Source organism: Streptomyces sp. NPDC059371, assembly GCF_042751995.1.
Taxonomy (GTDB): domain Bacteria; phylum Actinomycetota; class Actinomycetes; order Streptomycetales; family Streptomycetaceae; genus Streptomyces.
Genome location: NZ_JBHYXD010000063.1, coordinates 1 through 53,028, shown reverse-complemented (window position 1 = coordinate 53,028; position 53,028 = coordinate 1). Strand labels below are relative to the sequence as shown.

The 53,028-nt window shown below is 72.0% G+C and carries 46 protein-coding genes and 1 pseudogene; 28 read left to right on the top strand and 19 right to left on the bottom strand.

Going from position 1 to position 53,028, the window contains the following annotated elements:
- Positions 1-181: 181 nt before the first annotated feature.
- A complete protein-coding gene (gene infC / locus ACFXGX_RS28875) occupies positions 182-901 on the bottom strand; it encodes a translation initiation factor IF-3 (protein ID WP_384796478.1) in 720 nt (239 codons plus the stop codon).
- Between infC and hydA the strand changes: the two genes are divergently transcribed.
- The 3 genes from hydA to ACFXGX_RS28860 all read left to right on the top strand — a co-directional run bounded on the left by hydA (position 867) and on the right by ACFXGX_RS28860 (position 4,962).
- Positions 867-2,267: a dihydropyrimidinase gene (hydA, locus tag ACFXGX_RS28870; protein WP_384796476.1), complete on the top strand. Its 1,401-nt coding sequence runs from the start codon at positions 867-869 to the stop codon at positions 2,265-2,267. The genes infC and hydA overlap by 35 nt on opposite strands.
- Positions 2,268-2,285: 18 nt before the next feature.
- Complete coding sequence (locus ACFXGX_RS28865) at positions 2,286-3,308, top strand: TIGR03842 family LLM class F420-dependent oxidoreductase (RefSeq protein WP_384796474.1); 1,023 nt, start codon at positions 2,286-2,288, stop codon at positions 3,306-3,308.
- A gap of 127 nt (positions 3,309-3,435) precedes the next feature.
- Positions 3,436-4,962, top strand: coding sequence for an NCS1 family nucleobase:cation symporter-1 (locus ACFXGX_RS28860; RefSeq protein WP_384796472.1), 1,527 nt, complete (start codon positions 3,436-3,438; stop codon positions 4,960-4,962).
- 60 nt (positions 4,963-5,022) lie between these two features.
- Here ACFXGX_RS28860 and ACFXGX_RS28855 read toward each other — a convergent pair whose 3' ends face one another.
- A complete protein-coding gene (locus ACFXGX_RS28855) occupies positions 5,023-5,697 on the bottom strand; it encodes a hypothetical protein (protein ID WP_384796470.1) in 675 nt (224 codons plus the stop codon).
- Between the two features lie 392 nt (positions 5,698-6,089).
- Between ACFXGX_RS28855 and ACFXGX_RS28850 the strand changes: the two genes are divergently transcribed.
- The 5 genes from ACFXGX_RS28850 (at position 6,090) to ACFXGX_RS28830 (ending at position 11,912) form a co-directional block, all read left to right on the top strand.
- Positions 6,090-6,863 carry a DUF4232 domain-containing protein gene (locus ACFXGX_RS28850; protein ID WP_384796468.1) on the top strand — a complete coding sequence of 258 codons (774 nt, stop codon included), beginning with the start codon at positions 6,090-6,092 and terminating at the stop codon, positions 6,861-6,863.
- Positions 6,864-6,948: 85 nt separating this feature from the next.
- Positions 6,949-8,769 (top strand): gamma-glutamyltransferase family protein, encoded by a 1,821-nt coding sequence (locus tag ACFXGX_RS28845; protein ID WP_384796466.1) that lies wholly within the window; start codon positions 6,949-6,951, stop codon positions 8,767-8,769.
- 125 nt (positions 8,770-8,894) lie between these two features.
- Entirely contained in the window at positions 8,895-9,761 is an 867-nt protein-coding gene (locus ACFXGX_RS28840) for an inositol monophosphatase family protein (protein WP_384796464.1), read from the top strand.
- A 238-nt stretch (positions 9,762-9,999) separates the two neighbouring features.
- The gene (locus ACFXGX_RS28835; RefSeq protein WP_384796462.1) at positions 10,000-11,409 is read left to right on the top strand and encodes a phytoene desaturase family protein; all 1,410 of its coding nucleotides are present in this window, start codon (positions 10,000-10,002) and stop codon (positions 11,407-11,409) included.
- Positions 11,406-11,912, top strand: a complete 507-nt coding sequence (locus ACFXGX_RS28830; protein ID WP_384796460.1) for an O-acetyl-ADP-ribose deacetylase — start codon at positions 11,406-11,408, stop codon at positions 11,910-11,912. The genes ACFXGX_RS28835 and ACFXGX_RS28830 overlap by 4 nt, the downstream gene beginning before the upstream one ends.
- 221 nt (positions 11,913-12,133) lie before the next feature.
- On the opposite strand, the gene ACFXGX_RS28825 is transcribed toward ACFXGX_RS28830, so the two are convergent.
- The 3 genes from ACFXGX_RS28825 to ACFXGX_RS28815 form a co-directional block, all read right to left on the bottom strand.
- On the bottom strand, positions 12,134-13,078 hold the full coding sequence (locus tag ACFXGX_RS28825) for an endonuclease/exonuclease/phosphatase family protein (protein ID WP_384796458.1): 945 nt from the start codon (positions 13,076-13,078) through the stop codon (positions 12,134-12,136).
- Positions 13,079-13,422: 344 nt separating this feature from the next.
- Entirely contained in the window at positions 13,423-14,322 is a 900-nt protein-coding gene (locus ACFXGX_RS28820; RefSeq protein WP_384796456.1) for a M48 family metalloprotease, read from the bottom strand.
- Entirely contained in the window at positions 14,319-14,702 is a 384-nt protein-coding gene (locus ACFXGX_RS28815) for a BlaI/MecI/CopY family transcriptional regulator (protein WP_384796454.1), read from the bottom strand. Before ACFXGX_RS28815 ends, ACFXGX_RS28820 begins: the two co-directional genes overlap by 4 nt.
- Before the next feature lie 240 nt (positions 14,703-14,942).
- Here ACFXGX_RS28815 and ACFXGX_RS28810 point away from each other — a divergent pair, with 240 nt between their 5' ends.
- From ACFXGX_RS28810 to ACFXGX_RS28800, 3 genes are all read left to right on the top strand, one after another.
- Positions 14,943-16,448 (top strand): hypothetical protein, encoded by a 1,506-nt coding sequence (locus tag ACFXGX_RS28810; RefSeq protein WP_384796452.1) that lies wholly within the window; start codon positions 14,943-14,945, stop codon positions 16,446-16,448.
- 407 nt (positions 16,449-16,855) lie between these two features.
- A complete protein-coding gene (locus ACFXGX_RS28805; protein WP_384796484.1) occupies positions 16,856-17,761 on the top strand; it encodes a YbhN family protein in 906 nt (301 codons plus the stop codon).
- A gap of 79 nt (positions 17,762-17,840) precedes the next feature.
- Positions 17,841-18,689, top strand: a complete 849-nt coding sequence (locus tag ACFXGX_RS28800; RefSeq protein WP_384796450.1) for a hypothetical protein — start codon at positions 17,841-17,843, stop codon at positions 18,687-18,689.
- Positions 18,690-18,737: 48 nt separating this feature from the next.
- Here ACFXGX_RS28800 and ACFXGX_RS28795 read toward each other — a convergent pair whose 3' ends face one another.
- From ACFXGX_RS28795 to ACFXGX_RS28780, 4 genes are read right to left on the bottom strand one after another with little or no spacing between them, the layout of a single operon-like run.
- On the bottom strand, positions 18,738-20,108 hold the full coding sequence (locus ACFXGX_RS28795) for a sensor histidine kinase (RefSeq protein WP_384796448.1): 1,371 nt from the start codon (positions 20,106-20,108) through the stop codon (positions 18,738-18,740).
- A gap of 56 nt (positions 20,109-20,164) precedes the next feature.
- Positions 20,165-20,827, bottom strand: coding sequence for a response regulator transcription factor (locus ACFXGX_RS28790; protein WP_384796446.1), 663 nt, complete (start codon positions 20,825-20,827; stop codon positions 20,165-20,167).
- Between the two features lie 9 nt (positions 20,828-20,836).
- Positions 20,837-21,460 carry a phosphatase PAP2 family protein gene (locus ACFXGX_RS28785; RefSeq protein ID WP_384796444.1) on the bottom strand — a complete coding sequence of 208 codons (624 nt, stop codon included), beginning with the start codon at positions 21,458-21,460 and terminating at the stop codon, positions 20,837-20,839.
- Positions 21,457-22,131 carry a DedA family protein gene (locus tag ACFXGX_RS28780; RefSeq protein ID WP_384796442.1) on the bottom strand — a complete coding sequence of 225 codons (675 nt, stop codon included), beginning with the start codon at positions 22,129-22,131 and terminating at the stop codon, positions 21,457-21,459. Before ACFXGX_RS28780 ends, ACFXGX_RS28785 begins: the two co-directional genes overlap by 4 nt.
- A 118-nt stretch (positions 22,132-22,249) precedes the next feature.
- Here ACFXGX_RS28780 and ACFXGX_RS28775 point away from each other — a divergent pair, with 118 nt between their 5' ends.
- From ACFXGX_RS28775 to ACFXGX_RS28730, 10 genes are all read left to right on the top strand, one after another.
- On the top strand, positions 22,250-22,645 hold the full coding sequence (locus ACFXGX_RS28775; protein ID WP_384796440.1) for a BlaI/MecI/CopY family transcriptional regulator: 396 nt from the start codon (positions 22,250-22,252) through the stop codon (positions 22,643-22,645).
- Positions 22,642-23,568: a M48 family metalloprotease gene (locus tag ACFXGX_RS28770; protein ID WP_384796438.1), complete on the top strand. Its 927-nt coding sequence runs from the start codon at positions 22,642-22,644 to the stop codon at positions 23,566-23,568. Before ACFXGX_RS28775 ends, ACFXGX_RS28770 begins: the two co-directional genes overlap by 4 nt.
- Before the next feature lie 152 nt (positions 23,569-23,720).
- Positions 23,721-25,307 (top strand): AlkA N-terminal domain-containing protein, encoded by a 1,587-nt coding sequence (locus ACFXGX_RS28765; protein WP_384796436.1) that lies wholly within the window; start codon positions 23,721-23,723, stop codon positions 25,305-25,307.
- Positions 25,304-25,789: a methylated-DNA--[protein]-cysteine S-methyltransferase gene (locus tag ACFXGX_RS28760; protein WP_384796434.1), complete on the top strand. Its 486-nt coding sequence runs from the start codon at positions 25,304-25,306 to the stop codon at positions 25,787-25,789. The genes ACFXGX_RS28765 and ACFXGX_RS28760 overlap by 4 nt, the downstream gene beginning before the upstream one ends.
- A gap of 85 nt (positions 25,790-25,874) precedes the next feature.
- On the top strand, positions 25,875-27,137 hold the full coding sequence (locus tag ACFXGX_RS28755) for a glycosyltransferase family 4 protein (RefSeq protein ID WP_384796433.1): 1,263 nt from the start codon (positions 25,875-25,877) through the stop codon (positions 27,135-27,137).
- Positions 27,134-27,949: a hypothetical protein gene (locus tag ACFXGX_RS28750; RefSeq protein ID WP_384796431.1), complete on the top strand. Its 816-nt coding sequence runs from the start codon at positions 27,134-27,136 to the stop codon at positions 27,947-27,949. Before ACFXGX_RS28755 ends, ACFXGX_RS28750 begins: the two co-directional genes overlap by 4 nt.
- A 104-nt stretch (positions 27,950-28,053) precedes the next feature.
- Positions 28,054-28,686: a hypothetical protein gene (locus ACFXGX_RS28745; protein WP_384796429.1), complete on the top strand. Its 633-nt coding sequence runs from the start codon at positions 28,054-28,056 to the stop codon at positions 28,684-28,686.
- Positions 28,687-28,859: 173 nt separating this feature from the next.
- Positions 28,860-29,144, top strand: a complete 285-nt coding sequence (locus tag ACFXGX_RS28740) for a ferredoxin (protein ID WP_384796427.1) — start codon at positions 28,860-28,862, stop codon at positions 29,142-29,144.
- The gene (locus ACFXGX_RS28735) at positions 29,134-30,525 is read left to right on the top strand and encodes an NAD(P)/FAD-dependent oxidoreductase (RefSeq protein WP_384796425.1); all 1,392 of its coding nucleotides are present in this window, start codon (positions 29,134-29,136) and stop codon (positions 30,523-30,525) included. Before ACFXGX_RS28740 ends, ACFXGX_RS28735 begins: the two co-directional genes overlap by 11 nt.
- A 31-nt stretch (positions 30,526-30,556) precedes the next feature.
- Positions 30,557-31,795, top strand: coding sequence for a cytochrome P450 (locus ACFXGX_RS28730; protein ID WP_384796423.1), 1,239 nt, complete (start codon positions 30,557-30,559; stop codon positions 31,793-31,795).
- A 194-nt stretch (positions 31,796-31,989) separates the two neighbouring features.
- Here ACFXGX_RS28730 and ACFXGX_RS28725 read toward each other — a convergent pair whose 3' ends face one another.
- Positions 31,990-33,435 carry an alpha/beta hydrolase family protein gene (locus ACFXGX_RS28725; RefSeq protein ID WP_384796421.1) on the bottom strand — a complete coding sequence of 482 codons (1,446 nt, stop codon included), beginning with the start codon at positions 33,433-33,435 and terminating at the stop codon, positions 31,990-31,992.
- A gap of 129 nt (positions 33,436-33,564) precedes the next feature.
- Here ACFXGX_RS28725 and ACFXGX_RS28720 point away from each other — a divergent pair, with 129 nt between their 5' ends.
- Positions 33,565-33,723 (top strand): hypothetical protein, encoded by a 159-nt coding sequence (locus ACFXGX_RS28720; protein ID WP_384796419.1) that lies wholly within the window; start codon positions 33,565-33,567, stop codon positions 33,721-33,723.
- 49 nt (positions 33,724-33,772) lie between these two features.
- Here ACFXGX_RS28720 and ACFXGX_RS28715 read toward each other — a convergent pair whose 3' ends face one another.
- From ACFXGX_RS28715 to ACFXGX_RS28700, 4 genes are all read right to left on the bottom strand, one after another.
- A complete protein-coding gene (locus tag ACFXGX_RS28715; protein ID WP_384796417.1) occupies positions 33,773-34,507 on the bottom strand; it encodes an NAD-dependent deacetylase in 735 nt (244 codons plus the stop codon).
- Between the two features lie 501 nt (positions 34,508-35,008).
- Positions 35,009-36,028 (bottom strand): NADPH:quinone reductase, encoded by a 1,020-nt coding sequence (locus ACFXGX_RS28710; protein ID WP_384796415.1) that lies wholly within the window; start codon positions 36,026-36,028, stop codon positions 35,009-35,011.
- Between the two features lie 90 nt (positions 36,029-36,118).
- On the bottom strand, positions 36,119-37,012 hold the full coding sequence (locus ACFXGX_RS28705; protein ID WP_384796413.1) for an aldo/keto reductase: 894 nt from the start codon (positions 37,010-37,012) through the stop codon (positions 36,119-36,121).
- Entirely contained in the window at positions 37,009-37,566 is a 558-nt protein-coding gene (locus ACFXGX_RS28700) for a TetR/AcrR family transcriptional regulator (RefSeq protein WP_384796411.1), read from the bottom strand. The genes ACFXGX_RS28705 and ACFXGX_RS28700 overlap by 4 nt, the downstream gene beginning before the upstream one ends.
- 1,274 nt (positions 37,567-38,840) lie before the next feature.
- On the opposite strand from ACFXGX_RS28700, the gene ACFXGX_RS28695 reads away from it, so the two are divergent.
- Positions 38,841-39,125 carry a hypothetical protein gene (locus ACFXGX_RS28695; RefSeq protein ID WP_384796409.1) on the top strand — a complete coding sequence of 95 codons (285 nt, stop codon included), beginning with the start codon at positions 38,841-38,843 and terminating at the stop codon, positions 39,123-39,125.
- Positions 39,126-39,342: 217 nt separating this feature from the next.
- On the opposite strand, the pseudogene ACFXGX_RS28690 reads toward ACFXGX_RS28695, so the two are convergent.
- Positions 39,343-39,648, bottom strand: a pseudogene (locus tag ACFXGX_RS28690) (DUF4291 family protein); the annotation flags it as partial.
- Positions 39,649-39,816: 168 nt separating this feature from the next.
- On the opposite strand from ACFXGX_RS28690, the gene ACFXGX_RS28685 reads away from it, so the two are divergent.
- On the top strand, positions 39,817-41,211 hold the full coding sequence (locus tag ACFXGX_RS28685) for a hypothetical protein (RefSeq protein ID WP_384796407.1): 1,395 nt from the start codon (positions 39,817-39,819) through the stop codon (positions 41,209-41,211).
- A gap of 128 nt (positions 41,212-41,339) precedes the next feature.
- Positions 41,340-43,760, top strand: a complete 2,421-nt coding sequence (locus tag ACFXGX_RS28680) for a SpoIIE family protein phosphatase (RefSeq protein WP_384796405.1) — start codon at positions 41,340-41,342, stop codon at positions 43,758-43,760.
- Positions 43,761-43,790: 30 nt separating this feature from the next.
- Here the strand turns inward: ACFXGX_RS28680 and ACFXGX_RS28675 are convergent, their stop codons facing one another.
- Positions 43,791-45,248 (bottom strand): FG-GAP-like repeat-containing protein, encoded by a 1,458-nt coding sequence (locus ACFXGX_RS28675; protein WP_384796403.1) that lies wholly within the window; start codon positions 45,246-45,248, stop codon positions 43,791-43,793.
- A 580-nt stretch (positions 45,249-45,828) separates the two neighbouring features.
- On the opposite strand from ACFXGX_RS28675, the gene ACFXGX_RS28670 reads away from it, so the two are divergent.
- Complete coding sequence (locus ACFXGX_RS28670) at positions 45,829-47,133, top strand: chloride channel protein (protein ID WP_384796482.1); 1,305 nt, start codon at positions 45,829-45,831, stop codon at positions 47,131-47,133.
- Here the strand turns inward: ACFXGX_RS28670 and ACFXGX_RS28665 are convergent.
- The 3 genes from ACFXGX_RS28665 to ACFXGX_RS28655 form a co-directional block, all read right to left on the bottom strand.
- Complete coding sequence (locus ACFXGX_RS28665; protein WP_384796401.1) at positions 47,084-48,901, bottom strand: glycoside hydrolase family 15 protein; 1,818 nt, start codon at positions 48,899-48,901, stop codon at positions 47,084-47,086. The genes ACFXGX_RS28670 and ACFXGX_RS28665 overlap by 50 nt on opposite strands.
- Positions 48,902-48,985: 84 nt before the next feature.
- Positions 48,986-50,404 carry a DUF2252 domain-containing protein gene (locus ACFXGX_RS28660; protein ID WP_384796399.1) on the bottom strand — a complete coding sequence of 473 codons (1,419 nt, stop codon included), beginning with the start codon at positions 50,402-50,404 and terminating at the stop codon, positions 48,986-48,988.
- 165 nt (positions 50,405-50,569) lie between these two features.
- Positions 50,570-51,460, bottom strand: coding sequence for a YhjD/YihY/BrkB family envelope integrity protein (locus tag ACFXGX_RS28655; RefSeq protein WP_384796398.1), 891 nt, complete (start codon positions 51,458-51,460; stop codon positions 50,570-50,572).
- 257 nt (positions 51,461-51,717) lie between these two features.
- On the opposite strand from ACFXGX_RS28655, the gene ACFXGX_RS28650 reads away from it, so the two are divergent.
- The gene (locus tag ACFXGX_RS28650) at positions 51,718-52,362 is read left to right on the top strand and encodes a GAP family protein (protein WP_384796396.1); all 645 of its coding nucleotides are present in this window, start codon (positions 51,718-51,720) and stop codon (positions 52,360-52,362) included.
- 163 nt (positions 52,363-52,525) lie between these two features.
- Positions 52,526-52,942 carry a DUF6325 family protein gene (locus ACFXGX_RS28645; RefSeq protein WP_384796480.1) on the top strand — a complete coding sequence of 139 codons (417 nt, stop codon included), beginning with the start codon at positions 52,526-52,528 and terminating at the stop codon, positions 52,940-52,942.
- Positions 52,943-53,028: the final 86 nt, after the last annotated feature.

Sequence of the window (53,028 nt, the reverse complement as noted above, 5' to 3'; positions counted from 1 at the left end):
CCCGCCCCCCGGGGCGGCGGGGTTTTTTTTTCTGGGGGTGGCGGCCCCGGTTTGGCTTTTGTTTTTCGCCCTCCCCCGCTTACCCCCCGCGCCGGGGGGGCGCGGGGCCCCGGCCCCCGCCCCCCCCACGGGGTGGAACGTCATATGTATCGATTGACATCCCGGGGCGGGGGCCCTGGGATCAGGCCTCGGCTGACGCTTCGGCCGGGGTCTCGGTGGACTCGGTGGACTCGGCCTCAGTGGGCGCGCCCTCGGTGATGTCACCGTCGGCTTCGGCCTCTTCGGCAGCGTTCTGCGAGCGACCCGGGTTGGCCTTCGCGTCCGCCTTGCGAGCCGCCTGAGCCTCACGGGCCTCGGCCATCGCCTCGGTCTTCTTCTTGTGCGGACCGAGAACCATGATCATGTTTCGGCCGTCCTGCTTCGGGTTCGACTCGATGAACCCGAGATCCTCGACGTCCGTGGCGAGACGCTGGAGCAGTCGGTAGCCGAGTTCCGGCCGGGACTGCTCGCGACCACGGAACATGATCGTGATCTTGACCTTGTCGCCCTGCTTGAGGAACCGAACGACGTGACCCTTTTTGGTGTCGTAGTCGTGCGGGTCGATCTTCGGCCGGAGCTTCATTTCCTTGATGACCGTGTGCGCCTGGTTCTTGCGCGCCTCACGGGCCTTCATGGCCGACTCGTACTTGAACTTGCCGTAGTCCATGAGCTTGCAGACGGGCGGGGGGGGGGGCGCGGCCCCCCGGCACCCGGCGCACGCCGTCCCGCGAACCGCCCCACGGGCCGCCTCGCGCGACAGCGCCGACCTCGGCCCCCGACAGCCCCACAACCCCCACAGCGCACCCACGACCGGAAGGAGAGGGAGCATGAGCCGTACCGTCATCCGGGGTGGTCTCGTCATCACCGCGTCCGACGAGATCCACGCCGACGTCCTGATCGAGGACGGCCGGATCGCCGCCCTCGCCGCGACGGGCACGCCCGCGGCCGAGTCGTGGACGGCCGAGCGCGCCCTGGACGCCACCGGCAAGTACGTGATCCCGGGCGGCGTCGACGCCCACACCCACATGGAGCTGCCGTTCGGCGGCACCTTCGCCTCCGACACCTTCGAGACCGGCACCCGGGCCGCCGCCTGGGGCGGCACCACCACCATCATCGACTTCGCCGTCCAGAGCGTCGGCCGGTCCCTGCGCGAGGGTCTCGACGCCTGGAACGCCAAGGCGGACGGCAACTGCGCCATCGACTACGGCTTCCACATGATCGTCTCCGACGTGAACCAGGAGACGCTCAAGGAGATGGACCTGCTGGTCGAGGAGGGCGTCACCTCCTTCAAGCAGTTCATGGCCTACCCGGGCGTCTTCTACAGCGACGACGGCCAGATCCTGCGCGCCATGCAGCGCTCCGCCGAGAACGGCGGCCTGATCATGATGCACGCCGAGAACGGCATCGCGATCGACGTCCTCGTCGAACAGGCGCTGGCCCGGGGCGAGACCGACCCGCGCTTCCACGGGGAGGTGCGCAAGGCGCTGCTGGAGGCCGAGGCCACCCACCGCGCGATCAAGCTCGCCCAGGTCGCGGGCGCTCCGCTGTACGTCGTGCACGTCTCGGCGACCGAGGCCGTCGCCGAGATCACCCGAGCGCGCGACGAGGGCCTGAACGTCTTCGGCGAGACCTGCCCCCAGTACCTGTTCCTGTCGACCGACAACCTCGCGGAGCCGGACTTCGAGGGCGCGAAGTACGTGTGCAGCACGCCCCTTCGACCCAAGGAGCACCAGGCGGCCCTGTGGCGCGGCCTGCGCACCAACGACCTCCAGGTCGTCTCGACGGACCACTGCCCGTTCTGCTTCACCGGCCAGAAGGAACTCGGCCGCGGCGACTTCTCGAAGATCCCCAACGGGCTTCCGGGCGTCGAGAACCGCATGGACCTGCTCCACCAGGCGGTCGTCGACGGGCACATCTCCCGCCGCCGCTGGATCGAGATCGCCTGCGCCACACCGGCCCGGATGTTCGGCCTGTACCCGAAGAAGGGGACCATCGCGCCCGGCGCCGACGCCGACATCGTCATCTACGACCCGCACGCCGAGCAGGTCATGTCGGTCGAGACCCACCACATGAACGTCGACTACTCGGCGTACGAGGGCAAGCGCGTCACCGGACGGGTCGAGACGGTGCTCTCGCGCGGCGAAATGGTCATCACCGACCGGGAGTTCACCGGGCGGGCGGGCCACGGCGTCTACACCCCCCGTTCCACCTGTCAGTACCTTCTCTGAGCGACCAGGAGTGGCGCCATGGACTTCGGACTCGTCCTGCAGACAGATCCCCCGGCCTCCCGTGTCATCGACCTGATGAAGCGGGCCGAGGCCAACGGCTTCACGTACGGCTGGACCTTCGACTCGGCCGTGCTCTGGCAGGAACCCTTTGTGATCTACAGTCAGATTCTCGCCAACACCGAGAAGCTGACGGTCGGCCCGATGGTCACCAACCCGGGCACCCGCACGTGGGAGGTCACCGCCTCCACCTTCGCGACACTCAACGACATGTACGGCAACCGCACGGTGTGCGGCATCGGGCGCGGCGACTCCGCGATGCGTGTCGCCGGACGCAAGCCCAACACGCTGGCCCGGATCAGCGACGCGATGAAGGTCATCCGCGCCCTCGCCCGGGGCGACGAGGCCGACCTCGGCGGCACGGTCGTCAAGTTCCCCTGGGTGAGCCCGGGTGCCGAACTGCCGGTCTGGATGGCCGCGTACGGCCCGAAGGCGCTGAAGATGACCGGCGAGGAGGCCGACGGCTTCATCCTCCAGCTCGCCGACCTCTACCTCACCGAGTACATGGTCAAGGCCGTGAAGGAAGCGGCGGCGAGCGCCGGGCGCGACCCCGCCGAGGTGAAGATCTGCGTCGCCGCGCCCGCGTACATCACCGAGGACGACTCGGCCGGCGCGCTCGCCCACGCGCGGGAGCAGTGCCGCTGGTTCGGCGGCATGGTGGGCAACCACGTGGCCGACCTCGTCTCCAAGTACGGCGAGCACTCGGCGGCCGTACCCGACGAACTCACGGACTACATCAAGGCCCGTGAGGGCTACGACTACTCCCACCACGGACGGGCCGACAACCCCGACACCGCGTTCGTGCCCGACGAGATCGTCGACCGGTTCTGTCTGATCGGACCCGCCGAGCGGCACATCGAGAAACTGAACGCGCTGCGCGCGCTGGGCGTCGACCAGTTCGCGGTCTACGACATGCACGACGCCCAGGAAGCCACGATCGACGCGTACGGAGCGTGGGTCATCCCCGGCATCAACGGGCAGTAACCGAAGGTCATCCCCTCATTCTCCCCTTCCCGCCGTCCCGGGAAGGGGATCAGGGCGCTCTGTGCGCACCCCCCGAGTCCGTCCCCCGCACGGCCTTTCCCGTCACTCCTCATTGATTGGCCTGCTCATGACAGAAATAGTCTCCCCGGGTGTCCCGCCCGCCGGACAAGTCACGCTCCCCGACGGCCGGGTGGAGATCGCGCCCGACGCCCCCGCGCCCACCGGTCCCTACGCCAACGACGACCTGCTGCCGGTTCCGGTCGAGAGGCGCACCTGGACCACGTACAACTTCTCGGCCCTGTGGGTCGGCATGGCCCACAACACCGCTTCCTGGACGCTGGCTTCGGGTCTGATAGCCGTCGGCATGGACTGGAAGCAGGCCGTCCTCACCATCGCGCTCGCCAACCTGATCGTGCTGGTCCCGATGCTGCTCACCGGGCACGCGGGGCCGAAGTACGGCATCCCCTTCCCCGTCTTCGCCCGTGCCTCCTTCGGGGTCCGCGGGGCCAACCTCCCCGCTGTCGTACGGGCGTTGGTCGCGTGCGGCTGGTTCGGCATCCAGACCTGGATCGGCGGCGAGGCGATCTACTTCCTCGCGGGCAAGCTCTTCGGTGACGGCTGGGCCAACGCCTCCGAGATCGGCGGCCACGCCTGGACCATGTGGCTGTCGTTCGCGATCTTCTGGGCGCTCCAGGTCGCCATCATCTACCGGGGGATGGAGACGATCCGCCGGTTCGAGAACTGGGCCGCGCCGTTCGTGCTCGTCGGCGCCGGCGTGATGCTGTGGTGGATGAGCGACAAGGCGGGCGGCTTCGGCCCCCTGCTCGACCAGCCGTCGAAGCTCGGCTGGGGCGGAGACTTCTGGAAGCTGTTCTGGCCCTCACTCATGGGCATGATCGGGTTCTGGTCGACCCTGTCGCTGAACATCCCGGACTTCACCCGGTACGGCAGGAGCCAGAAGGCGCAGACCTGGGGGCAGGCGCTCGGGCTTCCCACCACCATGACGCTCTTCGCGTTCCTGTCCGTCATGGTCACCTCGGGTTCGCAGGCCGTGTACGGCAAGGCGATCTGGGACCCGGTCCAGCTGGCCGCCAAGACGGACAACGTCGTCGGTATCCTCTTCGCACTGGTCACCGTGCTGGTCGCGACCCTGTCCGTGAACATCGCGGCCAACCTGGTCTCCCCGGCCTTCGACTTCTCCAACATCGCACCCCGGAAGATCAATTTCCGCGCCGGCGCGCTCGCCACCTGTGTCCTGGGCGTGCTGATCTTCCCGTGGAAGCTGTACTCCGACCCGCAGGGCTACATCTTCACCTGGCTCGGGCTGGTCGGTGGTCTGCTGGGGACGGTCGCCGGCATCCTCATCGCCGACTACTGGATCCTGCGCCGCACCCGGCTCGACCTCGCCGACCTGTATCGCACGGGCGGCCGGTACTGGTACGACGGCGGCTGGAACTGGCGGGCCGTGGTCGCCTTCGTCACCGGCGGCGTCCTGGCCGTCGGCGGCGCGGACTTCCACCCGCTGATCGACGGACGGCCCGTCCCGGCACTGGCGTCGCTCGCCGACTACGGATGGGCGGTCGGCCTCGGCACCTCGATGGTGCTGTACCTGGTCCTGATGCTGGCGCGCGGAAAGGACGCCGTCGCGGACTGACCGTGAACCGGCCGCGGTCCGCATGGCTCCCGCGGACCGGCCGCGGCGACCGGAGGACGGTCAGCTCTTCTGGCTCTGGCCGTCCTTCAGCGCCGCCACCGCTTCCTTGGCCGCCTTGATGGCGCCCTTGTTGATCTCGTCGGTGCCGGGAGCCTTCTTGGTCTCGAAGTCGCTGCCGTTGTAGGTGACGACCACCAGGGCGTTGGACGCCCGGATGATCACCACGCCCTCACGGGTCTCCTGCTTGTCCTCGGTGCTGAGATTGACCACGGAGTAGGCGGAGTCGCCGACACCGGGCACCGCACCGCCGCCGCTCTTGTCGGCGACACGATCCTTGTAGGCCTTCTCCGCCGCCGCGTTCGAGTCCTTGATCTCGTACGAGACGTCGAGCCAGCGGTAGTCGAAGTCCTTCAGGGCGTTCCACGAGCAGGTGCGGCGCACGGCCTTGTCGGTCGACGCGATCTCCTGGCCGGCCGTCTTGGCGCCGGGCACCAGGGACTTGATCGTCGCGACCTGGACGCCGCCGCAGGGGGCGGGTGACGCGCTGAACGTCTTGACGGCAGCCGAGGCCGAAGGGGCCGACGACGAGTCGGGTGTCTGTTTTTGCGTCGATTTGTCCTCGGCGTTGGGGGTCGCTTCGGACGGGCCGGTCGCCAGGGCCCAGCCCGCGGAGGCGAGTAGAGCGACAGGCAGCAGGCGCGCGGCGAGCGCGAGCGGCAGAGGAAGAGAACCCAAAGCGCACTTCTCGTGGGGGATGGTGCGGAGGAGTCCGCACTGCGGACGGGACGCCAGTGTCACATGAGACGTCGTGGTGCGGAAGGGCCGACCGGCGTCATGCCCGTGTGATGACGGTGACTCACCTTGGCGTTGATTGACTGATGCTGAGGCAAGATGTCTGTTTTGTTCGACCTGATGATCGCCGTCTTCTTCATGTCGAGTCGCGTGACGCTCGGTCCGTACCCGGATCCAGGAGTGTCGGGCGGTGTGTCCCGACCGTGCGACGGTGCGGCCGCCCGGCCGTGACCTGTCTCCAACTGGCCCTGCTCTCAGGCGAGTCGGGCCCCGGTGCGCGCGCGAGGGCAGGCGGAGCGATGCCCTCCACGGAGCATTCGTGCCATGATCGGCCCATGATCGCGACGAACCGGCGCCGCGTCGGCGCGGCGGCCCCCGCCGGAGCGGCGGCCCGGTCCGAAGTCCCCACCGTCTCCTTACCCGCGCGCGGCACTCCGTCCCGTGCCGCCGTCCTCCGGGAGAAGTGGGCGCGCCCGGTCCTGCTCCTCTGTCTGATCGCGACGGCCACCACGGGCTGCGGTCTGTCCGCAGAGATCGACCGTGAGCGCGACCCCGGGCGGACCTCCGTACCGGACCCCGTCCCGAGCGTCGTCGGGACCGACGCCGCCCACCTCCCGGACCCGTCCGGAACCCCCGGTGACTCTCTCGTCATCGAGCTGCCCGGGCCCGACACCGTGCCGACGCCGCAGGGCCCCTGCCCGTCGTCCGGCCTGCGCCTCGAAAGCGGTCCCGTCGACGCGGCCATGGGCCTGCGCGGGATGACCCTGACCCTCACCGTCTGCGGCAGGCACTCGTACCAGGTGAACGGCCGCCCGGCCGTTCTCCACGTCCTCGACCGGGACGGCGCCCCGATCACGGGTGTGCGCGCCGTGGCGGGGACGGACAAGGTGCCCATGGCGCCCGCCGACCCGGGTCCCGAGCCCTTCACGCTCCACCCGGGCGAGAGTGCGCGGGCCTCCCTGTACTGGCGGATGGCGGCCGAGGACGGCGTGTCTCTGCGGGTCGCACCGCAGCAGGGACAGCCGGCCGTCACCCTCCGGCTGCCCGACCCCCTCGACATCGGTCCCGAGAACACCCTGGGGACCACGGCCTGGGCGCCCGTGCCCTGATCACCCGCCCGCCCTGCCGTCCGGGCAGCGGCGGATGCCATAGTCGGGACCGAGGCCGATCGCTCCGTACCGTGAGGTGGCAGGCATGTTCACGACCCGACCCACCCTCCAGGGCACCTTCGGGATGGTGTCCTCCACCCACTGGCTCGCCTCGCAGTCCGCGATGGCCGTCCTGGAGGACGGCGGCAACGCCTACGACGCCGCCGTCGCGGCCGGTTTCGTCCTGCACGTCGTGGAACCCCACCTCAACGGACCCGCGGGCGAGGTCCCGATCATCCTGGCCCCCGCGGACGGACCCGTGCGGGTGCTGTGCGGGCAGGGCGTCGCGCCCGCGGGAGCGACGATCGCCCACTACAGGAGCCTCGGTCTGGAACTCGTACCCGGCACCGGTCCGCTCGCCGCCGCCGTGCCGGGCGCGTTCGACGCCTGGATGCTGCTGCTCCGCGACCACGGCACCAAACCGCTCGCCGACGTCCTGAAGTACGCCATCGGATACGCCGAGGACGGGCACGCCCCCGTGGAACGCGTCGGCGAGACGGTGGACGCCGTACGCGCGCTCTTCGAGACGGAGTGGACCTCCTCGGCCGAGGTGTACCTGCCCGGCGGCCGGTCACCGCGCCCCGGAGAACTGTTCCGCAACCCGGCCCTCGCCGCGACGTGGCGACGGCTGCTCGACGAGGTCTCCGGCGCGGGGGACCGGGTGGCCGAGATCGACGCGGCACGGGAGGTGTGGCGCTCCGGATTCATCGCCGAGGCCCTGGTCCGGCAGGCCCGGCGGCCCGCCATGGACACCAGCGGCGAGCGGCACGCCGGGACTCTGACGGCCGCCGACCTGGCCGGCTGGTCCGCGACGTACGAGGCCCCGGCGACGTACGACTGGCGCGGATGGACCCTGTGCAAGGCGGGCCCCTGGAGCCAGGGCCCGGTCCTGCTCCAGCAACTCGCCCTGCTCCCGCCCGACCTGCCCCGCGACGGTTCCGCCGAGTACGTTCACCTGCTCGTCGAGGGCTGCAAGCTCGCCATGGCCGACCGGGAGGCCTGGTACGGCGACGCGGCCGAGGTGCCGCTCGGCGAACTGCTGTCGGAGTCCTACAACGCGGCCCGCCGGGCACTCGTCGGGGACAAGGCGTCGCACGAACTGCGTCCCGGCAGTCCGGGCGGCCGCGAACCGCGGCTGAGCGGGCACGCGCGCGTGGTGGCCGCCGACGAGCCGGGCTTCGACGCGCTCGCGGTACCGGGCGCCGGTGAGCCCACCATGGCCCGTGCGGCGGCGGAACCGGAGGTGGCACCCGACGGCGGCACCCGGGGCGACACCTGCCACCTGGATGTCGTCGACCGCTGGGGCAACATGGTCGCCGCCACGCCCAGCGGCGGCTGGCTCCAGTCCAACCCGGTCGTCCCGGAACTCGGCTTTCCGCTCGGCACCCGGCTCCAGATGGCCTGGCTGGAGGAGGGGCTGCCCAACTCGCTGACCCCGGGCCGCCGGCCGCGCACCACCCTGACGCCCTCCCTGGCACTGCGCGACGGCGTGCCCGTCCTGGCGTTCGGCACCCCCGGCGGCGACCAGCAGGACCAGTGGCAGACGCACTTCTTCCTGTCCGTGGCGCTGCGCCCCGAGGTGCGAGGCGGACTCGATCTCCAGGGCGCGATCGACGCCCCGAACTGGCACAACGACAGCTTTCCCGGCTCCTTCTACCCGCGCGGCATGCGTCCGGGCAGCCTCACCGTCGAATCGGGCACGGACGAGGAGGTCGTCGGGGAACTGCGCCGCCGGGGCCATGACGTCACGGTCGCGGAGGCCTGGTCCGAGGGGCGGCTGTGCGCGGTGGCCCGCGATCCCCGGACCGGGATCCTGTCGGCGGCGGCCAACGCGCGGGGGATGCAGGGATACGCGGTCGGCCGCTGAGGCCCCTCCCGCGCTGGGCGCGACGACCGTCGTGATGATCGCTCCGCCCCGGGAATTCATGGTGATTCCACCTGGAGTACCCCGGAGGGGTGAGGATTGTCAGTGCGGCGTGCTGTCATGGAGCCATGATCGAAGACATCGAAACCATCGACGAGTTTCTCGCGCACCGCGCGGCCGACGTGGAAGACGCCATCCGCAAGGCCGCCGCCGCGGAGATCATGCCCAGGTTCCGGCAGCTCTCCGCGGACGAGATCGACCAGAAGTCCGGCCCGCACGACCTCGTGACGGACGCCGACCGCCTGGCCGAGAAGTACCTCACCGAGGCACTGACCGCACTGCTGCCCGGCTCGGTCGTGGTCGGCGAGGAGGCGGTGCACGCCGACCCCACGACCTACGAGGCGATCGGGGGCACGGCGCCGGTCTGGATCGTCGACCCCGTCGACGGCACCCGGCAGTTCGTGCACGGCGACCCCGGGTTCTGCACCCTGGTCGCGCTCGTGCTGGACGGCGTGGTGCACGCCTCCTGGACGTACGCGCCCGCGCGCGGAGAATTCGCCACCGCGATCCGAGGGCGAGGAGCCGTGCTCGACGGCGTGCCGCTGCGCTCCGGATCGCCCGAGCCGGGCCGCGACCTCGACATAGCGACCTCGCACCCGGACTACACCACGGACGAGCAGAAGCGCGCCCTCCTCGGACTGTGGACCGAGGGTGTCGCCCCGCGCCCGTGCGGTTCGGCGGGCCTGGAGTATCTGGCCATAGCCCGCGGCGAGTTGGACGCGGTGGCATTCAGCTGGGAGGCGGCTTGGGATCATGCCGCGGGGCTCCTCCTGGTCGAGGAGGCGGGCGGCGCCCATCTGACGCTCGGTGGCGAGCCGTTCCGTGTCACCGGGGGCAACGCGCTGCCGTTCACGGCGGCCCGGGACGAGGCCACGGTCCGCCGGGTGACCGCCCTGCTGACGGCACAGCCGGAGTGGGTGGCGGCCCGCGCCTGAGCGGAGCCCCACGGCCGGGCCCTAGCGGGAGCCCCACGGCCCGCGCTTGAGCGCGAGCTCCACGGCCGCGCTCGCGCGGGAGCTCCACGGCCCGCGTGGGTCCGGTTCCCTCGCGGCGGCCGGCGTACGGCGCACGGTGATTCGGCCCAACGCCCCGTGCCGTCAAGGCTGTCAGTCCTCCGGCATATCCTGATGCTCAGTGGCCGTCGGCTGACAAAGGAGTCCGAAGGTGCCGTCGATGCTCGATGCGGTCGTGGTGGGTGCGGGGCCGAACGGACTGACGGCTGCCGTGGAGCTGGCCCGCCGGGGTCTCTCCGTGGCCGTGTTCGAGGCCCGCGACACGGTGGGCGGGGGATCGCGCACCGAGGAGCTGACCCTGCCCGGATTCCGGCACGATCCGTGTGCGGCGGCGCATCCGCTCGGTATCAATTCACCCGCCTTCCGCGCGATGCCCCTGGAGCGGTACGGCCTGGAGTGGCTGCACGCGCAGCTCCCCATGGCGCACCCGTTCCCGGACGGCTCGGCGGCGGTGCTCGCGCGGTCCGTGGCCGAGACGGCGGCCTCCTTCGGACCGCGGGACGCGGGCGCCTACCGCAGGCTCGTCACGCCGTTCCTGAGCAAGTGGGACACCCTGGCGCACGACTTCATGTCGCTCCCGCTGACCGCGCTGCCCCGGGACCCCCTCACCCTCGCCCGCTTCGGCCTGGCCGGGCTGCCGCCGTCGACCTGGCTGATGCGCCGCTTCCGCGACGAGCGGGCCAGAGCCCTGTTCGCCGGTCTGGTGGCGCACGTCATCGCGCCGCTGGAGGGAATCGGCACGGGCGCCGTCGGCCTGGTCTTCGCGCTCGCCGCGCACGCCCGGGGATGGCCCGTCGCGCGCGGCGGCTCCCAGTCGATCGCGGACGCGCTCACCGCCTATCTGAAGGACCTCGGCGGCACGGTCCACACCGACTACGAGGTCAAGCGCCTGGACGACCTGCCGCCCGCGCGGGCGTACGTCTTCGACACCTCACCCAAGGCCCTGGCCCGCATCGCCGGCTTCGGGCGGTACTACGAGGGCTATCGGTACGGAGCGGGCGCTTTCAAGATCGACTACGCGCTGGACGGGCCCGTGCCCTGGACCGCCGAGCAGGCCCGCGTCGCCGGGACGGTCCAGGTCGGGGCGAGCCGGGCGGAGATCGGCACCGCGCTGCGGGCGGCCTCGCGCGAGGGCCGGGCGCCCGACGTGCCGTTCCTGATCACGGTGCAGCCGAGCGTCGTGGACCCCTCCCGCGCCCCCGAGGGCAAGCAGGTCTTCTGGGCCTACGGCCACGTCCCGAACGGCTGGACCGGAGACCTCACCGACGCGATCGAGCGCCAGCTCGAGCGGTTCGCGCCGGGATTCCGCGACCGCGTCCTGGCCCGCGCGACCGCCGGACCGCCCGTCCTCGCCGCCCGCAACGCCAACTACGTGGGCGGTGACATCGCCTGCGGCGCCGCCTCCGGACTCCAGCTCATGCTGCGCCCCAGACTGTCCCTGTCCCCGTACAGCACCCCGCACCCCGCCGTCTTCCTGTGCTCCTCGGCCACCCCGCCCGGTCCCGGAGTGCACGGGATGTCGGGGCACAACGCGGCGAAGGCCGTCTGGAGGAGGCTGAGAGAGTCATGACCACGATCACGCTGGTGCAGGGCGACATCACCCGGCAGAGCGTCGACGCCGTCGTCAACGCGGCCAACTCCTCGCTGCTCGGCGGCGGGGGCGTCGACGGAGCCATCCACCGCCGCGGCGGTCCGGCCATCCTCGCCGAGTGCCGCGAGCTGCGGGCCGGTCACTACGGCAAGGGTCTGCGGACCGGCCGGGCGGTCGCCACGACCGCGGGCGACCTCGACGCCCGCTGGGTGATCCACACCGTGGGCCCCCGCTACTCCCAGGAGGACGACCGCTCGGAGCTGCTGGCGTCCTGCTACCGGGAGTCGCTGAAGGCCGCCGACGAGCTCGGAGCCCGTACGGTCGCCTTCCCCGCCGTCTCCGCGGGCATCTACGGCTGGCCGATGGACGACGCGGCGCGCATCGCGGTGGAGACCGTCCGGGCCGCCGAGACCGATGTCGAGGAGGTCCGCTTCGTACTCTTCGACAAGCGGGCGTACGACGCGTTCGCCGGACAGCTGTGATGAGGCGCCGGACGCGGACTCCGGACTCTGAGGGCCAGGGCCAGGGCCAGGGCCGGGGCTGAGGGGACCGGGGGCGCCGGGTTCTGGGTTCTCCCCGCGGGCACCGGGGCTGGTCGCTTGTGCGGCCGAAGTGCTCCTGAGCACCGTTCGAGGCGCCGGGCCTGCCGCGTCCGGCGGGCTGGTGGGCGGCGTCATGCGTGCGGGCCGGTGGTACGGCCCGGTCACAGGGGCAGTTCGACCACCAGCGGCCGGTGGTCAGAGACGGGGGTGCTCGGCGCGTGCGCTCCGGTGGCCGCGCCCGCCGCGATCCCGCCGGCCAGCACATGGTCGAGCTGGACGAGGGGACGGTGGGCCGGATAGGTGGGTGTACGGGCCAGATCCCGCCAGCCGCGCGGCGGCGGCGGAGTGCCACCGGGCCCCCTCCGGCTGCCGCGGACCGGTCCGGCGGGGCCGAGGACCGTCCGCGGAAGCGCGCCGGGCAGATTGAAGTCGCCGAGAAGCACCCGGGGTCCGGGCAGGTCGGCGATCCAGGCGCGGACGGCGAGCAATTGGAGCACGTTCCAGCCGGGCACGAACGACAGATGCAGCGCCACCACGGTGAACGGCCCCCGGCTCCCCTCCAGTACGGCGGCCAGCGCGGCCCGCGGCTGGTCCCTGGACACGGTGAGTCCCCGGCGTCCGGGCGTCCGCAGCGGCATGGGGACCGGTGCCGGTGCCAGCCGGCGTGCTCTCCAGTGCCGTACGGGCAGCCGGGACAGCAGGGCGATGCCGTGCGAGGGGACACCGTCGCCCGCCTCGGCCTCGCGCGGCCCGTACACCCGCAGACCGGGTACGGACGGTTCAGGGACCCAGCCGCCGCCCGCCTTCGCCATGCCGTGGAAGGCGGACGCGTAACGCCAGTGCGGCGCGCCCGACCCCGCGGCCGCGGCGGACGCCTGGTCCACCCCGCCCGAGCGCTCCTGCAGCCGGTCCACTTCCTGCAGCGCCACCACGTCGGCGTCCAGTGACGCGACGGCCTCCACGAGCGGCAGCTCCGGGCCGCCCGCGGTCCGGACGGACACGGGTCTGCCGTCCACCAGCGTCCGTCCGTGCAGCACGTTGAACGTCGCGAACCGCACCCGCCCGGAGCGCGGGGCGCCCGGGACAGCCGCCTCGGAAGATGTCATGACCGCGACCGTACCCGCAGGCGCCGCCGAACGGTGGCCGGTCCTTCCGGCGGGGCGGGCGCCGTCCGGCGGTGGCGCGGCTCAACGGCGGGGCCCGGGGGTGTGCGCGCCCGCCCGGGGCGGGGGGGGGGGAGCCCCCCCCGCCCCCCCCCGGCCCCCCGGGGGGGCCGCCCGGGGGGGGCGGCCCCGCGCGCGGGCGCGCCCCGCGCCGCTGGGGGGGTGTCGCGCGCCGGCTCGCGCGGCCGGTCCAGCCCAGCCCCCCCCCTCGGCCTGCTGGTGTCACCGGCACGGCCCGCCATCGGCCCGCTGGTGTCACCGGCGGGCGAAGGCGCCGGCGGGCCGGATCACAGACCGGGCAGTGTCTGTGACAGCAGGCGCAGCAGGTCGCTCGTGGCGTCGGCCGCGCCCAGCGCGGGCAGGGCGCCGAGCGCGAGCACGGCCGCGCCGACGGACCGCACGACGGGCGGGGGAGCGGTCTGCAGGGCCGCGATGCGGCGGGTGACGGCGTGTTCGGAGAAGTGCAGGGCGCATCCGGTGCGGGCGCGCTGGGAGACGAGGGCGGCGCGGGCCAGCGCGCGGGCCGTCGTGTTCCGGTCGCCGACGGTGCTCGCGGCCTCCTCGTCGGCCCACCGTTCCAGCAGGAAGACGACGGTGTCGCGGACGGGCGCGAGCAGCGGGTTCGCCGCCGCGGCCAGGGCCACGGCGGTCGACAGTGCCGCGTGGCGGTGCGTCAGGTGAGCGCGCTCGTGGGCGAGCAGAACCCGTCGTTCGGCGGGCTCCAGCGCGCCGAGCATCGAAGCGGTGACCAGGATCCGGCCCGGCTTGCCGGGGATCGCGAAGGCGTGCGGGGTCGGCGAGGCGGCGACGACGAGCTCGCTGTCCGGTGGATGCCCCTCGCAGAGCCTGAGCAGGACCCTGCGGGTCGCGTTGTGCGCTCGTACGACCTGAAGGAGCCGGTGGGCGATCACGGCGAGGGCGGCCACGGCCAGCACGGCGACGGTCTCGGGAACGGGCTCGGGCAGTACCCGGCCCTCCTCGCCCGCCTCGGCGATCACCGCGGGCGCCTGGTCGATCAGCGTTGCCCCGAGCAGCAGCAGCGCCCAGGTGGACGCGGCCGCGGTCAGCGCGGCGGCCGCGACCAGGACGCGGGCGGCCAGAGCGGGCGACACCCGCCTGCCGACCAGCGGGGCGACCGAGGTCAGGAGCAGCGCGAGGACGAGGGGAACGTAGACGTCGATCCTCAAGGCCCGTTCCCTTTCAGGAGATCGCGCAGGGCTTCCTCCTCCTGGCGGCTGAGCCCGGTGACGAACTGCTGGAGGGCCGCGATCGGGTCGGGTCCGCGGTCGAGCGCCTCGTGCATGGCCTCCGCCGTCAGCTCGGCCGCGTTCTTGGCGGGGCGGTACGCGCCGCGCCGGCCGTCAACATCCCGGAGCACAAGGCCCTTGTCGTACAGACGTTTCAGGATGGTGTGCACGGTGTTGTAGGCGAGGCCGCCGCCGATCTCGGCCTGGATCTCGGCGGGCGTCAGGGCGTCGTCGGTGGCCCACAGGGCGGCGAGGACCTCGCTCTCCAGCTCGCCCGCGCTGCGCCGTTCCGCCCTTCCGTGGGGACCTGTGCCAGCCATGCCCGTCACCTTACAGTGCGTAGTCGACCCCGGAACGGTGCCGGTCCGGGGTGTGGACCAGGGGTGTGGACCAGGGGTGCGCGGGGTCGCGTACCACCCTCGCGTGCCCCTCGAATGCCTGTCCCGTTCGGCGCCTTCTTCCGGTGAGCGATAGTTTGTCCGTGATTCCCGGCTCCCGGCCTCGCCCTACGTCTTGTAGGGTGAAGAAACCCTACAGCGTGTAGGGCTGAAGGGTGGACGATGGCCAAGACCCTGAACGTCCCACTCATCGGCGTCCGGCGGCCCGGACCGCCGGACAGGACGGCCCGGGTGTCCCGGAAGCCCGGTGACCTGGGCCTGCTCGCGCTGGTCGCGGCCGCCTTCGCCCTGGCCCAACTGGTCCTCGTGCACCCGCAGACGGGTCTCGGCTGGGACGAGACCGTGTACGTCAGCCAGGTCTCCCCGCATGCCCCCGCGGCGTTCTTCAGCGCACCACGGGCCCGCGGAGTCTCCCTGCTCGTCGCTCCCGTGGCCTCCTGGTCCTCCTCCACCATCCTGCTGCGGATCTACCTCTCCCTGCTCTCCGGGCTCGGCCTGTTCGTGGCCCTGCGTGTCTGGCGCGGACTGTTCCCGGCGCGGGTCCTCGCCCTGGCGGGTGCCCTGTTCGCGACGCTCTGGGTGACCGTCTTCTACGGCCCGCAGGTCATGCCCAACTACTGGGTGGCGATCGGCGCCCTGGCCTGCGTCGGGTGCTTCGTCCGGGCCCGGGCGGGCGGCCGCGACCGGGCGGCCCTGTGGGGGACCGGACTGAGCGCCGCGCTCATGGCGTGGATGCGGCCCCCCGACGCGATCTGGGTGACCCTGCCGCTCCTCGTCCTCACCGTGGCGGCCCCCCGGTGGCGGCGGGTCCGGCCGCTGCTCGCGCTCGTCGCGGGTCTGTCGGCCGGAGCGGCCGAGTGGATCATCGAGGCCTACGTGAGCTACGGCGGCCTGGGGCAACGGCTCGCCGACGGGTCGCGCATCCAGGGCGGCCTCGGCTGGAACATCGCGGTCGGCGACCAGATGCGCAGCCTCGGCGGACGCGTCCTGTGCCGGCCCTGCACCGGCGGGATGCCGGACCCCGCGGTGGTGGTGTGGTGGTTCGTCCTGCCGCTGATCGCCGCTTTCGGCCTGGTGATCGCCGTGCGGGCCCGTCGCCCGGTACCCACCCTGGTGCTGCTGGCCTGTGCCACGACGGCCGGGATCCCGTACCTCCTCATGATCGGCTACGCGGCGCCGCGCTTCCTGCTGCCTGTGTACGCTCTCGTCGCGATCCCGGCCGCCGACGCACTCGTCCACCTGGTCACGGCTCCCGGCGGGCGGTGGCGGCCGGTGACCGTGACACTGGTGGCCCTCGGGCTCGCCGCGCATCTGGCCGTGCAGTTCGCGGTGCTGCAGTCCACGGTGCGGCGCACCGCCGACAGCCACCGGGGCTGGGCGGTGACGGCGGCGGAACTGCACCGGCTCGGGGTGCGGCCGCCCTGCGCGCTGGCCGGTCATCGGTCCGTCCCCATCGCCTTCTACGCCGGCTGCTCCTCGGTGGCGACCGAAGGGCACAACGCCAACGCCACCGCGGCCGACATCGCGCGGTCCGTCCGCCGCATGCCGGTCGCCGTCATCGCGGCCCCGGGCGGCGCGCCTCCCGGATACGCCCACGCCTGGGCACTCCACCACGCCGGCGCCGTCGACATCTACGTCTCTCCGGGAGCGGGGAGTCCTACGCCGTGACCCCTCGGCCGAAGCCGCCCTCACCGGCGGACGGGAGCGGGCTGCCCGGTGTCCCCGGAGTGTCGCCGCCCGAGGTGGTGGGTGCTCCGGCGCGGGGCTCGGCGGCCTGGAGCGGGTCTCCTGGCGGTGCGCCCGCGTCGGTCGCGGGTCCCGGCGCGGCGGTCGGCGGCCCGGGGCCACTACCGACCGAGCCCGTGTTCGGTTTGCCCGATCCGGAACGTGGTCTGCCCGAACCGGTGTCCGTTCTGCGCGAGCCGGCCCGTGGTCTGCCCGATCCGGCGCGTGGTCTGCCCGATCCGGTGTCCGTTCTGCCCGCGGGTGACACCGGCCCGGGCGGGTCGGTGTCACCCGCGGGTGGCGGCAGGTGGGCGGCCGTCGGGCGGCGGCTCGTCGGGCGGGACGGGCGGGTGGGGTGGCATGCAGGGCTTTCGCTGGTCGTGCTCGTGTGTGCCGGGTTTCTCGCCCACCGGCACTGGCCGCTGATCGCGGCGGGAGCCGGTCGGCTCGCCCACGCCGACCGGGGCTGGCTGCTGGTGGCGGCCGCCGCCACCCTCGCGACCTGGGTGTGCTCCGCACTCGCCCAGCAGGGCGCGGTGGCGGAGCCGCTGCCCGCCGGGCGACTGGTGGCGGTGCAGTTCGCGGCCGCCTCCGCCAACCATGTGCTGCCCTCGGGCCTCGGCGCGGGGGCGGTCAATATGCGCTTCCTGACCCGGTGCGGACTGCCCCTCGCCCGTTCCGCGACCGCGCTCGCGGTCAAGGCCTGCGCCGGAACCGTCGTACGCGGCCTACTGATCGGCGGACTCGCCCTGGCCTGTCCCGGTGCGCTCCGTCTCCCCAGGCTGACGGCGAGCGCCTGGACCGTGGCGGCCTGGACGGCCGGTGTCGTGGTCGCCGCCTCAGCCGCGGCCCTGTTCGCCGGACCGCTGCGGCGGGCGCTGCGCCGTGTGCTCCTGGACGTCCGCGCCGTGCACGAAATCCCCGCGCGGGCCGCCGCGCTGTGGGGCGGCTCGCTGGCCTTCGCCGCGCTGCACGCCACCGTGGTCATCGCCGTGGCCCAGGCCATCGGCCTGCCGCTGTCCCCGGCCCGGGTGGCCCTCGTCTACCTCGCCGCGAGCAGTGCCGCCGTCCTGCTGCCCACGCCGGGCGGCCTCGGCTCCCTGGACGCCGCCCTCGCGCTGGCCCTCACGCTCGCGGGAGCGCCGGGCGAGGCGGCGGCGTCCACGGTGATCGGCTACCGGCTGCTCACCGTCTGGCTTCCCCTGCTCCCCGGACTGGTGGCACTGGGCGTGCTGATCCGCCGCCGGGTGCTGTGAACGGCGCGCCCAGGGGCCCGGCCCGGGGGCGTACGACGGTCAGGATGTGTTCAGGCTTCCGCTGACAGCCTCGGGCCTCATGAGCTACGAGACAACAGAGACCGACGGGACTCCCGAGGACTACGGCCGCCTCGGCGCCCCGGCCACCCCGGAGCGCCGTGTGCGCTGGAACAAGGTGCCCGAAGTCACCGCGTACTTCTGGATCATCAAGGTGCTGTGCACGACGGTCGGTGAGACCGCCGCGGACCTCCTGAACGAGAAGCTGGGCCTCGGTCTGACCGGCGTCTCCCTGCTGATGAGCGGGCTGCTGGCGGTCGTCCTCGTGGTCCAGTTCCGGACGAGGAGCTACCGGGCGGGCGTCTACTGGCTCGCGGTGGCGCTGATCAGCGTCGTGGGGACGCTGATCAGCGACAACCTGACCGACAACCTGGGTGTGCCGCTGGAGACCAGCACCGCCGTCTTCGCCGTCGCCCTCGCCGTGACGTTCTTCGTCTGGTACCGCCGCGAGGGCACGCTGTCCATCCACAGCGTCGACACGCTCGCCCGCGAGGCCTACTACTGGCTGGCGGTGCTGTTCACGTTCGCCCTCGGCACCGCGGCCGGTGACCTGGTCGCCGAGCGCATGGCCCTCGGGTACTGGGTCTCCGCCGTTCTGTTCGCCCTCGCGATCGCCGCTGTCGCCGTCGCGCACTTCGCCCTCGGCCTGAACGCCGTGCTCAGCTTCTGGATCGCGTACATCCTGACCCGTCCGCTGGGCGCGTCGATCGGCGACTACCTCTCGCAGCCGACCGGCGACGGCGGTCTGGGCTTCGGCACCGTCGTCACCAGCGTGCTGTTCCTGGCCGTCATCCTCGGGCTGGTCGTCCATCTCTCGATCACCCGCCGCGACGTGGCCGGCGCCGACCGGTCCACCCTCCGGGCGGGCTGACCGCGGGGTGTCCGCGGACGCGGCGCGTCGTCGGACTCCGTCGGGCCCTCACCCCGGCGGGAGTCCCACCACGAAGGTCGCGCCCGTGGCGCCCGCCTCCTCGTGATGGACATCGCCTCCGGCGGAGCGGGCCAGGCGTCGCGCGAGCGGCAGACCGAGGCCCGCTCCGCCGTGTCCGTCCCCGGGATCGGCGCGGCGCCCCGGCAGGAAGAGCTGCGGCGCGAACGACGCCGGTACGCCCGGTCCGTCGTCGCCGACCTCCACCCGGACGCCACCGGGCCCCGCTCCGGCCCGGATCGCGACCCGGGAGCGGGCGTGCCGCAGCGCGTTGTCGAGCAGCGGACTGACGATGCGCTCCAGCAGAGCGTCGGGCACCCCCGCCACCAGACCGTCTTCAGGGCCCCGGACGGCGATCTCCACGTCCGGCCGGGCCGTCGCGGCCCGGTCCGCGAGCCGGCGCAGTACGGCCACGACCTCGCCGGTGCCCGGTACGGCGGCGGCGCTGTCACGGGCGTCGTCGAGCAGCGTGTCGCAGATCGTGCGCATGGAACCGGCCGCGTCCGCCACGGCCTCGTGCGCGGCCCGGGTCTCCTCGGCCGACCGTGGCCGGGACCGCAGCCAGTCGAGCTCGGCGATGATCCGGGCGAGCGGATTGCGCAGTTCGTGCGACAGCTCCCGGGTGAGCTGCCGCTCATGGCGCAGCAGAGCCCGGATGCGGTCCAGGAGCGCGTCCAGCGACTCACCCAGCCGGGCGAGTTCGTCGGGCCGGGCGACGCTCCCGAAGCGTTCCTCGGAGACCACGGCGCTCCACCGGGTGGCCTCGTTGGTCATGGTGCGTACGGGACGCAGGGCGCGCCCCACGGCGAGGCGCGTCAGCGCGTACGTGCAGGCGAGCATGACGGCGTCCAGTGCGAGCGACGCGAACAGCAGGGTGTCGGCCGAACTGCGGTAAGGGGACAGGTCGAGGGCGGTGACGACGGCCGCGCCGGTGCTGTCTCCCGGCACCGGCCGCGCGCACAGCCGGACCGGGCCGTGCGCGCTGGAGGTGAGGCAGCCGGTCCCGCCCCGGGCGGCGAGTGCGTCGGCCGCGCGGGTGAGCGGGCCCGCGGCGGTGGCCGTCGGGGGTTTCTCCAGGAGCCGCCCGCCCGCGTAGATCCACACGTTCGCGTCGAGCAGTTCCTCGCCCGGTGTCTCCAGGAGACGCACCCGGGTGCCGCTGGTGTCGACCGTCGCGGCGACGGCGGTGGCCCGGGTGCGCAGTTCGTCGTCCGCCTGGTGCCGGAGGTGCTGTCGTACGACGGTGTTGAACGCCACCGTGAGGATCACCATCAGCAGGGTGGCGGTGGTCAGCGCGACCAGCGAGAGCCGGCCCCGGAGGGTTCCCGGAGCCCAGCGGGAGGCGCGTGTCCGCCAGGGCACGGCGCGCGCCTCGGAATCCGCCGCCGGCCTCGGCCGCGAGTTCGGGGGACCGTGCTTCATGAGAGCCGGTGTCCGATGCCCCGGGCGGTCGTGACGGTCAGCTCGCTGCCGCCGTCCCGGAGCTTGCGGCGCAGCCGGGTCAGATACTGGTCGAGCGTGTTGTCGCTGACCCGCGCTCCCTCCGGCCAGCCGGCCCGGGTCAGCTCCCGCCGGCCGACGATCGCCCCGGACGCCGCGATGAGCGCCGCCAGCAGACGGAACTCCGTCGGGGTCAGCGCGACGCGGTGGCCGCGCACGGTCAGGCTGTGCGCGACCGGGTCCAGCACCAGGTCGCCCGCGGTGCCGGACGGAACCGGTCCGGCGCGCTTGAGGGCCGCCCGCAGCCGGGCCGCCAGCTCCGTCAGATGGAACGGCTTGGGCAGATAGTCGTCGCCTCCGGCCGCGAAGCCGGCCAGCCGGTCGGTGAGGTGGTGGTGGGCCGTCAGGAAGATCACGGGGGAGAGGAAGCCGCCCGCCCGGATCGCCTGGCACACGTCCCGTCCGTCGGCGTCGGGCAGGCCGACGTCGAGGACGGCCGCGTCGATGCCGTCCCCGGCCAGCCGCAGCGCGGTCGCGCCGTCCTGTGCCGGCACGGTGTCGAAGCCCTCGTCCCGCAGACCGCGCCGCAGGACGTCACGCAGCGCGTGGTCGTCCTCGACGACCAGGATCCGCCGGCGCATACGGCCCGCTCACCCGCTCTTCACGAGACGGGGAGCGATGAGCAGGACTCCGAGCCGCGACGCGGTGAGCGGATGTCCCGACACATCGGGCAGCCTGCGCAGGGCGGCCACCATCGTCATCGCGACCAGCGTGCCGACGAGCAGACCGGCCGCCACGTCGTGCGGATAGTGCACGCCCACCCAGACCCGGGAGGCGGCCATCATGCCCGCGGCCACGATGGCGAGGGTGCCGACGCGGCGCGAGACGAGGAACAGTGCGACGGCCGCCGCGGCGGCGATCGCCGCGTGGTTGCTCGGGAACGACCAGTCGCCGTGGGCCGGGCACGCCTCCAGCGTCGCCACCCGCAGGCTCTGACAGGGCCGGTCCTCGCGCACCAGCAGCTTCACACCGAGATCCACCACGTACGCCACGACCACGACGACGGGCACGGCGAGCGCGACCAGCGCCGCCCCGGGGCTCTCGCGCCGGGCGCGCCACCAGGCCGCCACCATCAGCACGGCGAACAGGCCGAGCCCGTACGTCGACCAGAAGGACACCAGGTCGTCGAGCCATGCGGGGGAGTCCCGCGCGAGATCGGTCACGTACCCGTAGGCGGAGCCGTCGATCGAGGATCCGTCGAATGCCAGGATCATCCCTGGACCTCCTCCTTTCCCGCGGCGCCCCGCCGGCGCGAGCGGTACAGCTCGACGGCGAGGGGGGCCAGGGACACCAGCACGATCACCGCGATGACCGGGAGCAGATAACGGTCGACGTTCGGGATGGACGACCCCAGCGCGTACCCGGCGAGGGTGAGGCCGAGGCTCCAGACGAGGCCGCCGGCCACCTGCCACACGGTGAAGGTCCGCACGGGCACACCCAGGGCGCCCGCCATCGGGTTCAGCACCGTGCGCACGACGGGGACGAAGCGGGCCAGCACGATCGCCTTCGCGTAGCCGTACCGATCCAGGAGCTCCTCGGCCCGGTGCGCGCCCGACGCCAGCCGGGGGGAGGAACCGCGGCCGAGCAGCGCGCCGCCCGCCTTCCGTCCGATCAGATAGCCCGTCTGGGCGCCGACCAGCGCGCCCGTGGCCGCGGCGATCAGCAGCGGGGGGAGTGACAGCTTCACGCCGCTCTGTCCCGACCCGGTGCACAGGAGGCCCGCCGTGAACAGCAGCGAGTCACCGGGCAGGAAGAAGCCGATCAACAGGCCGGTCTCCGCGAACATCACCACGCCCACGCCCAGCACACCGAACGCGGCGAGCAGGGACTGCGCGCTGAGAATATTCACGGCGAGGTCGGACGCCGTGAACAAGGATGCGGCCATCGTCGCGGACCCTCTCATACTGGAAGCGGCAGGCACGGTCGAAACCCGTGCCCGACTGACTACAATTATGTAGACGGTCTACTGAACTGTAGACGATGGTGGGGTGAGGATCGTTCCCATGAGCAGGGACAAGGACGAACGCCGGCCGGCCGGCGAGCTGGAGGCCGGCGTGATGGCGGCTCTCTGGGCCGCGGGCGGGCCGCTCACGCCGGGACGCGTGCAGGCCGAGCTGGACTCCGGTCTGGCCCGTACGACCGTGACGACGATCCTGTCCCGGCTGCACGAGAAGGGCATCGTCGGCCGCGAGCGGCTCGGCCGGGGCTACGCGTACTTCCCCGTCCAGGACCCGCACGGCCTCACCGCGCGCCGCATGCACACCGAGCTCGACCGGGACGACGACAGGGGGACCGCACTGGCCCGCTTCGTCGCCCAGCTCAGCGCCGACGACGAGCGGCTCCTGCGGGACCTGCTGGAGCCGGATCTCGGCACGCGACCGGAACCGGGTGATGGATGATCCTGCTCCTGGTGCCCCTGCTGGTCCCGTTCGCGCTCGGACCGCTGGCCCGCCGCTGCCTCGACCGGTTCGGCCCGGTGGCCGCGCTGTGGTCGGTGACCCTCGCGCTCGTCGTGCTGGCCGGAGCCTCCGTGGCCTCGCTGGGCGCGCTGGTCCTGACGGGCCTGCTCAAGGTGCCGCTCTTCGCCGGCCTCGGTGACCTCGTCCACCCGCTGCGTACGGCCTCGGACCTCGTCGTCCTGCCCGCGGCCGCCGCCGCGACGGGTGTGCTCACCGTCGGCGCGTGGACCGTCGTCCGCTCGGCCCTGCGCCAGGTCCGCGCGTTCCGCACCGCGCGCAGCCAGGCCGACCGCCGTCCCGCCGCCGGAGACCTGTGCGTCATCGAGTCGCCGCACCCCGACGCGTACGCCCTCCCGGGCCGGCCGCACCGCATCGTCGTCACCACCGCGATGCTGCGCAGTCTCGGCGCCGACGAGCGCGAGGTCCTCTTCGCCCATGAGCGGGCCCACAACGCGGGCGGCCACCACCGCTTCCTCGTCGTGGCCGAACTCGCGGCCCACTGCCACCCGGGGCTGCGCACGGTCCGCGCGACCGTCGCGCTCGCGGCGGAGCGCGCCGCGGACGAGGCCGCGGCCGCCGCCGTGGGGGACCGGCGGCTGACCGCGCGGGCCATCGCCCGCGCCGCCCTGGCCATCGGCGAGGTCCGTTCCGAGCGTCCCGACTTCGCCCCCGCGGCCACCACGGGTCCCGTTCCCCAGCGGGTCGCCGCACTGCTCTCCGCCCCGCGGCGCCGCCCGCGTGCCGCCGCCTGGATCGCCCTCCTGCTCGCCGCCTGCGCCGCCGTCTCGGCCGGGGCGTCGGGGGCGGGTGTCGTCGCGTTCCACCACGAGGTGGAGGTCGCGCAGGGTGAGGAGGCGCGCTGACCGGATTCCGGCGGCGTGCTGACCGTTCCGGCGGCGCGCCGACCGGATTCCGTCCGCGCGTGTCCGTAGGGGGCGCGGCAGGCCTCCCGGCGGGAAACGTTGATGTCGGATTCTCGCCAGCCCCGCCCTCCGGGGTGCCCGATGCTTGAGGCATGCAGAACGGGATGCACACGGACACGGAACGCTGCGTGCGGGCCGTCCGGTCCAAGGACGCGCGTTTCGACGGATGGTTCTTCACCGCGGTGACGACGACGGGAATCTACTGCCGGCCGAGCTGCCCGGTCGTGCCGCCCAAGCCCCGGAACATGACCTTCTATCCGAGCGCCGCCGCCTGTCAGCAGGCCGGATTCCGGGCCTGCAAGCGCTGCCGCCCGGACACCAGCCCCGGCTCACCCGAATGGAACCACCGTGCCGACCTGGTGGCCCGCGCGATGCGGCTGATCGGCGACGGAGTCGTCGACCGCGACGGTGTACCCGGCCTGGCCGCCCGGCTCGGCTACAGCACCCGCCAGATCGAGCGGCAGCTTCTCGCCGAGCTGGGCGCGGGACCCCTGGCGCTCGCCCGCGCCCAGCGTGCCCAGACGGCCCGGCTGCTCATCGAGACGACACCGCTCCCGATCGCCGAGATCGCCTTCGCCGCCGGGTTCTCCTCCATCCGCACCTTCAACGACACGGTCCGTGAGGTCTTCGCGCTGTCCCCGAGCGAACTGCGCGCCCGCCTGCCCAGGAGCCGGGCCGGAGCCACGGCCGCGACCGCGGGCACGCCGGGGGTCCTGAACCTCCGGCTCCCCTTCCGCGCCCCGCTCAACCCCGACAACCTCTTCGGGCACCTCGCCGCCACCGCCGTACCCGGGGTGGAGGAGTGGCGCGACGGCGCGTACCGGCGGACCCTGCGACTGCCGTACGGGCATGGCGTCGCCGGTCTGACACCGATGCCGGACCACATCGCGTGCCGGCTGACCCTCAGCGACCTGCGCGACCTGTCCGTCGCGATCAGCCGCTGCCGCCGCATGCTGGACCTGGACGCCGATCCGGTGGCGGTCGACGACCAGCTCCGCACGGATCCGCTGCTGGCGCCGCTGGTCGACAAGGCCCCCGGGCGCCGGGTGCCGCGCACGGTCGACGAGGCCGAGTTCGCCGTTCGGGCGGTGCTGGGGCAGCAGGTCTCCACGGCCGCCGCGCGTACCCACGCCGCCCGCCTGGTGGCCGCGTACGGTGATCCGGTCGAGGACCCCGAGGGCGGCCTCACCCACCTCTTCCCCTCGTCACAGGCGCTCGCCGCGGTCGACCCCGAGTCCCTCGCGATGCCCCGCACCCGGCGCACCACCTTCACCACGCTGGTGGGTCGACTCGCCGACGGAACACTTCATCTGGGGGTGGAGAGCGACTGGGAGCAGGCGAGGGCCAGGCTTCTCGCGCTCCCCGGATTCGGCCCTTGGACCGCCGACGTGATCGCGATGCGTGCCCTAGGGGACCCGGACGCCTTCCTCCCCACCGACCTCGGGATCCGGCGCGCCGCGCGGGAGCTGGGGCTCCCGTCCACGCCTGCCGCGCTGACGGCCCGTGCCGCGGCCTGGCGTCCCTGGCGGGCGTACGCGGTCCAGTACCTGTGGGCCACGGACAGCCACCCGATCAATTTCCTGCCGACGCCGAGCGGCGCCCCGCACATCCCGGACGCCACCCGCACCGCACGCACCACCCGCACCGCACGCATCTCACGCACCGAGGACGCCCAGTGAAACGGCACACGGTCATCGACAGCCCCTACGACCCCCTCACGCTCGTCGCCGACGACGACGGCGTCCTGTGCGGCCTCCACATGGTCGGTCAGCGCCACCGTCCGCCGGAGGAGACCTTCGGCGAGCGCGACGACACCCTCTTCGACGAGGTGACCGAGCAGCTCGACGCCTACTTCGAGGGCGAGTTGAAGGAGTTCACCGTCGAACTCCGTTTGATCGGGACGCCCTTCCAGCGCAGCGTGTGGGACCGACTGCGGCAGATTCCCTACGGCGAGACCCGGTCGTACGGCGAACTCGCGGAAGCCCTGGGCAACATGGGCGCCTCCCGCGCGGTCGGCCTCGCCAACGGCAGGAATCCGATCGGGATCATCGTGCCCTGCCACCGGGTGATCGGCGCGGGCGGCAGCCTCACCGGCTACGGCGGCGGCCTGGACCGCAAGAGGCAACTCCTGGATTTCGAGAGTGGATCGGCACTCTTCTGACCGGTGGCGGTCTGTGCCGGACGGTGATCGAAACGTGTTGGCAACAGAGCGCAACCCATGGGGAGTTGACAGAGTCTGAACAGCCATGAAGATCTCCTTTCTGCTCCACAACGCCTATGGGATCGGGGGCACGATCACCACCACCTTCAATCTGGCATGTGCGCTCGCCGCACGGAACGAGGTGGAGATCGTCTCGGTGCTCCGGCACCGCGAGCGGCCGACGCTGTCCCTGGATCCCCGCGTCTCGTTACGGTCGCTGGTGGATCTGCGGCAGGACAAGGAGCATCCGTCGCATCTGAGACCGGCGAGGGTGTTCCCCCGAGCCGAGTACCGGTACCGGCAGTACAGCGAGTTGACCGACCGGCGGATCGGCGCGTGCCTCGCGGAGACCGACGCCGACGTGGTGATCGGGACCAGGCCGGGGCTCAACGTACATCTGGCCCTCCAGGCTCCGCGGCACGTCGCGCGCATCGGCCAGGAGCACCTCACCCTGGACAACCATCCGCCCCGGCTGCGTTCAGCCCTGCGCCGGGCCTATCGCCGGCTCGACACGCTCACCACGGTGACCGAGGCGGACGCCGCCGCCTATCGGCGCAAGGTGCGGATGCCCGGAGTCCGGGTGGAGGCACTTCCGAACAGCGTGCCGGACTCGGTGCTGCCACCCGCCGACGGCGCCGCCAAGGTGATCATCGCGGCCGGCCGTCTGGTCCCCGTCAAACGGTACGACCTGATCGTCGAGGCCTTCGCCATGGTCGCGGCCGAACACCCCGACTGGCGGTTGCGCGTCTACGGCAAGGGCGAGGAGCACGATCGGCTGCGGCGGCTCGTCGCGGACCTCGGTCTGTACGACCGGGTCCTCCTGATGGGCGCGGCCACCCCCATGGAGGCCGAGTGGGTCAAGGGATCGATCGCGGTGGCGGCCTCCGACTACGAGGCGTTCGGCATGACCATCATCGAGGCGATGAGCTGCGGTCTGCCGGTGGTGAGCACCGACTGCCCGCACGGACCGGGTGAAATCATCGAGGACGGCGTCGACGGCCGGCTCGTGCCGGTCGGGGACCGCGACGCGCTGGCCGAAGCGCTGCGGGGACTCGTCCGCGACGACGAGTGGCGCCTGCGTGCGGGCCGCGCGGCCAGGAAGAACGCCCGGCGCTTCGCTCCGGGCCCCGTCGTCACCCAGGCGGAACGCCTGTTCGCCGAGGCCGTGTCGGCGAGACGGGAGGGCCGGCCGGTGCTCCGGGAACGCTCCGCCGCGCACCGCGTCCTGGCCGGCCACGGCTTCGCCCTGCGCGACATGGCGCACAGCGCCGCCGACGGTGCGCTGCGCACCCTGCGGAGGCAGAAGTGAGCACGGACACGGAGACGCAACCACACGTCGGCTGCTCGATCGGCACGGACGGCCGCATCACCTTCGACCTGCCGCCCGGGTCACCCGAAGGGCAGCGGCTGCTGCTGCGACTGCGCCCTAAGAAGGGACAGCCCGAAAAGACCGTCCACGTACTCGACTTCGAGCCCGCCGGGGAGCGCCGGTGCGCGGTCCTCGACGCGCACCCCGTACTCGCGGAGGGCCGCTGGGACATGTACCTGCTCCGGGAACCGGGAGCCGAGCGGCAGCGTCTGCGCCCCGGTCTGCGCGATCTGCGGGCACTCGTCGACGGACACCGCCGGCGCCGGCCGTCCCCGGTCGCCGTCCGGATCCCCTACGTGACCAAGGACGGCCATCTCGCGGTGCGTGCCTGGCTGCGCACCGCCCACGCGGAGGCCGAAGCCGTCGACGTCACCGGTGGCTCGATGACGGTCAGGGCACGCCTGCACGGTGCCTCACTCCAGGAGGGGGCCGTCGTGAGCCTGCGGCTACGGGGTGCCGGTGCCACCGCTCGCACCGTGGAGCCGCGTGCCGAGGACGAGGGACGGAGCCTCTCCTTCACCGTCGACTACGCGGAACTGGCCGGCGGGACACCATCGGCGGCCGGTGTCTGGGACGTCTTCGTCCGTCCCGCGGCCCAGGTACCCCGGATACGCGTCGGCCGTCTTCTCGACGACCTGGCGGACCGCAAGGAGATAGTCGTCTACCCGACGGCCGACGTCGGCGGTGCCGCCCTGCGCCCCTACTACACCGTCGACAACGACCTCTCCGTCGAGGTGAGAGCGCACTCGTGACCTGTATGGCGCACCGCGGTGTTCCTCCCGGGTGACCCCGGTGGCGTGGCCCCGCGATCGCTGATGTCTGTACGAAGGAGAGAGCAGGCAGAAAGCGGGAGACCATGGAGCGGAAGCACAAGCGCCTCGCGACGCGCCGGGCCGCCGGGGTGGCCGGGGTGGTGTTCGCCGTCCTGACGGCCGCCGCGATCACGCTGGTGCGCACCGCTCTGCCCGGCGGCGGGGACGACGTGACCCTCGACGCCGGACAGCGCGGTGGCCTGCGGACGGCGCTGGAACTGGTGCCGTTCGCCGGGATCGCGTTCCTGTGGTTCATGGGTGCCCTCCGCGAGCAGGGCGGCCGGGCCGAGGACCGGTTCGTCGCCACCGTGTTCCTGGGCAGCGGCGTGGTCTTCGTCGCCACGCTGTTCGGCGCCGCCGCGGCGGCCGGGACCGTGCTCGGCGACGGCACGCAGGACTCGACCTTCGGCAGCCACTTCGCGTACGCCCTGCTGACCACGTACGCCATGCGCATGGCGGCGGTGTTCATCATCGCGACCTCGACCATCGGCCGCCGGCTGGGCGCCCTCCCGCGCCCGCTCGTCGCCATCGGCTACCTCGCGGGACTGACCCTGCTCGTGGCGGGATCGGGCGTGCCCTGGTCCGAGATGGTCTTCCCGGCCTGGGCGCTGCTCCTCAGCCTGAACATCCTGTGGGGCCGGCCGCCCGCCGCGGCACCGAGGACCGCCCCCGCCTGACCTTCCCGGCACGGAAGGCCGCCCCTGGTCCGATTTTCCGGCACGCCCCGCCACTGCGGCCCGACCCGGCCGTAGCGCTCACTCGAACGGTCATCCCCTCGTCGCGGCTTCCCGTCCGGTCACCGACAGTGGTCGCAGGAGGGTTGAACGGGCCATTGGAGAGGACCGATCCCGTGGTAAGGATTGCCGTCGATCTGAACCGGTGCCAGGGGTACGCGCAGTGCGCGTTCCTCGCCCCCGAGATCTTCGCCATGCACGGCGAGGAGGCACTGCTGTACGACCCGGACGCCGACGACGCGCACCGCGAGAAGCTGGCTCGGGCCGCCGCGGCCTGCCCCGTCCAGGCCGTCCTCGTCGACGCCGTCGAACCCGGCGCGGTGGAACCCAGGGGCGCGGAGGCCGACGGCACGGAACGCGCCGCGGACGTACCGGCCGGGGCGGTGTCCGGTGCCCGGTGACGGATCCCTGGAACGGCTCAAGCGCGACGGCCGCATCGTCGTCGTCGGCGCCTCGCTGGCCGGCCTGCGGGCCGCCGAAACCCTGCGGGACAAGGGCTTCGCCGGGGCCCTGACCCTGATCGGCGACGAGCCCTGCGAACCGTACGACCGGCCCCCGCTGTCCAAGCAGGTGCTGCTCGGCAGGGCGGGCGCCGACCGCACCGCGCTGCCCAGGCTCCGGGCCGTCGACGCGACCTGGCGGCTCGGCACCGCGGCCACCGGACTGGACATGGCCACCGGACGGGTGCGCCTGGCCGACGGCGACGAGGTGCCGTACGACCGGCTGCTGATCGCCACCGGCACCCGGGCGCGACCGTGGCCGCACGAGGACGAGGCGGACCTCGACGGCGTCTTCGTGCTGCGCGGCCGGGACGACAGCGCCGCCCTCGCGCGGCACCTCGATGCGGGCCCCCGGCGGGTCCTCGTCATCGGGGCCGGATTCACCGGCTCGGAGATCGCCTCCGCCTGTCGCGAACGCGGCCTCCCCGTCACCGTCGCCGAACGCGGTGCCGCACCCCTGGTCGGCGCGCTCGGCGGAGTGGTCGGCGCGGTCGCCGCCGAGATGCACCGCGAGCACGGGGTGGACCTGCGGTGCGGGGTCATGGTGACCCGTCTGGAGGGCGACGCCTCGGGAAGGGTGCGCGCCGCGCATCTGTCCGACGGCTCCACCGTCGAGGCCGACGTGGTGATCGTCTCGCTCGGCGCCCTCCGCAACACCGAGTGGCTCGCCGGGTCCGGACTCGGCGCCGGACCCCGCGGCATCGCCTGCGACGCCGGCTGCCGCGCCTTCGACATCCGCGGGATCGTCACCGACGACATCTACGCGGCCGGCGACGTCGCCCGCAGCCCGCACGCCCTGTTCGGCTACCAGTTCCTCTCCCTGGAGCACTGGGGCAACGCCGTCTCACAGGCCCGGATCGCGGCGCACAACATGCTCAGCGAAAGCCATGACCGGCTGCCCCACCTGGAGGTGCCGGCGTTCTGGTCCTCGCAGTTCGGCATCAACATCAAATCCGTCGGGATCCCGTCGATGGGTACGGAGATCCTCATCTCCCAGGGCTCACTGGCGGACCACCGGTTCCTCGGTGTCTACGGGTACCAGGGACGTGTCATCGGCGCCGTCGCCTTCGACCACGGCCGGTGGCTGCCGTTCTACCAGGAGCTGATCGAGACCACCGCGCCGTTCCCGCCGCCGTTCGCCACGGTCGACCGGCGCCCGGAGGGACGGCGGCCGCTCGACGCGGACTTCCCCGACCCCTCGGTTCCCACCCACGGCCCCACCGTGACCCTCAGCGGATACTCGCCCGCCGACCGTCGGATGACGTTCACCCCGGCGCACTGACCGCACGGCCACGAGGACTCTAGGACCCGCCATGACACCATCCCTGCTGCACCAGATCCTGGACTACGCCAACCGGGCCGACCCGTACCCGATCTACAAGGAACTGCGGAGGACGCCGGTCCACCACGAGGCCGGCGGGCCGTACGTGATCAGCACGTACTACGAGATCCGCGGCCTGCTGCACGATCCCCGGATCAGCTCCGACGCCCGCAACCTGGCCTCGAACGCGGCCGACCCGCTGGCCTCGGAGGCGCCCCCGGAGGAGAGCACCCTCCCACCGAGCTTCCTGCGGCTCGACCCGCCGGAGCACGACCGGCTGCGGCGCATGACGAACCGCCCCTTCGGCCCGCCGCACTCACCCCACCGGGTCGACGGGATGCGCGGAGAACTCCACGACATCGTCACCGGTCTCATCGACGGCATCGGCGACCCGGCACGGATCGACCTGGTCGAGCAGTTCTCGTACCCCTTCCCGGTGACGGTGATCTGCCGGCTGCTCGGCGTGCCGCGCGAGGACGAGGCCCGCTTCCACGTCTGGGCGGACACCCTCGCCGCCAGCCTGGACCCCGACCCGGACGCCGGTCCCGCCGAGCGGGGCGAGGACACGCAGGACGCCCGGATGCAGTTGGGCATGTATCTGGCCGGCCTGATCGAGGAGCGCCGCAAGAACCCCGGGGAGGACATGCTCTCCCAACTGGCCACCGCTGAGGGGGAGGACGGTCCCATGACCACGATGGAACTGCTCAGCACCGCGGCGCTGCTGCTGATCGCCGGGCACGAGACCACGGTCAACCTGATCACCAACGGGATGCTGACCCTGCTGCGCAATCCCGGCGTACTCCAGCGGCTGCGCGCCGATCCGCGGCTGGCCGTGCCCGTCGTCGAGGAGCTGCTGCGCTTCGAACCGCCGGTGCAACTGGTGCCGCAGCGCACCGCCCTCGCCGACATCGAGGTCCGCGGGGTCACCATCCCCAGGGGCGCACCCATCTGGCTGGTCCTCGCGTCGGGCAACCGCGATCCCCGGCGCTTCGAGGACCCGGACCGCTTCGACCCGGACCGCAAGGACATCCAGCACCTCGGCCTCGGCAGCGGCATCCACAGTTGCTTCGGCGCACCGCTGGCCCGGCTGGAGGCCCAGTTCGCCCTGTCGGAACTGGCCCGGAGGCTGGAGAACCCCCGTCTGCTGGAGGAGATCCCCCCGTACCGCCAGAACGCCGTACTGCGCGGCCCGCGCCACCTCCCCATCACCTGCGACGGGATCCGCCCCTAGGGTCGTGTCCGCAAAGTCGCGTCGTCCGCCCGCCGGGCAGGCGCGACTTTGCGGATACGGCCTAGGGTCTGTCGTTCGGACCATGCGGCGGTACGCGGGCCGCGCGAACAAGGCCTCATGTCAAGGCACTTGCCCACTGCCCGCGCCGACCCGGCGCAGCAGCTGCGGCAGGGCGGTGCCTGATCTGATGCCGACTAATCGCGCTCGCCCCGGCCCAGGGTGTCCTCCAGCCAGTCGAAGACCACCTCGCAGTGCTGTTGCGGCGCCATCGGCGAGCAGTGCAGCTGGGCACCGGTGGCCGCCCGCATCAGCCGGAACTCCTTCCGGGTGCGCAGCAGTTCGAAGAACTCGCGTGGCTGACCCGGGTAGAAGCTCTCGTCGTCGTAGTCGAGGACCAGTGTGGGGCACTTGATGCGGCCCACGATCCGGGTGATGTCGAGTGCCATGATCCGCTGGGCCGGTGTCCAGAAGTCGGTGAAGAGCCGGCCCTGCCGGGCGGCGAGCATCGCCGGGATCGAGAAGGGCTCGATCCGCTTCTTGAGGACGAACTGCTCGGACGGCGTCAGTCCGGGGGCGACCTCCTCGTTCCAGATACGGTTGGTCTCCGCCTTGTCCGGCGTCACGATGTCCCGAAGCTCCGCCGGGAAGCCCAGCCACGGGGAGAGACAGCCCGGCAGCGCGGCCAGTGCGGCGATCCGGTGCTCGAAGGCCGCGGCGCGTGGTGCGAGGTCACCGCCCATGGAGAGGCCGGTCAGCGCGATCCGACGGGCGTCGACGTCCCTGCGGCGCTCCAGCCAGTCCACGAGCGGCGAGACCACCTGCTCCCAGCGTGGGCTGAAGACGAGTTGGTCGACGAAGAGCAACTGGCCCTGGCCCGGGCCGTCGTAGACGAGCGCGTTCCAGCCGCGGGCGAGCGCGGCGGAGACCCCGTAGGTCCACATGTCGACGTTCGGGCCGTCGCTCCCGTTCGTGAGGATGACGGTCGGCCGGGGTCTTCCCGAGTCGTCGGGGCGGAAGAACCAGACAGGAATCGAGGTCCTGCCCTGGTACGGGACCTGGTACGGGACCTGGTCGGTGATCGCCGACGGCGTGCACAGCCGTGCGAAGGTGTCCCAGGATCGGCGCCCCGCCAGATAGAGCCTCTTCTCGTCACCCGGGGTCTCCGAGCCGAGCACGAAGAACAGCGCCTGCCCGTAGTACTGGGCGGCGCGCAGCGAGTGAGCGCGGTGTGTCTGCTCGTGAGGCGAGGCGGTGGTCGTCAGCCGGTCGCCCCAGCGGCGGAACTCCGCGGTATAGGTCTGCTCGCTCGCCCCGGCGGCGTTGATGGCGTTGACGGCGGTCAGCACCTCCCCGACCTCGGCCGCGCCGAACCCGGCGCCCCCGAGCGCGAGCAGCGCGTTGAAATTGAGCCCCGGGTCCGTGAACAACTGCATGACACCGGGCGTCGGCGACGCGTCGGGTGCGGGTGCGGGTGCGGGAGCCGACGGGTGGGCGTCACGCTCTGCCGCGAACGCCGGTGCCGAGCTCGCCGAGGCGATTGGCGCCGCGGACAGCGCGACCGTCCCTGCCCCTGCCGCGAGCCCGGCGAGCGCGCCCCGTCGGGTGAGCGTCTGCGCATGGTCTGTGAACGCGTTCGTCATGGGATCGAACGTAGGAGCAGGCCCTGCCACCTAGCGGCCCGCCGCTCCCGACGGTACTTCGAACGGACCCCTGGGAGCGCCGGAACGGCATTTCGTGCAGCACTGCCCGACTCCGTCGCCCGCAATGATGTGGCCGATCCGGCGTCGACGGTGGTGGTCTTCGCCATCGCGGTGCCGCTTGCCTTCGTGTCCCCGACGAGCGCGAAGTCGTGGTGGGTGGTGCTGATCTCCCTCAAGGCCGCGACGGGGGAGCGGGGCAAACGCCCGCGCGCGGCCGGCCGACGATGAGTCGGAGCAGCCGACCTTGCCGCATTGCAGCTGGACAAGGCATTCGTGGCTATCGGTGCGACGCGCGCAGCCGGCGCAGCAGCTGCGGCAGGGCGGTGCCGATGGGTTCGCGGACGATCTCGTCGGCGAGTTCGTCGTACGGGGTCGGCTCGGCGTTGACGACGACGAGCCGGGCGCCGTGGTCGGCGGCGACGCCCGCGAGGCCCGCCGCCGGCTGGACCTGCAGACTGCTGCCGACCGCGATGAACACCTGGCAGGCCTTGGCGATGGCGGCGGCCTGGCCGAGGACGACCGGGTCGAGTCGCTCACCGAACATGACGGTCGCCGGCTTGAGGATGCCGCCGCACGTCGGGCAGTCCGGGTCGTGCTCACCGGCGTCGACCCGGGCGAGGGCGTCCTCCATGGGTGTCTTCGCGTGGCACTCCATGCACACCACCGTCCTTGCGGTTCCGTGCAGTTCGAGCACTTTGCGGGCGGGCATGCCAGCGAGCTGGTGCAGCCCGTCGACGTTCTGGGTGAGGACCCGCACGGGCACCCCGGCCCGCTCCAGCTCGGCGACGGCCCGGTGCGCGGCGTTGGGCTCGGCCCCCAGCGCACCGGCATCCCGCCGCATCAGCCAGGCCCGTCGCCTGATCTCCGGATCACCCATGTAGTACTCGTACGTCACGAGCTTCTCGGCCTCGGGATCCGTCCGCCATAGCCCGTTGGGCCCGCGATAGTCGGGGATCCCGGAGTCGGTGGAGATGCCCGCCCCACTGAGGATGGCGACGAGAGGCCTGTTCATGGACATGAAGGTACGGCGCGCGCCTGCTTGGAGCGACCGGATATCTGGGCGCGGGACAGGATGACATGGATCGTCATGCCGCGTTCACAGACCTCAACAGGCGGTTCGCCAGGGGCCGGAACTGGCCTTCCACGTCCCGGAGGTCGGACCCGCCGGGGCGTCCCGCATCCGCGCCATGATGGTCCATGCCGTCGAACTCGCTGCCGCAGCGGACCAGTTCGCCGACCGCGGTCAGTCGCCGATGAACCACAGATACAGGTGCAGCCCGCGCTCGACGACCTGACACAGCTCGCGGGCCTGCTGACCCAGTCGCTGCCCAGGTCAGCAGGAAGCCGGTCGAGATCCGCCGGCAGCAGCGGCACCTGCCGCTGGTTGAAGACGGCATCCCCAGGTCCCGGCGCCGGTCCGGGGTCGGATCTTCGCGGCGAGCCTGCGGCTGGGGGAGCTGTGGCGTGCGGATTGCGGCTACGCGCAGGTGTCGGCACGGCGGCCGGCTATGGGTCAGGACGTGATGTCCACCAGGACTTTGCCGACCGCACCGCTTTCCACTGCCCGGTGTGCGTCGGCGGTGCGGTGGAGCGGGAGGCGTAGCAGTGGCAGGCCGTGTTCTTCGCCGACCGGCAGGGCGCCGTCGCGGACCGCGGCGGCGACGTCCTCGACGGCCGCGGCGCGTGCCTCCGGACCGGCCGTGTAGAGCACCAGGAACTGAAGGCGTGTGTTGAGCACCATGTTCTGCAGTACGTTCAGTTCGACCGGCTTGCCGCCGTCGTTGGCGTAGGTCGCGATCGTGCCGCGCGTCCGCAGCACAGCCAGGTCCAGTGCGAGGTTCGCGCCGAGTGCCACCTCGGCGATGATGTCGACGCCGTCCGGGGCGATCTTGCGGATCTCGGTGGCCGGGTCGCCTTCGCGGTAGTTGATCACGTGATGGGCGCCGGCGGCGGTGGCCAGCCGGGCCTTCTCCGGGCCGCTGACCGTGCTGATCACGGTGGCGCCGGCCCAGCGGGCGAGCTGGATCACGGCGTGCCCGACCGCCCCGGCCCCGCCCGCGGCGAGCACGACCTGGTCGTCGAGCGCCCCGGGACGGAGACGGCCGGGTCCGTCCTCGGCGACGGTGAGCGCGCGATGAGCGGTCAGCGCGGGGACGCCGAGTGAGGCACCGAGGTCGAAGCCGGTATCGTCGGGCAGCGACACGGCCCGCTCGGCGGGTACGACGGTGTACTCGGCGGCGGTGCCGGTGGGCCGCCCGGCGGCGGCCATGTACAGCCAGACCCGCTCGCCGGCCCGGCTCTGTTCGACCCCCTCGCCCACGGCGTCGATCACGCCGGCACCGTCCAGGTGCGGGGTGACCTCGGCGAACAGCTTGGCATGGGCGACGCCTGAGCGTGCTTGCCAGTCGGTCGGGTTGACTCCGGACACGGCGACCCGGACACGGACCTCGCCGGGGCCAGGCACGGGCAGGTCGCGGTCGACTAACTGAAGAACCTCGGGGCCGCCGTTGTCGCGGTAGATGATGGCTTTCATGATCTGTCCTTAGATCCTTGGCGTATATGGGCTGTGTGCCGTGGCAGGGCGCCCGGGCCGCGGCCGCGAGCCGGGCCTGGTTGGTTCCGGTCAGCCGATGGGGACTTCGCTGGAGCGGGACTCGATGGCATCGAGGGTGGCCAGGGTGGCGGCGTCGAGGGCGATCTCGCCGGCCTCGATGTTGGCTTCGAGGTGGACGGCGTTGGCGGTACCGGGGATGAGCAGCACGTTCGGGGCGTGGTGCAGCAGCCAGGCAAGGCCGACCTGGGAGGGTGTGACGCCCAGGGACTCGGCCACGGCGTGCACCGCCGGCTCGTCGATTGCTTTGGGCAGGCCGGGGAAGGCCCCGCCGAGCGGGAAGAACGGCACCCAGGCGATGCCCTCGGCCGCGCAAAGCCGCAGCATGTCCTCGTCGTCGCGGGAGACGAGGCTGTAGGCGTTCTGGACGCAGACGACGCCGGCGGGCAGGGCGCGGCGCAGGCCGTCGAGGGTGACGCTGCTCAGGCCGATCGCGCCGATCTTGCCCTCGTCGCGCAGGGCGGTCATCACCGCGAGTTGGTCGTCGAGGTCGACGACTTGATCGCCGTCAGGGCGCAGGCCGGGGCCGGAGTCGAGACGGCGCAGGTTGACCACCGGGAGCTGGTCGGTGCCGAGGCTTCGCAGGTTGTCCTCGACACCGGCGCGCAGCTGTTCGGGCCGCTGCGCCAGACGCAGCGGCAGTGGCCCGCCCGGGTCGGGATCGGCACCGACCTTCGTGACGACCAGGACGCCGTCCTCGGGGCGCAGCGCCTCGCGGATCACGTCGTTGGCGAAACCGAAGCCGTAGAACTCGGCGGTGTCCACGTGGTCGACGCCCAGCTCGACCGCGCGGCGCAGCAGCGCGACGGCGTCGCCGCGGCGGTCGTGCAGACGCTCGAGCTGCAAGGCTCCGTAGCCGATCCGGAAAACGGTGCGGGCGGCTAACGAAGCGGTCGAGGTGGTCATGGCGCTGTCTCCTCGGTCGGTGATCGCAAGGCGGTGCGCAGCAGTTCGGCCAGGTAGAGCGGCATCACCCGGTCGACGATCGGGATGACCTGCTCCTGGGCCTCGGCCGGGTCGAGGTGCTCGACCTTGACCAGGTGGGCCATGACGCAGTCGTGCACCATGGCGCGCAACCGGTCGATCGTGTCGACGACGATGCCGTGGATGGCCGGGTTGGTGGTCGCCTCGCCCCAGGTCTGCACGCCGACGCGGGCTTCGGCGGGGTCGATCGCGGCGATCAGGAGGGCGAGCAGTTCGTCGGGGTCAGGCGGGGTGTCGCTCGCGGCGTAGTCGCCGAGGGCTTCGGCGCGCTTGGTGAGCACCGCGTGGGCGGAGGCCTGGACCAAGTCAGCCTTGCTGCTGTAGTGGGCGTAGATGGAGCCGTTCGAGAGGCCGGACTCGGCCGTGATGTCGGCGATCGAGGTCCGCTCCAGGCCGTTGCGGCTGAAGCAGCGTACGGCGGCCTCGGTGATCTGGGCGCGCCGAAGTTCCTTGCGTGCGTCGGTAAGCCGCGGCACCGCACCCTCCAGCAAAAGGAATCGCTGCTCTGCTTGCAGAACTCACCATACAGAGTCGATGCTCTGTTTGGCTTGAGGTGGGTCACGGGTGGACAAGCCCGGCCGTGGACTACGCCCAGCGCTGGGACCTCTCCGAAGTCCTGCGGCTGCTTCGCCCAGGAGGTCACCGGCCACGACGCGGCGGCCAAGGACTGCCCCGCTGTTGGCTCATCCACACCCCTCGTCCGCCACAGCGACCGACAGGCGGCTGGCTGGCCGGATCGGGCACCAGGAATCTGCTTGGGCCCGCCCGCGGACGATGCGTACCCTGTCGGACCATGTGCTACCACGCGTTCAACGGCGCCTTTCGGCACTATGTGTGTGTTGCGTGTCGGCTCGCCTTCAAGGGCAGCGCGTGGCCGATCCGGAAGCGCATCTGTCCTGGCTGCCGTGAACAGCTCGTCTTCGCCGGCTACGACTTCGCCGCGCCCCGGCGACGCGACACGAAGGCATGGTCCGTCGTTGCGACAGTGCTCGCGGAGGGACTGACCTACGATCACCGCCCTGGCTGCGGCTGTTCGCGGCTCCCCTCCTTCCGGCCCCGGACCCGAGCGCAGGTGCGTGTCCGGCGACGCGCGGCCGAGCGGCTGGGTCTTCCTCTGTCGGTGACCCTCGCTCGCCGCGACGCCTTCACATTGGAGAGCCGCGACGAGCAACCGTCCTCTCCGTCGGCCGCGAAGCGCGACACGGCCTGAGCGTCGGCGCGGCATGATGGCCCGCATGACCGACGACGTGGATCTGTATCCCGCGCGGTCTGCTCTCCCACGGTCGGCGACAGCGAAGAGGCACCACGCCAACCGCTGCCACCGACGCCCCAGTTGTGGTCGAGATACCAGGGTCGGCACACATGGCCCTGGAGGCTCCGCCGCCGCGAGCCGCGGTCGTACCGCACAATGCGGAACGAGTGCTTGTGCTGACAGCGGCAGAGCCTTCCGATGGGTGAGTATCGGCGTCGATGCGAAGGTCTGTGAACGCGCCTTGACGTGGATCGGCATGCCGCGTTCACAGCCTCTTCCGGGCTGCGGGCAGTCACCGTCCGAGGCTGCTCTGCTCCATGCCGATGCCGTCTCGTGGCAGACATGCGCAGGGTCGTGTGTCCGGGCCGGCGGCCGCCGTTCGGATCACCCAAGGCGGCCCTTCAGGTGACTGCCGGACGCCTCATGAGCCAGGCGGTCGTCGCAGGGGTACGACGTCTCAGCAGAGAACGAACCCATAACGCCGTGAGGAGCTTGGCGATGTACGCAGCAGTCCGGCGGTACGAAGGGGTGACCGATTCGGCCGAGGCGGCACGTCTCGTGAACGAGGGGTTCGTGGCACTCATGCGCCAGGTCTCCGGCTTCGTGGCCTACTACTGGATCGATGCCGGGGACGGAGTGATGGTCTCGACCAGCGTCTTCCAGGACCAGGCCGGTGCCGAGGAATCGATCTTGAGGGCTGCGGACTTCGTGCGGGACAACCTTGCGTCACTGCTCCCCAACCCTCCCCGGGTCATGGCCGGCGAGGTGGTGGCTTCCGCATGACACCGGTCGGACCGGCCACAGGAAGCCTCCAGGGCTGTACCGGCCCGCAGTGCACACGTGGTCGCCCTTCACAGCGTTGATCCGCGAGGTGCGTCAGCCGCGAAGAGGACTGTGAACGCTGCTTGACATGGATCATCAAGCAGCGTTCACAGACCTTTACCGCCGCCATGTGACCCGTGGGTGATGCCTGCGGTTGTGCCCGGGTTGCCGGTCAGGGACTCAGGTGGGCCAGGAGTTCCGCGTCGGCGGGGTCGCGTTCGGGATCCCACTGGACACGGGCCGGTGCGCGCTTGAGGTCACGCTGCCAGGTGCCGCGATCGGGGTGCAGTCCGCGAACGTAATGCGACAGGCAGGAATGGCGCAGCGCCCAGTCGAAGCCGTCGCGAGTGATCTCGACGGCGAGGACGGTCTCCTGACCCTCCTTCGTGCCCCAGCCGGAGCGGTACATCATCCAGATGACGCCCCGGGGCAGCCTTCGGCGAGTTGCTCGTCGGCCCCGGCGCGCTTTGATCTTTCCCGGCAGCGCAGCACCTCGAAGGCCGCATCGATTGGGACCCGGAGCGCTCCGGAAGGCCGCTCGCCATTCTGCGGATGCGCGGCAGAGAGTGATCACCGACGTTGACCTCGTATACGTGACATGCGCACACTCTGCGGGCCCGCGACGGTCGCCGGCGCACGAGGAGGCCCCGCCATGTATGGAGATCGCGGTCACCGTGAGACCCTCGCTGCGATCGCGCGAAATCCCGCAGCGCCGGCCGACGTCCTGACCAGGCTGCTGTGCGAGGAAGCCGCCGCGGCCTGGAACACGATCGCCTGGCGCGCTCTGCCGGACGAGGTGGTCGACGCCATCGTCGCGCATCCCGACCGCAGGCTGCGGAGTGCGCTGACGGAGAACGTCTCGGTGTCGGCGGAACAACGTGCCAGGCTCGTGGACGATCCCGATCCACGCGTCCGCCTCGGGCTGGCCCTCGGACCCGGCTGGTTCCGCATCCCCACGCCACCCCTGCCCCTGGCCACTCAGCGGCGGCTGCTCGCCGATCCGGAACCGGGAGTCCGCCGAAACGCGGCCTTCTGCCACGACACGGCCCCGAGCCTGGTCGCCGGGCTTGCCGACCACCAGGACGCGAACCTCCGACAGGCGGCCTGCCGCCAGTGGACCTTGCTGTCCGAGGACACCCGAAGCCGTCTGCTCCACGACGCCGCTGACGAAGTCCGCCGAGCGGCCATGATGGAGGCTTGCCGCGATGACACGGCCTGCACGGACTTTCTTCTCGACGCGGGAATTGGCGGCCTCGACCGGTGGCAAGTGGTCCGGTGCGGAGCCATGAGCACGTCGACCGCCGAACAGCTCGCGGCAAGCACCGAGGAGCAGGACCGCCGAGAGTTGGCGGCCAACCTCAACGTTCCCATCGACATCGTTCGACCGTTGGCGAACGACGACGCGCACGGAGTCCGGCTGGCGGTATCGGTACGCCCTGAACTGACGGAGGCCGAACGCACCGCCATCGATGTCACCATCAGCTCGTCCGACCGGCTCCATCCCGTCGAATGGGTTCGCCTCTGCGCTGATCCCGACGTCCTGCGCCAATGCGCCAAGTCGGCCAACACCCTGCTACGGCGCAGCGCCGCCTACAGCCGGCACCTGCCTGCCGACGCCATCGACCTGCTCTCGAAGGACGACGACTACGCCGTAAGACTCCTGCTGTGTGAGAACCAACCGACCGTCGACGGCGAGGTCGTGCTGCAGACGTATCTGGACTGCAAGGTCATCACCAAGGGCGCTCTGCAGGGCCACCCGAACTTCCCGGGCGCGGGCAGCGGGCAGCGCTTCGCCGACGACTCGAATCCAGAGCTACGACGGCTGGTGGGGCTGGACCCCGAAGCGCCCGTCGACGCTGTGGTCCGGCTGCTTGCCGACCCCGACAAGCGTGTTCGTGCCATGGCGGCCGCGCACCCCGCGCTGCCGGTCGACCTCGTCCTTCGAAGCTGCCGGAATCCGGAGATCGCCTCCCACGCCCTCGGCAACCCAAGCCTCCCCGTGAAAACCATGCACCGGTACCTGGACGATGCGGGTATCCCTCGCTGACACGGACAGATCTCAAGCTGCCGGGAGCGACTGGATATCGGGGTGCGACACGGAGAGTCGCGGATGGGGACCGGGAGGAGGAACATCGGACTCACGGAGACAGAGTGGTGGTTATGGGGACGCCTTCGATGCATTTCAGCGAGAGTCCGGAGGATCCGTTCGCCCTCGGGCATGCCGCTTCGGCCGTGCTCGACGATCACGGCACAGTGGTCGGCTGGAGCGCACGTGCGCAGGAGGTGCTGGGCTACCCGGCAAAGGAAGTGATCGGACGGCCGTGGCGGGACCTCCTGGTCGACGCCTGTGACCTGCCCGTCGCGCGGTCCGTCGTCGTGGACGCCATGAGGGCAGGGGGCTGGTTCGGCGTCCTGCCGGTCCGGCACCACGACGGACGCCGTGTGGAGATGGGTTTCCGGGCGCGTGCGATCACCCGCGACGGAGATCGGCAGGAGTGGTTCCTGGTCGGTGCCCCTGCCGCGGAAGTCGTCGCCTGGCAACGGGACCGTGCGCTGCTGGACGGCCTGTACCACCGGTCCCCGATCGGCCTGGCCATCCACGGCCCGGACCGGAAGGTTATTCGGGTCAACCGTGCGATCGAGAAGGCGAGCGGCATCACAGCCGAGGCGACGGTGGGCCGTCGTTCGGGTGAGTTCCTGGTCGACGAGGACGCGGGTCCGGCCGAGGAGCGGGTACGCCACGTCCTGGAGACCGGCGAGCCGTTGATCTTCACGGAGCAGTCGGCCCGCACACGCCATGCTCCGGGCCGGGAACGGACGGTGTCCGTCTCCGCGTTCCGGATGGAAGACTCCGCGGGCCGGGTTCTCGGCGTGGCGGAGACGATCGAGGACGTGACCCAGCGCTACCGGGCCCGCCGCAGGCTGACGCTGCTGAACGAGGCGAGCGCCCGCATCGGAACCTCACTGGACGTGACGCAGACGGCCCGGGAACTGGCCGAGGTGGCCACATCAGGCTTGGCCGACCACTGCTCGGTGGACCTCCTGAGGCCGGTGACACTCGGTGACGAACTGCCCTTGGACGTGACAGGTGCGCTCGTGCGCGTGGCCTTGTCGCCCGCGGAACCACGGGTTCCGTTCCAGGAGGGCGACGTGGTCCCGCTCCTTCCGGAGTCTCCGCAGGCGCGGTGCCTGGCCGAGCGGCGCCCGGTTCTCGAACGGCTGCTGTCCCTGCGCCCCGAGTGGTACGCCATCGACCGGCGGCGGATCGAGGGCGCCCTGGGTCTCGGCGTTCATTCCCTGATCGCGGTGCCCCTGATGGCACGCGGCCTGATACTGGGCGTCGTGAGCCTGTGGCGCGTGCGCCATTCGGAGCCCTTCGAGGACGACGATGCCGCAGTGGCCCATGAGTTCTCCTCGCGTGCGGCCGTCTGTATCGACAACGCGCGCCGCTTCACCCAGCAACAGAGCGCCGCTCTGACGCTGCAGCGCAGTCTGCTGCCGGGCACGGTGTCCGACCTGCCGGCCGTCGAGGTGGCCTGCCGGTACCTCCCGGCGAGCGGTGAGCCGGGCATCGGTGGTGACTGGTTCGACGTGATCCCGTTGTCAGGGGCCCGAGTCGCCCTCGTTGTGGGAGACGTGGTCGGCCACGGAATCCACGCCGCGGCCTCGATGGGGCGCCTGCGCGCCGCCGTGCGCACCCTGGCCAGCCTCGACCTGGAACCGGACGAGGTGGTGGCCCGGCTGGACGACCTGGTCAGTCTGCTGGCCGCCGAGATGGAGACGAACGCCGAGGGCAACCAGTCGGCGATCGAGCAGATGGTCGGGGCCACGTGCGTCTACGCGGTCTACGATCCGGTCTCCCGGCATTGCTCCCTGGCACGCGCCGGCCACCCGGCACCCCTGGTCTCCACCCCGGACGGCCAGGTGATCGTGCTCGACCTGCCCGCGGGTCCACCGCTCGGCCTGGGCGGACTGCCGTTCGAGATGTACGACCTCGACCTCCCCGAGGGCAGCGTGCTCACGCTCTACACCGACGGCCTCCTGGAGGCGCGCGACGGCGACATCGATGCCGCGCTGGAGAACCTGCGGGAATGTATCGCCCGCTGTGCCGATCCTCTGGAGGGCACCTGCGACGGGGTGGTCGAAGCGCTGCTGCCCACGGACCGCCGCCCCACCGACGACATCGCGCTGCTCATGGCCCGCACCCGGGTACTGCCACCGGAGAATTTCGCCACATGGCACCTGCCTCTGGAAGCGACCGCCGCCGCCCGCGCCAGGGAGCTGGCCACGGCGAAACTGGCCGAATGGGGGCTGTCGGACATGGCCTTCACCACCGAACTGGTCGCCAGCGAGCTCGTCACCAACGCCTACCGGTACGCGGACGGCCCCGTCACCCTGCGCCTCATCCGTACGCACTGTTTGATCTGTGAGGTGTCCGACGCCAGCCACACGTCCCCTCACCTGCGAAGGGCCCTCAGCACGGACGAGGGCGGACGCGGGCTCTTCCTGGTCGCGCAGCTCACGGAGCGGTGGGGCACCCGCTACACCCACGACGGCAAGACCGTCTGGACGGAACAGCCCCTGCCGCCTTCCTGACCGCGCGACCCAGGAGGGCGGCCGTCCCGGTCAGGAACCCGACATGATGTCCCCGAACATGGGGTCGTCCCCGGACCTGCCGATGCCCACCGACGCCGCGCCGAAGCTCACCGCGCCGGTGGTCGTGATGCCGCCGGTGGAGCCGCGCAGGACCCAGACGGCGCCGTCGTCGCTGTTCTCGCCGCCCGCGCCCACCGACAGGTCGGCGCGGCCGTCCTTGTTGTGGTCGGCGAGGTGGACGGCGCCGCCGAACACGTCCGACGGCTCGTTCGCGCCCGGTACACCCGCGGTGCCCTGGTTGAAGGACTGGGCGCCGGTCCCCTTCAGGCCGGAGGCGCCGCCGCGCAGCACCCAGACGTTGCCGACACCGGCCGCCGAGCCGATGGACTCGTTGTCCGCGCCGACGGCGAGGTCCGGGTAGCCGTCGCCGTTGACGTCGCCCGCCGCGAGCGAGCCTCCGAACCAGTCGTCGGACTCGTCCGACCCCGGCACACCCGCCGTGTCCTGGCTGAAGACGGCGCTGCGCGTGGTGTCGACGCCGGCCGTGCCGCCGTAGAAGACGGTGGCGTAGCCGCCCTTCGCGGGGGTGTTCAGGATGTCGACGAAGTCGGTGCCGACGACCAGGTCGTCGTGCCCGTCCCGGTCGAAGTCGGCGACGGTGAACGCGCCCGCGTACCCCGCGCCGGCCTCGGTCTGGAGCGTGGGTCCGGTCGAGGCGCCCCGGTAGACGAAGTTGCCCGCGGAGGAACCCACCACCACGTCGTCCGTGCCGTCGTCGTCGAAGTCCCCGGCCGCCAACTGGACGGCGCCCTTGGGGTACGCGCCCGACTCGATCGAGGCATCGAAGCGCAGCTTGCCGGCCGCGCCGCCGGCCTTGGTGAAGCCGCCCTTGAAGATCCACACGTCCTTGCCGGTGGAACCGACCGCCAGATCGGCCTTGCCGTCGCCGGTGAAGTCGCCGACCGCGAGGGACCGGCCGAACAGGTCGTGGCCCGACGCGTTCGGGTCGCCGATCGTCGTGCCGCCCGACAGGCCGGACGAGCCGCCCCACAGGATCGTGACCGAGCCGCCGTCGGCGTCGCTGCCGACGTCCTCCAGCGGTGTGCCCACGACGAGATCGCCGTAGCCGTCGCGGTTGAGGTCGCCGTGCGCGAGCTCGGTGCCGAAGCGGTCGGAGGTCTCGGAGGTACCCGGCACGCCGGAGGAACTTTGCGACGTGGTCGTGTGGCGGGCGGCGCTGATACCGCTCGCCGAGCCGTAGTTGACCACCACGGCGCCCGCCTTCGCCTTCCCGTTCGCGACAGCACCCGGGGCGCCGGTCGCCAGATCCCTGTAGCCGTCACCGTTGAAGTCGTCGGCGAGGCCCGAGGGAGCGGCACTGGCGGCGCCGGGCAGCGTGACGAGCAGACCACCGGCCAGGGCGGCCGCGACGGCGGTGGCGCCGAGGACGACGGAACGCGGGGAGCGCTTGTGATGCGACCGGGACATGAGTTCCTCTCCGTGACATGAGTACGGTCCGGAGACTCCCGGTGAATCCGAAGGGTTGTACGAGACGGACGGACGAGATGTTGGCACCGACGTCGTGGCGCACGGCAACGGTCCAGGCCCGCTTCCGGTAGGTGAAGCAGGCCTTACGGAAGGGGTGTTGGCCGTTCGACGGACCGGCCGGCGGGAAGCGGGACCCCTGGTGCCGGGCAGCGCGGGTTGCGCCGTGAGGGTGCGGATCGCGCGTCCACCCGGAGGGTATTCGGGGCCCGGTGCGCGGGCCGCGCGGGAACGGCGGATCCCGTGGGTACGCTCGCGCCCCGACGGCAGAGTCCCACGGCCAGGGCGCGGCCAGGGCACGGCCAGGGGCAGGGGGCACGGCCGGGGCCCGGGCCTCGGTATGGCCCGCGGCACCGGCCGTCACCCGGCCCCGTCCCACGACAGCACCCCTCCGAGCGCACGTAGGAGAAGTCCCATCACCGAGCCGAAGTCCGAGGAGACCGGGCCCGCTCCGGCGGAGCGGTCCGGCGGGGCCGAGTCCCCGCCGGGCAACCAGCCCACGGAGGCCGAGCAGCTCAGGAACATGCTGGTCCAGCCCGCGTACCAGCGGGCGCTGGTGTTCTGCGCCGTGATCGGCGTCCCGGTCTCGCTCGCCGCGTTCTGGTTCCTGGTGCTCCTCCACGAGCTGGAACATCTGCTGTGGGAGCAGTGGCCGCACGATCTCGGGTGGTCGGATCCGCCTTGGTGGTGGCCGCTTCCCCCGATGCTGCTGGCAGGGATCCTGGTGGGCCTGATCGTGCTGTGGTTTCCGGGCCGGGGCGGACACATTCCGGCCTCGGGCCTGCACGCCGGCGGGACGTCGACATCCGCTCTGCCGGGCGTCGCGCTCGCCGCGCTGGCCAGCCTTCCGCTGGGAGCCGTGCTCGGCCCCGAGTCGCCGCTGATCGCCCTCGGCGGAGGGCTCGCGCTGCTGTTCCGGGATCTCGTACGGGCTCCCGCGACCCCGGCGGGCACGGCGCTGCTCGGTGCCGCGGGCGCCGCCGCGGCCATCGCGGCGATCTTCGGCAGCCCTCTGGTCGCCGCCGTGCTGCTCATGGAGGTCGCCGGTGTGGGCGGACCGCAGCTGTTCGCGGTGATGCTGCCCGCGCTGCTGGCCAGCGGAGTCGGCGCCATCGTGTTCACCGGGTTCGGCAGCTGGACCGGACTGCAGACCGGCAGCCTCAGGATCGGGATCCCCGCGCCCTCGACCCTGGACACCGGGGACGTGGTCTGGTCGGTGCTCATGGCGCTGGTCATCGGGGTCGGCGTCCACTGGATCATCGTGAGTGGCCGCCACGCGGCCCGTGCCGTGTCCGCTCACACGATGCGGACCACGGTGCTGTGCGCGCTCGGCGCCGGCGGCTGCGCGGCGCTCTACGCGGCCCTCACCGGGCGTTCGCCGGCCGAGGTGGCCCTGTCCGGCCAGACCACGCTCTCCCAGCTCGCCGCCCACCCGCACGCGTGGTCGGTCGGCAGCCTCGTGGCCGTGGTGCTGCTCAAGTCCGTCGCGTACGCGCTGTGTCTGGGCACCCTCAGGGGCGGTCCGGTGTTTCCCGCGCTGTTCCTCGGCGGCGCGACGGGCGCCCTGCTGGCACCGCTCCCGGGGTTCGGCGTGGCGCCGGCGATGGCGGCGGGCATGGCCGCCGCGTCGGCCGCCGCGCTCAGGCTGCCGGTGAGCTGTGTCGTGCTGGTCGTGCTCCTCGTGGGCAACTCGGGAACGGTGCCGGTGATCGTGCTCGCCGCCGTGGTGTCCTTCGTGACCGTGGAACTGCTTCCGCAGGGTCCGGACATCCCGCCGTTCAGGGCCGCGGCCCGTCGAGCGCCTCGTCCAGCGTCGTCGCGGCCATGATGAGGGAGAGATGGGTGAAGGCCTGCGGGAAGTTGCCCAGTTGCTCCCCGCTCGGGCCGATCTCCTCGGCGAACAGGCCGACATGGTTGGCGTACGTCTGCATCTTCTCGAAGGTGTAGCGGGCTTGGGGGAGCCGTCCCGCGCGGGCGAGCGCGTCGACGTACAGGAACGTGCAGAGGCTGAACGTTCCCTCCGCGCCGCGCAGTCCGTCCGGGGAGGCCTGGGGGTCGTACCGGTAGACGAGGCTGTCGGAGACGAGGACGCGCTCCATCGCGTCCAGGGTGCGCAGCCAGCCGGGGCTCCGCGCGAAGACGAAGCCGACGCGGGGCGCCAGCAGCAGGGAGGCGTCCAGGACGTCACCGCCGTAGTGCTGGACCATCGCCTGACCTGTGTCGTCCCAGCCGCGCGCCATGACCTGTTCGAAGATGTCGTCCCGCGCCTTCGTCCAGCGGGCCGTGTCGGCCGGTCTGCTGAAGTCCGCGGCCAGCTTCAGGCCCCGGTCGAAGGCGGCCCAGCACATGACGCGGCTGTAGGTGAAGTCCTTGCGCCCGCCCCGGGTCTCCCAGATGCCCTCGTCCGGGCGGTCCCAGGAGTCCGCGAGCCAGTCGAGGATGCCGCTCAGCGCCTTCCAGCCGTGGTAGCCGCCCTGTTCACCCACCGCGCGGCCCTCGGCCAGCGCGTAGAGGGCCTCACCGTAGATGTCGAGCTGCAACTGGCCGGCGGCCCCGTTCCCGGCGCGTACCGGGTACGACCCCCGGTAGCCCTCGAAGTGCTCCAGGACCTCCTCCGTCAGATGCGGGTCGCCGTCGACCCGGTACATGATCTGCAGGGGCTCGTCCTCCGGTCCCTCACGCTCCTGGAGGCGCTCGCCCAGCCAGCGTGTGAAGTGCGTCGCCTCCTCCACGAAACCGAGGTCGAGCAGCGCCCGCACCGACAGTGAGCCGTCCCGCACCCACGTGTACCGGTAGTCCCAGTTGCGCTCACCGCCGATCTGCTCGGGCAGTCCCATGGTGGCGGCGGCGACCGGCGCTCCGGTCGGGGCGTACGTCAGGAGCTTGAGGGTGATCGCGGAGCGGTGCACCATCTCCGTCCAGCGGCCTCGGTAGTTGGAGGTGCGGACCCACTTCTGCCAGAAGTCGACGTTGCTCCAGAGCTCCTCGGTGAGCCCGTCGACGGTGGGCGGCGGCGGGGCCTCGCCGCCCGGCCCGCACACCGTGAACACGACGGCGGCCGTCTCGCCGTTCTGCAGGGTGATGCCGCCCCGGATGTCGTCGCCGTCGCGTTCGAGCGGGATGTTGCCCTGGAGATACGCGGTCGCCACCGGCGACCTGAACGCCGCCGTACGGGGGGTGATGTCGAGTTCGTGACTCGCCCGCGCGTAGTCGAAGCGCGGCCGGCACTCCAGACCGAAGTGCACGGTGCCGCGCACCGAGCGGACGATGCGCACCAGACTGTGCCGGTCGCTCGGCGTCGGGCCCGGGAGGACCGGCATGTGATCGAGGACCTCGCCCACGCCGTCCGGGGACATGAACCTGGTCACCACGACGGCGGTGTCCGGGTAGTAGAGCTGCTTCCAGGTTCCCTCGGGGTGTTCGGGGGCGAGACGGAAGTATCCGCCGCCGTCGTGGTCGAGCAGCGAGGCGAAGACGCTGGGGGAGTCGAAGCGCGGTGCCGCGAACCAGTCGATCACTCCCTGGGACGACACCAGGGCCGCGGTCTGCAGGTCCCCGACCAGGCCGTGGTCGGCGATGGGCGGATAGCGATCCATGCGGGTCTCCTTGTCGGGCCGGAAGAGCCGGAAGGGCCGGGCAGGGGGCAGGGCGCGGCGGGGCGCGAGGGCTGTGCCGGGGTGTCAGGCCGCTTCGGCCTTGACGCGCCCCGAACGGACGGCGTCGACGAGTGCCCGGTGGTCCTTCTCGTTCTGGTCCGCGTACGCCTCGGCGAACGGGACGAGCGCGCGGTCGAAGACGTCGCCCCCGCCCAGATAGGAGGCGATGGCGATCCGGTCGCCCGACCTCGCGTGCGCGCGGGCCAGCGTGGCACCGCACAGCTCGCCGAAGGCCCGCATGCCCGACGGCACCATCAGTTCGGGTTCCGCGATGCCCTTCCAGTCCCGCAACTGCCGTACGTAGAAGTCCCGTCGGCGGCCGTCGATGCCTTCGGCCCGCTCCCAGCCCAGGAAGATGTCACTGGTGGCCTGCATGAGCCGCTGGCCGGCGACCACCCGCTCGCCCTGGGTCCGGTACTCGCTCGCGCCGGCGTAGGGCGCCAGCACCGACTCGTCCGCCTCCTTGGCCTGCAGCAGCAGCGGATCCGAGTCGTCCCGGCCGAGCATGAGGATGATCCAGCAGCGGGTTCCCACGCTGCCGACCCCGACCACCTTGCGGGCCACGTCGGCGAACCGGTACTGCTCCAGCAGGAACTGCCGGTCCGAGTTCAGGCTCCGGCCGTAGCTCCCGATGAGCCGGCGGAGCTGCTTCTCCAGAGCACCACGCTCCATGTCGGGAAGCAGATCCTGCAGCGGGACGACGAGCGGGGGATCCGCGGCGATCAGGGCCTGGCCGTCGACCATGTGCGTGAGCTTGTTGAACGCCTGGAGGCTGTCCCGGCTGCGGGCCTTGTCGGTCGTCTTCTTCCAGCGGTCGCGGGCCGACGAGCCCAGCTCCCCCGCGATGTGCGTCCGCACCCAGTCCTCGTCGAAATGCGTGTACCAGACGGGGAGATTGCCCAGGCCGGCGAAACGCCTCATCCACTCGCGGTACGACCGCACCGTCGTACGGACGATGCCGGCACGCTCCTTTGCGCTGTAGCCGTTCGCCCGGCCGGCGATGACGAAGCTGGCGGACAGCCGCTTGACGTCCCACTCCCAGGGGCCGGGCAGCGTCTCGTCGAAGTCGTTGATGTCGAACATCATGCGGCGCTCCGGCGAGGCCAGCAGCCGGAAGTTCAACATGTGCGCGTCACCGCACAGTTGCGCCCTGATCCCGGACCGGGGGGTGCCGGCGAGGTCCGCGGCCATGATGGCGGCGGCCCCGCGGTAGAAGCGGAACGGCGACTCCGTCATCCTGCCGTAGCGGATCGGTACGAGCTCGGACACCCGGGTCGCGGACTGCGCCTCCACGATGTCCACCGGGTCGGGCCGCTTCGGAGCGGGGGTGAAGTCGGCGTGGCTGGAGCGCGGCACGGCGGACCGGGCGGCCTTGCCGAGCGCGGCACGCTCCGCCGGGGTGTGGTGCGGGTGACGGCTGCCAGCCGGATGCTTGGGGGTCATGGGGGACGCTCCGCGATGTGTCGCCGACGCGGCTGGCGCCGGTTGGCGCCCGGCGGTCGACTCCGCCGGTCGCCGTCCTCGGATCGTGGTCGGGGCCCGCCCCGTGGAGGGGCGTCCGGCCCGGATCACCAAGGTAGCCCTGGGTGATATGTCCGGCGAGTTGAGCTAGTCGGCCGAGCCCAGACGGCGGGCCACCGCGGGTTCCCGGGCGATGACGGCGCCCACGGTGATGCCCGCGGAGATGACGACGCACAGTCCGATCAGCCAGGACAGCACGGTGAAGACCGCGCCCAGCGATCCGTAGCGCTCCAGGCTGTGGTTGAGCGCTTTGGGCACGTACAGCTTGGCGACCACCGACAGCACGGTGAGGGCCACCCCGGTCAGGATCGCCCCGGGCAGCAGCGGCGGCCAGGGGACGCGCCCCGCGAGCAGCAGATGCTGCGTCCACCACCAGACACCGACCTCGGTGATCAGGAGCAGCGGGATACCGAGCCAGGAGCCCACACCGAATCCGGTGCGCAGCGGTCCCTGCAGCGCGATGACGACGAGCATGGTCCCGATCCACACGAACCAGCGCCAGACGGCGAGGCGCGCGCTCGCGCCCGGCAGCAGCCAGGCGCGCTGGCAGAGCCGTTGCATCGCCCTGCTGCACGCGGTGGCGGAGAGCAGGACCATCAGCAGGCTGACCAACCCGACGCTCTGGCGCAGGCTCGCGGAGTTCGCCCCGGACACCTTCTTCAGTTCCTTTTCGGCGGCGCCGGTGATGCCGAGGATGTCCCGCACCGAGTCGATGATCTCGTCGCGCACCGACGAAGGGGCGAACGAGGCGACCACGAAGAGCAGCGGAACCGCGGTCAGGAACGCCTGCGCGGCGAGCCGCGTCGCGGAGTCCAGCAGGTTCACCGCGGCGATGTGCGAGACGAGGCGGGTGATCACCGGGAACCGCGTCTCGGCGCCCGCGCGCAGTCCCAGGAGCCGGGCCTTCAGCGCCGCCACGCGCTCGCGCCGACGGCTCCGGCTGCCGCCGGTCGAGCCGGGTTCCTCGTCTGCGCGCATGCCGCTCCCCGTGTCGCCCTGGCCGGGCACCCATAGGGTGGCCGCGCTAACAGCGTGCCGTCCGCCCGGGCCGCGAGCCCCGCGGCACGGGCGGCGTTGGGCCGTACGGGGAGGCTGCCGTCCGGTCGTACGGGGAGGTGCCGGGCTTCGATGTGCCGGGCGGGCCACCGGATTTGTGGACGCGCAGGGGGGAGGTGACGATTGGGGCATGCGCGAAACCGCGGCGCTCGGCCGCGCGAGACCACGCGGGGGCGGCGATGGTCCTTGACCTGCTTCTCATCGCTCTGGCGATCGCCCTGGACCCCCTGCCGATCACCGGATTCGTGCTGGTGCTCGCCGCGGACAGGGGAATCTGGAAGGGTCTCGCCTTCATCCTGACCTGGCTGGCCTCCTTCGTCGCGATCATCGCCGCCGTACTGCTCATGACCGGCGGCGAGCCACCGGCCCCCAAATCCGTGCCCTCCACGGCCGCGCTGGCCGGGAAACTGGCCGTCGGCCTCGGACTCGTCCTCTACGCGGAACACCGACGGCGCAACATGGGCAAGCGGCCGAAGTCCTCCGGCTTCATGTCCCGGATCGAACACATCTCCCCCTGGACGGCGGCCGGCCTGGCGCTGCTGCTCCAGCCGTGGGGGATGATCGCGGCCGGAGCCTCCACCGTCGTGGACGCGAACCTCAACCACGCCGCGACGTACGCGGCCCTGATGGGCTACGTGCTGCTGGCCAGTTCCAGCATTCTGGCGATGGAGCTCTACGCGACGTTCGCCCCGCGGTCGGCCCGCGTCCGGCTCGGGAAGCTGCGTGCCTGGATGGAGCGGCACCAGGACCAGGCGCTGGTGTCGCTGTTCCTGTTCCTGGGGCTGTGGCTGGTCGGCAAGAGCATCTACCAGCTCACCGCGTGACCCTCCCCGGAACCACCCGAACGGCTCCCTCACCGGGGGCTCGCAGGGGTGCCGTACCGAAATGCGGCCGCTTCCGACCGGTGCTGCAATGGCATTGACCAGGGGCAGGGTAAAACCATGACCACGCAGGGGTGAAGCCGTGAGCGAAGATGCATTCGTCGAGATGGGACCGATCGATTATATCGTCGTGGAGTTTCCCGGTAACCGAATGACCGGTGAGGGACTTCCGATCCTGGTCGATCTGGTCGACCGCGGCATCATTCGGATTCTCGACCTTCTGTTCGTGAGAAAGGACGAGGACGGGTCCGTGGTCGGCATGGAGGTCGCCGACTTCGACGGCGACGGAGCCCTCGACCTCGCCGTGTTCGAGGGCGTGTCCTCCGGACTGCTCGGCGAGGACGACATCGCGGAGGCCGGGAAGGCGCTGGAGCCCGGAAACTCCGCCGGAATCCTGGTCTACGAGAACCTGTGGGCGGCGCCCTTCGCCGCCGCGCTGCGACGCGGCGGCGCCCAGCTGGTCGCCTCCGGGCGCATTCCGGTACCGGCCGTGCTGGCCGCGCTCGAAGAGACGGACGCCTGAAGCCGGGCAGCCGGTATTCGCGCCCGACAGCCGAGGGGGGGGGGGGGGGGGGGGGGGGGCGGGGGGCGGGGGGGGGGGGGGGGGGT

What these genes read in the sequence shown, in the direction of transcription:
- hydA (WP_384796476.1), top strand. Translation starts at nt 867, where the DNA reads ATGAGCCGTACCGTCATCCGGGGTGGTCTCGTCATCACCGCGTCCGAC.
- infC (WP_384796478.1), bottom strand. Translation starts at nt 901, where the DNA reads ATGACGAGACCACCCCGGATGACGGTACGGCTCATGCTCCCTCTCCTT.
- ACFXGX_RS28865 (WP_384796474.1), top strand. Translation starts at nt 2,286, where the DNA reads ATGGACTTCGGACTCGTCCTGCAGACAGATCCCCCGGCCTCCCGTGTC.
- ACFXGX_RS28860 (WP_384796472.1), top strand. Translation starts at nt 3,436, where the DNA reads ATGACAGAAATAGTCTCCCCGGGTGTCCCGCCCGCCGGACAAGTCACG.
- ACFXGX_RS28850 (WP_384796468.1), top strand. Translation starts at nt 6,090, where the DNA reads ATGATCGCGACGAACCGGCGCCGCGTCGGCGCGGCGGCCCCCGCCGGA.
- ACFXGX_RS28845 (WP_384796466.1), top strand. Translation starts at nt 6,949, where the DNA reads ATGTTCACGACCCGACCCACCCTCCAGGGCACCTTCGGGATGGTGTCC.
- ACFXGX_RS28840 (WP_384796464.1), top strand. Translation starts at nt 8,895, where the DNA reads ATGATCGAAGACATCGAAACCATCGACGAGTTTCTCGCGCACCGCGCG.
- ACFXGX_RS28835 (WP_384796462.1), top strand. Translation starts at nt 10,000, where the DNA reads ATGCTCGATGCGGTCGTGGTGGGTGCGGGGCCGAACGGACTGACGGCT.
- ACFXGX_RS28830 (WP_384796460.1), top strand. Translation starts at nt 11,406, where the DNA reads ATGACCACGATCACGCTGGTGCAGGGCGACATCACCCGGCAGAGCGTC.
- ACFXGX_RS28825 (WP_384796458.1), bottom strand. Translation starts at nt 13,078, where the DNA reads ATGACATCTTCCGAGGCGGCTGTCCCGGGCGCCCCGCGCTCCGGGCGG.
- ACFXGX_RS28815 (WP_384796454.1), bottom strand. Translation starts at nt 14,702, where the DNA reads ATGGCTGGCACAGGTCCCCACGGAAGGGCGGAACGGCGCAGCGCGGGC.
- ACFXGX_RS28810 (WP_384796452.1), top strand. Translation starts at nt 14,943, where the DNA reads ATGGCCAAGACCCTGAACGTCCCACTCATCGGCGTCCGGCGGCCCGGA.
- ACFXGX_RS28800 (WP_384796450.1), top strand. Translation starts at nt 17,841, where the DNA reads ATGAGCTACGAGACAACAGAGACCGACGGGACTCCCGAGGACTACGGC.
- ACFXGX_RS28790 (WP_384796446.1), bottom strand. Translation starts at nt 20,827, where the DNA reads ATGCGCCGGCGGATCCTGGTCGTCGAGGACGACCACGCGCTGCGTGAC.
- ACFXGX_RS28785 (WP_384796444.1), bottom strand. Translation starts at nt 21,460, where the DNA reads ATGATCCTGGCATTCGACGGATCCTCGATCGACGGCTCCGCCTACGGG.
- ACFXGX_RS28780 (WP_384796442.1), bottom strand. Translation starts at nt 22,131, where the DNA reads ATGGCCGCATCCTTGTTCACGGCGTCCGACCTCGCCGTGAATATTCTC.
- ACFXGX_RS28775 (WP_384796440.1), top strand. Translation starts at nt 22,250, where the DNA reads ATGAGCAGGGACAAGGACGAACGCCGGCCGGCCGGCGAGCTGGAGGCC.
- ACFXGX_RS28770 (WP_384796438.1), top strand. Translation starts at nt 22,642, where the DNA reads ATGATCCTGCTCCTGGTGCCCCTGCTGGTCCCGTTCGCGCTCGGACCG.
- ACFXGX_RS28765 (WP_384796436.1), top strand. Translation starts at nt 23,721, where the DNA reads ATGCAGAACGGGATGCACACGGACACGGAACGCTGCGTGCGGGCCGTC.
- ACFXGX_RS28755 (WP_384796433.1), top strand. Translation starts at nt 25,875, where the DNA reads ATGAAGATCTCCTTTCTGCTCCACAACGCCTATGGGATCGGGGGCACG.
- ACFXGX_RS28745 (WP_384796429.1), top strand. Translation starts at nt 28,054, where the DNA reads ATGGAGCGGAAGCACAAGCGCCTCGCGACGCGCCGGGCCGCCGGGGTG.
- ACFXGX_RS28730 (WP_384796423.1), top strand. Translation starts at nt 30,557, where the DNA reads ATGACACCATCCCTGCTGCACCAGATCCTGGACTACGCCAACCGGGCC.
- ACFXGX_RS28725 (WP_384796421.1), bottom strand. Translation starts at nt 33,435, where the DNA reads ATGACGAACGCGTTCACAGACCATGCGCAGACGCTCACCCGACGGGGC.
- ACFXGX_RS28715 (WP_384796417.1), bottom strand. Translation starts at nt 34,507, where the DNA reads ATGAACAGGCCTCTCGTCGCCATCCTCAGTGGGGCGGGCATCTCCACC.
- ACFXGX_RS28710 (WP_384796415.1), bottom strand. Translation starts at nt 36,028, where the DNA reads ATGAAAGCCATCATCTACCGCGACAACGGCGGCCCCGAGGTTCTTCAG.
- ACFXGX_RS28705 (WP_384796413.1), bottom strand. Translation starts at nt 37,012, where the DNA reads ATGACCACCTCGACCGCTTCGTTAGCCGCCCGCACCGTTTTCCGGATC.
- ACFXGX_RS28695 (WP_384796409.1), top strand. Translation starts at nt 38,841, where the DNA reads ATGTACGCAGCAGTCCGGCGGTACGAAGGGGTGACCGATTCGGCCGAG.
- ACFXGX_RS28685 (WP_384796407.1), top strand. Translation starts at nt 39,817, where the DNA reads ATGTATGGAGATCGCGGTCACCGTGAGACCCTCGCTGCGATCGCGCGA.
- ACFXGX_RS28680 (WP_384796405.1), top strand. Translation starts at nt 41,340, where the DNA reads ATGCATTTCAGCGAGAGTCCGGAGGATCCGTTCGCCCTCGGGCATGCC.
- ACFXGX_RS28675 (WP_384796403.1), bottom strand. Translation starts at nt 45,248, where the DNA reads ATGTCCCGGTCGCATCACAAGCGCTCCCCGCGTTCCGTCGTCCTCGGC.
- ACFXGX_RS28670 (WP_384796482.1), top strand. Translation starts at nt 45,829, where the DNA reads ATGCTGGTCCAGCCCGCGTACCAGCGGGCGCTGGTGTTCTGCGCCGTG.
- ACFXGX_RS28665 (WP_384796401.1), bottom strand. Translation starts at nt 48,901, where the DNA reads ATGGATCGCTATCCGCCCATCGCCGACCACGGCCTGGTCGGGGACCTG.
- ACFXGX_RS28660 (WP_384796399.1), bottom strand. Translation starts at nt 50,404, where the DNA reads ATGACCCCCAAGCATCCGGCTGGCAGCCGTCACCCGCACCACACCCCG.
- ACFXGX_RS28655 (WP_384796398.1), bottom strand. Translation starts at nt 51,460, where the DNA reads ATGCGCGCAGACGAGGAACCCGGCTCGACCGGCGGCAGCCGGAGCCGT.
- ACFXGX_RS28650 (WP_384796396.1), top strand. Translation starts at nt 51,718, where the DNA reads ATGGTCCTTGACCTGCTTCTCATCGCTCTGGCGATCGCCCTGGACCCC.
- ACFXGX_RS28645 (WP_384796480.1), top strand. Translation starts at nt 52,526, where the DNA reads ATGGGACCGATCGATTATATCGTCGTGGAGTTTCCCGGTAACCGAATG.